This window comes from Acinetobacter sp. V2, from assembly GCF_001188385.1.
GTDB lineage: Bacteria > Pseudomonadota > Gammaproteobacteria > Pseudomonadales > Moraxellaceae > Acinetobacter > Acinetobacter oleivorans.
On record NZ_JZFB01000001.1, the window covers coordinates 995,924 to 1,046,357 of the forward strand.

Consider the following 50,434-nt stretch of genomic DNA (forward strand, 5'->3'; position numbering starts at 1 on the left):
GGGCGGAACGCCTGAAACAATAATGAGTTTAGGCTGAAAACGTGCTTGTATATGTTCAAATAATTGCTTTTGTTGTTTTATCCATGAATTTGCTGACGTTAATTTTGTCACATCATTAACGCCAATAGATGTAACAACAACATCATAATTTTGCGGGTCTAAATACTGTAAAGCTTGGAAAACCTGCTTAGTAGTATCACCTGTTTTTGCGTGAAGTTTCCAATTTATCAAATATTGATCTTGTAACTCAGAAATAATTGCGCCAGATAAAGCGTCTTGTTGTGTTTCAACGCCAACTCCCGCTGCGGCAGAGTCTCCTAAAATAAGCAAAGACAATGGTCTGCCCTTGCCAACCATGCCTTCTCTTTCACCACTGGCTTCTAGCAAGCGTGGTGTATTCTTACGAACCCTTGTTCCCTGCACAAAAAGTACAGGCAACAATGCTAAAGTTGAAAGCTTTAACCACATTCTATTAATCTCTATCTTACTTAGGCTATTTACTAAAATTATTGTGGTTGAAACTTGGCAATTCTTATACCCATTTGTTCAGCCAGCGCGGCTAAGCCACTCATTGGACGAATCATTACTTCAAAATCAACAATTTTGCCTTGTTCATTAAAACGAATCATATCAATACCTTTTAATGATTTACCACTGACATTAGCGCTGAACTCAAGCACTATATTCTCACCATCTTCTGTATAAAACTCACGATGATATGTAAAGTTTTCGAACACTTGGATGACATTGGTAAGAATGAAGAAAACGACCTGCTTTCCTTCGTAAGGTTTATAGGCAACCGGTGAACGAAAAACCACGTCATCTGCCAGTAAATCATTTAGATCAGACAAGTTACCTGCCTGAATCATGTGATGCCATTTTTCTAAAGACTGTTTTGTAGTTTCAAGTGTCATTGTTATTTTATCCTGTAATTTAACCAATGAAGTTAGGGGCATTTCCGTATAAAGAAATGCCCCACAAAATTTATAGAACCGCTGCTAGTTCAGCACCTTGACGTATTGCTCGTTTTGCATCTAGCTCTCCTGCCTCTTTAGCACCACCAATTAAATGGACATTTTTACCTTCTGTTTTTAATTGATCATACATTGCAGTGAAAGATTCTTGACCCGCACAGATCACAACATGATCGACTTCAAGCACACTCGGTTGCCCATCTATAGTGATATGTAAGCCCTGATCATCTACTTTGTCGTATTGAACCCCTGCAAGCATTTTAACTTGGCGATTTTTAAGGCCCGCACGATGAATCCATCCTGTAGTTTTACCTAAACCTGCACCAACAACAGCAGTCTTACGTTGCAGTAAATAGATTTCTCGTTCAGAAGTCTCAACTTTTGGCTGTTTTAAACCACCTACATGCTCATATTGAGTGTCAATTCCCCATTCTTCATAAAACTTTTCTGGGTTTAAACTGCCGCTTTCACCTTCATGAGTGAGATATTCTGCCGTATCAAAACCAATACCACCCGCCCCAATAATAGCTACACGCTGCCCCACTGGCACACGTTCTTTTAAAACTTGTAAGTAGCTAAGTACTTTAGGATGATCAATACCTTCAAACTGTAATTGACGAGGCGTTACACCAGTTGCGACCACAATTTCATCAAAATTTGCTTGGCTCAACTCTTCATAAGTTGCTTTATGATTCAAAATTAATTCAATGTTTGGTCGTAACTCAATTTGGCGAGCAAAGTAGCGTAAGGTTTCATAGAACTCTTCTTTTCCAGGAACAGTCTTTGCAATATTAAATTGGCCACCAATTTGATGACTAGCCTCAAAAATTTTAACTTGATGACCACGGTCAGCAGCATATACAGCAAAACTTAAACCCGCAGGTCCTGCCCCAATAACAGCAATATTCTTTTGAACTTGTGCATCTTTAAAAATTAGTTCAGTTTCATAACATGCACGCGGGTTCACTAAACAAGTTGCAATTTTCATTGAGAAAATGTGATCTAAACAAGCTTGGTTACAGCCAATACATGTATTAATTTCATCACTACGGCCTTCACTTGCTTTTAAAACAAACTCAGCATCAGCAAGCATTGGACGTGCCATAGACACCATATCAGCATGACCAGATGCCAACACATGCTCAGCCATTTCTGGAGTATTAATTCGGTTAGAAGTAACTAAAGGGATAGAGACTTCACCTTTAAGTTTTTCAGTAACCCATGTAAACGCAGCACGAGGAACTTTGGTCGCAATTGTTGGGATACGAGCTTCATGCCAGCCAATCCCTGTATTAATAATAGTTGCACCTGCTTTTTCAATTTCTTTTGCAAGCTGAATCACTTCTTCAATACTTGAACCACCTTCAACTAAATCAAGCATCGATAGACGATAAATAATGATAAAGTTTTCACCGACTAAAGCACGCGTACGTTTTACAATTTCGATAGGAAAACGAATACGGTTTTCGTAACTACCACCCCATTCATCATCACGATGATTCGTACGCGCGGCAATGAACTCATTAATTAAATAACCTTCAGAACCCATGATTTCCACGCCATCATAACCTGCATACTGAGCAAGTTTGGCGCAGTTTGCAAAGTCATCAATAGTCTGCTGCACTTCGGCAGAACTTAAAGCTTTTGGCTTAATTGGATTAATCGGTGCTTGAATTGCTGAAGGGGCAACGTTATTTGCCTGATAAGAATAACGCCCAGTATGTAAAATTTGCATTGCAATTTTACCGCCTGCCTCATGAACAGCTTGGGTAATCACTTTATGTTTTTCAGCTTCTTCAACTGTATCCAATTTCGTACCATGGCTAAATACAACACCATCATCATTCGGAGAAACACCGCCAGTTACAATTAAACCCACATCACCTTTTGCACGCTCAGCATAAAACGCAGCCATGCGTTCATATCCCTGTGGCGCTTCTTCTAAACCAATATGCATAGACCCCATAAGCACACGGTTTTTTAAAGTAGTAAAGCCTAAATCAAGTGGCTTCAATAAATGCGGATAAGCTGACATATTTTCTCCTTTGGCTAGCAATAAGCTTGCTAATGCAACTTGTTGCATTAATTTATAATCAAATTTTGACTTTTATGCAACATGTTGCATAATCTCATCAGTCACACTTTACTTTTGCTTACAAACCGGATTGCTATGTCACTTCCTCATGTTTTATTAACCAGTTTGCTTGAACGACCAAGTACAGGGTTCGAACTTGCCCGCCGGTTTGATCGTTCAATCGGTTTTTTCTGGAATGCTACCCATCAGCAAATTTATCGTGAACTCAATCACATGCTAAAAAAAGGTTGGGTTTCAACGTTAGAAAATGAAATGGAAAATAGTCGGAAAAAAACCTATCAAGTTGAACAACTGGGGCGTATTGAACTAGCTTCATGGATGACACAACAAAGTGAACCCGCGCAGCTTCGTGATGATTTAATGGTTAGATTGCGTGCTGAAGCACAATTGAGCAATAATCAGATATTACCTGAGTTGTTAAGACATCTTGGTTTACATCAAGAGAAACTAAAACTTTATCAAAGTATTTATGATAAGGATTTTAAAGATAACGATGATCTAGATAACCGTGTGTTATACATTCACAAAATGATCTTAGAACTTGGGATTACGATGGAAAGTGAATGGATCAAATGGTTGGAACAAGTCATCCCTCAATTAAAACGCTTTGCTCAAGATAGCGTAGCCGGAGAATAGTCATGCCATATTACACCATGCCCGATCGGGAAAATTTATTTGTTCGTCGTGTTGGTCGTGGTGAGCCAGTTTTGGTTTTATCTGGTCTTGGCATGCAAAGCTGGCAATGGCTTCCTTTTATTTATGCAAACCGTAAAGATTATGAATTTATCATTCCAGATTGGCGTGGTTTCGGTGGGTCAAAGAACTGTGCAATCCCTGAACAAGATGCAATTTCTAGCCACTGGCAAGATGTCGCCCATTTAATAGAACAATTAAAACTCGATAACTTTATCTTGATGGGTTATTCAATGGGTGCTACAACGGCCATGCATGGTATGAAGCATGCTCATCTGGCTCAGCAGTTAAAAGCCTATTTACATATCGATCAAACACCAAAAATATCTGTGGATTCAACATGGGAATATGGTCTATTCGGCCCTCTACATCCCCAGTTCAAACAATTATTAAATGATATCTATCAATTATTATCAAAGCATAAAAATGCTAAATATCTTTATGAATTATCGCTTCCAGATCGACAAGAACTGGTTCGCCTTTGGGTCGATTTTATTGAGTTACAAAGTAGCAATCCATTTAGCCCTTTAGTTTTTAAAACAGCACTAAAACAGCCTTTTCTACAAAAATACTTATTACCAATTCAGCGTTTAGATTATTTATTTTGGTATGTTGAAAATTATCTTTATCACAATGAAGATTATCGTGAAGCCATTCAACAATTACAATGCCCAACCACCTTCTTTATTGGTCGCAACTCGACGCTTTATCCAGAAACTGGGCAGACTCTTATTGCACATAGTGTTGAACACGCAAAAGCAATATATTTTGAGCGCTCAGGCCACACCCCCTTATTAACCGAGCCGAAAAAATTTGGGCATGAAATCACCACATTCTTATCAGAACTAAAACATGCTTCTTAAAAAATAAAGGGATCTATTCGTAGATCCCTTTTTAAGTCGACAAATGATTAAGCAGAATGAGCTAATTCTTTCACTTTTAATTGCTCAGAAACACTTAACAAAAGTTGCTCAGTTTTTTCCCAACCTAGACAACCATCAGTTACTGACTGCCCATAAGTCATATCACAAGAAATCTTTTGGCTACCATCAACCAAATGACTTTCAATCATGACACCCTTTACTTGGGTTTTTAAACGTTCAGCAACAATTTGCTGTAAAACTTCTGGCTGACGCAACGGATCTTTACTACTGTTACCATGACTACAGTCAATAACTAATGCCGGAAGATTTTGTTTGTGTTTTTCTCGTATTGCCTGAATTGAAGCTAAATCATAATTTGGCCCATGATTTGCTCCGCGCAGAATCAAATGTGGTAATGGATTACCAGCGCTCTGAATCACTGAAGGCAAACCTTGTTGATTCATTCCTAAAAATTGATGCTCATTTTGTGCTGACTGAATTGCATCTAATGCAATCTGAATTGAACCATCTGTACCATTCTTGAAACCAATGCTGTATGGCATGTGGCTTGAGATTTCACGGTGAATCTGAGATTCACTTGTACGAGCCCCAATTGCGCCCCAAGCCAATAAATCATCAAAATAACCAGTTGCCATTGGGCTTAAAATTTCACTCGCAATGGGCAAACCTTTTTCAATAATTTGCAGGTAAAGTTCGCGAGACTTTTCTAAACCAAGTTGTAAATTTGATGAACCATCTAAATTTGGATCGTACATAAAACCTTTCCAGCCCACAGTTGTACGAGGTTTTTCAATGTATGCACGCATTACGATAAAAATCTGATCTTTTACTTTTTCTTGTAATTTTTGCAATCTTTCAGCGTATTCAAGTACTGCAACCGGATCATGAATTGAACAAGGCCCTGTAATTACCATTAACCGAGGATCGTTGCCGTTAAGAATATTTTGAATAGTTTGGCGATGTTCGGCAATTTGACGCACGAAAGAGTGTGCAAGCGGATATTTTGCTTTTAACTGGACAGGTAAACTAACTGGTGTTTCTTTTGTATTGCTTTGTGTCAATAAAGTATTTAGGGCATTCATTGGTTTTTCCTTGGGACTGCAATCTATTCAGTCCGATCATTTATTTGAGCGTTTTGGATCTATTCGTTGGTAAAGGTAAGCAAAAGTAAAACCAATAAAAGTTGCTAAAATACGAATAAGTCATGTTGTTCATTTTAAGTTCCTCGATTCAAAAAGATAAAGCATAAAAAAACCTGATCGGGGTTGCCGATCAGGTATTAACTGTGATGGGCAACTTTCTCATGCCCGAATACGCTCAGGCAACTATCTAAATTGCCAAAAGTAATAATAAGCGTTAGTGTTCACAGATAGATTTAACATCTTTATCTCAAATATTAAAAAATGTTCCTTAAATCTAAAATACGCATTGTTGAGAGCTTTGACAAGTCTTTTTTTAGAAAAAACTTCTTATTTTCACGCCTAAGATTTGATTCACTCATTGTTTAACGAATCAGCCCTTGGGGTTGTAAAATAATTAAGCCAGCTCCACAAAGCACGATTAGACCACCCAATATATCCCATCTTGTTAATCCGACCTGATCCACAAAACGCAACCACATTAAAGCAGTAAAAATATAAATACCGCCATATGCAGCATAAATGCGCCCAGAAGCCGCTGGATGTAAAGTCAGCAGCCATACAAAGACAGCCAGACTTAAAGCTGTAGGTAGCCACAGCCAAGCAGACTTGCCTTCTCTTAAAATCAGATAAGGGAAATAACAACCAAGAATTTCAGCAATTGCTGTGATAATAAATAACCCGAATACACTCAGTATTCGGGTTATAGCAAGACTATCAATTAACATAAGTTACGCTGGTTCTGCCGTATGATGATCTTCAAAAACTTCAAGTTTTAAGCCGACAGCTTTGCCATCTTCATTTTTCACTGATACAGCCACATTACCACCATGATCTGCAAGTTCGCCAAACAAAATCATTTCAGCTAGTGGTTTCTTCAAGTGTTCTTGAATGAGGCGTTGCATTGGACGTGCGCCCATCAAGCGGTCATAACCATTTGTTGCCAACCAATCACGAGCACTTTGATCCACATCAAGTACAACTTGTTTGTCATCTAGTTGTGCTTGTAATTCTGTTAAGAATTTATCAACCACAGACTCAATCACAGTTGTTGGTAATGACTTGAATTGAATAACACTATCTAGACGGTTACGGAACTCTGGTGAGAAAGCACGTTTCATTGCTTCTTGGTTATCAGAACTATGATCTTGTTCAGTAAAACCAATACTCGCACGAGAAATACTTTCTGCTCCAATATTCGTAGTCAGGACAATAATAACGTTTCTAAAGTCTGACTTACGTCCGTTGTTATCCGTTAAAGCACCATGATCCATGATTTGTAGCAACAGATTAAACACATCTGGATGTGCTTTCTCAATTTCATCTAGCAATAAAACACAGTGTGGGTTCTTATGAATCGCATCAGTTAATAGCCCACCTTGGTCATACCCCACATAACCCGGAGGTGCACCAATTAAACGTGAAACTGCATGACGTTCCATATATTCAGACATATCGAAACGCACAAGCTCAACACCTAACAGCTTCGCAAGTTGCTTAGTCACTTCGGTTTTACCGACACCTGTTGGTCCAGCAAAAACAAAACTACCCACTGGCTTATCTGGTGATTTCAACCCAGCACGAGACAACTTGATCGCTGAGCCTAAAGCGGTAATCGCCTCGTCTTGACCAAACACAACGCGTTTTAAATCACGCTCAAGATTTTCAAGCACTGACTTATCGTCTTTAGAAACAGTTTTAGGCGGAATACGAGCAATCTTAGAAACGATATCTTCGATATTCTCTACCGTAATCAAACTATCATCGCTTTCAGCTTTCAAACGACGCTGAGCACCAGCTTCGTCAATCACATCAATTGCCTTATCTGGCAAGAAACGATCATTAATGAATTTAGCAGAAAGCTCAACAGCTGATACCAATGCCTTATCGTCATATTGTACGTGGTGGAAATCTTCAAATTTAGATTTTAAACCACGCAAAATATCAATTGTTTCAGCAATACTTGGCTCATTGACGTCAATTTTCTGGAAACGACGTGATAACGCATGATCTTTTTCAAAAACCTGACGATATTCTTGGAACGTCGTTGAACCGATACAACGTAAAGTACCATTAGCCAAAGCCGGTTTGATCAAATTCGAAGCATCCATTGTGCTGCCCATACTTGAGCCTGCGCCAATGATCATATGAATTTCATCAATGAATAAAATCGCATTTGGATTTTTCTTCAAAGCATTAAGCAATTGTTTTAAACGTTTTTCAAAGTCACCGCGATATTTGGTGCCAGCAACTAATGCACCAATATCTAAGCTATAGACTTCAGCCTGACTTAAAGGTTTAGGCGCCTTACCATTCACAATTAACCATGCTAAACCTTCAGCAATCGAGGTTTTACCAACGCCCGGATCACCGACAAGCAATGGGTTATTTTTGCGACGGCGGCACAGAATTTGAGCTGTACGTTCAATTTCTTTTTCACGGCCAATAAGTGGATCAGTTTTGCCTTTTTGCGCTTCAACATTTAAGTTCAGCGTATAAAGCTCTAATGGTCCTGCATTGCCCGCGCTAGTTTCACCCTCAATATCTTCAACTTCTTCTTCAACTTGCACTTCATCTTTACGTGTCCCATGAGACAAGTATTGAGTCAATGTCAATCGATTGATTTGATGACGTTTAAGCAAATACACAGCAAAAGAATCACGCTCTGAATACATTGCGACCAAAACATCTGCGCCTTCAACAGTACGATCGCCACCACTTGATTGCACGTGGAAAATAGCACGTTGCAAAATGCGGTCAAAACTTTCTGTTGGATGAGGCGCTTGCTCGCTATTTTCGCCAAGCTTAGGAGTATGTTGTTCTACATATTCTTCTAATTCTTTACGTAAAGAAACTATATCAGCCCCACATGCTTTTAAAGCATTCACGGCCGAATCGTTGTCGAGTAGTGCTAATAATAAATGTTCAACTGTAAGAAACTCATGTCTCTTTTGACGAGCCATGCTAACAGCCAAACGTAATGATACTTCTAATTGACGACTGAGCATGTAACCCCCTTATGCTTTAGGCTCAATCTGGCAAAGTAATGGATGACCTTGCGATCGAGCGTAATTATTAACAAGGTTTGCTTTGGTCTCCGCGATGTCTCTTGGATATACCCCAGCAATACCTTTACCTTCATAGTGTACTGTTAGCATTACTTGAGTTGCTTGGTCAAGATTCATTGCAAAGTATTGTTGTAAAATTTCAATTACAAAGTCCATTGGCGTGTAATCGTCATTCATTAATACGACTGCATACAATGGTGGACGCTTGAGTTCAGGAGGTGCTGTTTGTACAACAACCTCTCCATCATGATCTTCGTTTTGCGAATCACTTAAGCGTGGATGGAAGTGCCAATCGACATAACCAGACTGCTGAAAAGAAGCCTTAATATCTTTTAAGTTTGTTTGACGCTTATTTGTTCGCATAGGATGTTACTATTGTGAATTTGCTTCAGCTTGAGGAATTTCTGCCACGAAAGCAGAAGATGTTTCGACAGGTTTACCGCGCTGCCAACTAAAACGTTTAATAACTGGTGTATCAGAGCCGCCTGTTAAACGTACCTCAATAAATTGAGGTGTAAAACCTTTAGGCATCGTCCAACGACCTGTTAAGCGCTCGAAGTCACTAAAGTTAAAGCTTTTAGCTTCAAGTGGTACAACTAAAACTTCTGTATCTTTAATGAGTCTTATCTCAATTGATCCTGAAGCACGGCGCTTACTTGGGCTTACCTGTACTAGATCCAACTGATATTCATAAGCATTTTCAGGCAAAGGTTTGATTGCCAAATTTTGAATGGTCAAACTTAAACCACCGCGCTGTCTCAAGATATCTCGGTAGATATTACTCATACCTTCTTGCTGTGTTTTATCAGCGTTGGCCTGATTAAGAGCTTCAAACAGATCATTTGCATTTGTTACAGCAACATCACGCTCTTGTACCGCAGCGTTCAGGCTTTTATTAACCGCATCTAAAGCTGTTTTCTGCTTTTGCACCACTTCAACCAATTGCTCTGCATCTGCATCGTAACCTACAACAGTTAAACCTTGACGGTGTCCAATTGTATAGCCGAGCGCAAGACAACCACTCATTAAAATAGCCGCACCAATAAACAAAGGTTTATTAGTATTTAAAAAATTTTTCTTTTGCAACGAACTTTCTGCTGAAGTCGTCTGTCCAGAGTTTTGCATCGTCATCTCAGTGTTTAAGATCAGAGTCAAGACACACATTTAAATCGAAATTTAAATGTGTGTGAAGCAAAAAAGAGTTTTTTATGGTAATAAACCAATCCCTTGTAAGCCTTCATCTTCATCAAAGCCGAACATAAGGTTCATATTTTGTACAGCTTGACCAGATGCACCCTTCACAAGGTTATCTTGTACCGCAAGAATAATAAGTTTATTCGGCTGCGGCTTATATAAAGCAATACGAAGCTCATTCGCACCGCGCACACTACGTGTTTCAGGCGAACTGTTAGCAGGCATCACATCAACAAATTTTTCATTTGCGTAAAATTGCTCATACAATGCCTGAATATCAGTTTGTTTTCCAGTTTCTGTCAAATCGACATAAATTGTGCTGAGCATACCGCGAATCATTGGAACTAAATGAGGAACAAATAAGAGCCCTTCAAAGCCACCCTTTTGCCCAGAAATATTTTCTAATGCTTCAACAATTTCCGGATGGTGACGGTGACCCGCAACGCCATAAGCCTTGAAGTTATCAGCATTTTCACTATAGATCATGCCTAAGCTTGCTTTACGGCCAGCTCCTGAAACACCGGACTTCGCATCAATAATAATATTTTTTATTTCAATCAATGCTTGCGCTGATTTCAAAAGTGGCGCCAAACCTAATTGGACTGTAGTCGGGTAGCAACCAGGGTTACCAATAACTTGTGCCTGTTTAATTTTTTCGCGGTTTAATTCAGCCAAACCATATACTGAGTTTTCTAAAACGTCTGGGCAAGCATGCTCCATGCCATACCATTTTTCAAACTGTTCAAGATTTTGCAAACGAAAATCAGCTGCCAAATCAATCACTTTAGTGCCAGCCGCAATCAATTCTTTTGCATGCTGCATCGCAACACCATGCGGTGTAGCAAAAAATACAACATCACATTTTTTTAAATCATCAATATTTAAATCAGAAAATTGAAGATCAGTATGTCCACGTAAATTAGGGAACATATCTGCAACTGGTTTGCCCGCTTCTGTACGTGAAGTAAGAACTCGAACCTGCGCTTTAGGATGTCGTAATAAAATACGTAATAGTTCAACGCCTGTATAACCCGTTCCACCAACAATTCCGACAGAAATCACGTGCATTACCTCAATTTTTGAATCTATACTTGTGCAGTAGTATGACAGGATGTCCAAGCTTACAAAACCATTTCATGCTTGGTAATTTTAATTTTTTTAATTTTAGCGACAATTAGATAGCACTTATTCAACTGTCAGAACTAAACAAATATCAGCAAATAAATATCAGATTTAATTTTGGAGAGCTAGGATGCTTCATCAATCAAAAGAAACAAAATTACGCACTTACCTTGGTTTAAGCACATTAATTTTAAGTGCTGCTCTTGTTGGTTGCGGAGGTGGAGGCAGTAGTAGCGGTAGTTCACCAAGCACTCCAACACCTGTTGATCCTACTCCTGAGGCAACAACGGATGTTACTGTTAAATCCCCTGTAGAAATTCGTAATATCCAATTCAAAGTATATGACAACACCACCAATTCTGTTTTAGTAGATACTTCAATTGCGAGTTTAAACAGCTTTAATGTCAAAATTCCTACTGCTAAATTAAGCCGTTTATATCGCGTAGAAATTACGACTCAAAATTCATCTCAAGTATTTGATCCGATTACTTCAACATACCAAAATTTCTCTGGCGTTTATCATGCGTTTATTACACCAAACAGTGTAAGTGGCAGAACCCTATTCATCAGCCCAAGCAGTGAAGCAGTCTACCAACGGGCTGTGATACGCTCGGGACAACTCCCTCAAGAAACGATTGACCCAACCCGCATTGAGAAATTGCATGTAGATTTAGCTTCTCAAGATGTTTATAGATCGCTTCTTAACGCGTTTAAAGATGCTGACATTCCAAGTTTAAGTCCAGCCAATCCTCTTACAGTTTTAAATTTATTGCAGTATTCAACTAAAAAACCTAGTACATATGTGGATAGCTATCTTAGCTTTGGCTACTTACAATATTGGTCAACTGTTCATGGTGGAACAACCACATACCAAGAGCTTATTAAAAGTTTGGCAACCGATTTAAAAGATGGCTTTTTAGATGGGAAAAAACTTCAAGGTGATCAAACAACATTTACCCCTATTTTCGCATCTGCTCCAGATAATATTGATCCAGTTAAAAATACACTGTTAGATATCGCAGCTAATCAAAAAGCTACACGCGATAATTTTGCAACAAATTTAAAAGTCGCTACCTTTAAATTAGCAGATGCCCAAAGCCAATCCACTCTAGATCAAACAGGTTATGACCTGCTGCAAAAGAAACTATATTCAGGAGTCGTACCTGTCGGAAATACGACTGACTTTTTCCACATAGATGGTGCTGGTGATTATCGTCGTGCTGTAGGTTTTAGCGGCATTACAGCCACCTGCAACGGTTCTGCATATCCTTGCAAACAAGGTTTGACCAGCATTAATCTTTCCGACCCAAAACTACCTGCTACAGATTATTTAGTGGGTCATTACGAAGACACCGCAACAGGTTGCCAGCTTAATTTCCGTGCGAATGGTCAAATCGACCTTATTAAAGGATCACAGTCTTATCGCTCTGCGTTAAGTGCGGATAGTACAGATAATTTATTGCAAACAGATGCTGCAAGCTCAAGTTATTTACTCAACTCAAGTTCCGCCGAACCAAATAACTCAACGCAGCAATACAACTTCATACAATTATCAATTAAAGCAAATAAAATCGTGAGTGCTAAAGCAGGTTTAGACAGCCGGAAAGCACCAGATAACTTACAAACACCACAACTAGAATGTAGTTTTAGTTAGTTTGAGACATACCACCATGCAGGCAACGGATTTGATTTAAGTTGTCTGCGGTGTTTTTGAAAATATGGATCATATTTTTCAACTTCTGCCCAAAAAGCTGGGCTATGGTCAAAATGTTTAGTATGAGCTAATTCATGAATAGCCACATAACGAGCAATCTCGTGTGGCATCAATACTAATCCTGCATGTAGCATAATATTATGCTGACTACTACAACTTCCCCAACGAGTTTTCGGACGGCGAATTGTGCATTCCCTATAAGCAAAATGAGTGTGTTCACTTAGCTCTTTTAAAAGTTTTGGCAATTCTTGTTTTGCAAAGGCAATCACTGCACTTTGTAATGCCAAATATGGCTGCGTGTCTTTAAGAAATAAACTACTACTTTCCCAATCGAATTGAAAAACTCGATGCTGCTTTTGAACAATGACCTGAAATGGTTGCTCTTTATTAAAAAAATAAATCTCGGAAGGAATATCAATCGATGCCGATTGAACATTTTGTTGCTTATTCCATGTCTCGGTCAACCATTGTTCAGACTGAGCCAAAAAATGCTGAATTTGTTTTTTACTACAAAACAAAGGAACCGTGAGACGGATTGAAGCAGGCTCAACACGTAAGCGCAATTTTCTTGCTCTTACGTGTCGAACAATTTTAATTTCTGGCATTTCTACAGACATTACTGTGCAGTACGCTCTTCAATACCATTATTTGTTGCAACAATTGCAATCGTTGCTGGGTTTAAAGCAAAAATACCATTAGTCACAACGCCTGGAATATTGTTAATGGTTTTTTCTAAATCAAGTGCATTTAAAATATTAAGATTAAATACATCTAAAATCACATTCCCGTTATCTGTTACTACACCTTCACGATAAACTGGGTCACCACCTAAACTGACCAACTTACGAGCCACAGCAGAACGAGCCATTGGAATAACTTCTACTGGAAGTGGAAAATCACGTCCAAGTTGATCAACCCATTTTGAATCGTCAACAATACAAACAAATTTCTTAGCAATTGAAGCTACAATTTTTTCACGTGTTAATGCAGCACCGCCACCTTTAATCATATGCATATGACGGTCAATTTCATCTGCACCATCTACATAGGCATCTAAACCACCTACATGGTTCATATCTACAACTTCGATACCTAATTTTTTAAGACGATCAGCAGTTGCTTGAGAACTTGCCACAGCTGCTTCTAATTGTAATTCAGGCAATAAATCAATTAGAAAATTTACGGTACTTCCAGTCCCAACCCCCAAAATGCCGCCTTTGGGCAAGTGTTTTAAAGCAGCTTTCGCAGCAGCTTGTTTCTTTTCATCTTGGGTTGCATATAGACTCATGACATCACTCAACTATTTTTTGACATTTATGCACCAATAATCGGCGCAAATGCACAAGGGTTTGCTACAATAATTTCCTATTTTAAACTGTTATAGGGAAGATGAACATGCTGTCTCGTGTGGTACGACAAATTTTACAAGCAACGGTTTATGATGTTGCAATTGAAACGCCTCTCGAAGCAGCTCCACGAATTAGTCAAAAATTAAATAATACAATTCGTTTTAAGCGCGAAGATTTACAGCCTGTTTTTTCTTTTAAATTACGTGGTGCCTATAACCGTATTAGCCAGTTACCTAAAGAACAACTCGAACGTGGGGTAATTTGTGCCTCTGCTGGTAACCACGCTCAAGGTGTAGCATTGTCTGGTCAACGCTTAGGGATCCCAGCAATTATTGTTATGCCAAGTACAACTCCTGACATTAAAGTTCAAGCAGTTAAACGCTTGGGCGGTCAAGTTGTATTACATGGTGATAGTTTTGATGTAGCAAATAAATATGCACAACAACGTGCCGAAGTTGAAGGCCTTGTATTCATTCCACCCTACGACGATGAACTTGTTATTGCTGGTCAAGGCACAATTGCAAATGAAATCTTACGTCAATGGCGTGATGTAGAATATGTGTTTGTTGCTGTAGGTGGCGGTGGCCTAATTTCAGGTGTAGCAGCTTACCTTGGTGAAGTTGCACCCCATGTGAAAATTATTGGCGTTGAATATGAAGAGTCTGCATGTTTAAAAGCAGCATTAGAAGCCAATGAGCGAGTAATCTTGCCACATGTAGGCTTGTTTGCAGATGGTACAGCTGTTGCACAAATTGGCGCTTTACCATTTGATATTATTCGTCTGCGCAAATCTGATAACTCAGGCCCAATTGTTGATCCAGATATTGTGACGGTAAATACAGATGAAATCTGTGCTGCCATTAAAGATACATTTGACGAAAACCGCAGCATTGTTGAACCATCTGGTGCAATGGCCCTTGCTGGTATCAAGAAATATATTACCGAACATAAAATCAGCAATAAAAATATGGTATCGATTGTATGCGGTGCCAATATGAACTTTGACCGCCTACGTTATATTGCTGAACGTACTGAGTTAGGTGAGCAACGCGAAGCGATCTATGCGGTGACCTTATCTGAAGAAAAAGGCGCATTCCTAGGCTTCTGCCGTGCTTTACAAGGTCGTAATATTACCGAGTTTAACTACCGAGCAAACAATACAGATGAAGCACAAGTTTTCGTCGGTATTAGCTTAAAAGGTGGTGATGCAGAGCGTCATGAAATTTTAGAACAATTAAAGCAACAAAATTATGTAGTAGATGACTTGTCTGATGATGAGGTTGCCAAACTACATATTCGTTATTTAATTGGTGGTCATGCAAATATAGATGATGAAAGATTGTTCCGTGTTGAGTTCCCGGAACGTCCAGGTGCCCTTTTAACCTTCTTAACTCGTTTAGGCCCAACCCATAATATTACGTTGTTCCATTACCGTAATCATGGTGCAGCAGAAGGACGTGTTTTAGTCGGTTTACAAGCAACCGATGCGAAACAAAACCCTGATGGCCTAATTGAAACTCTTGAGCAGATTAGTTATCCATATGCAGAAATTACGAATAATGTTGGCTACAAACGTTTCTTGAAATAATCTTCAATTTTGATGAATAAGCCGACAAATTTGTCGGCTTATTCATATAATTCTTTTAATATTCCCCTCATATTTACATTGCCTCTCTTTATCTCAAAGAAAATATCCTTAAAAATAAACGTCTAATCAGGAAACAAGGATCAATATGGCACAGTTTGCAGTCATTGGCTTAGGAAGTTTCGGAGCAACTGTTGCTCAAGAGCTCACAAAATTAAATCATGATGTTATTGGCATTGATACAGTAAAAAAGAATGTTGAAAATCTTGCCGACGTTTTAACTCATGCCGTCATTGCCGATGCGACTGATGAACACGTACTTGATGAACTTAATATTCAAAACTGTGATGCAGTTGTGGTCGCAATTGGTGAAGATATTGAAGCAAGTATCTTATGTGTACTCAATTTAAAAAATTTAGGTATAGATAAGATTTGGGTAAAGGCAAAAACCAAAGCACATCACACCATTTTGTCGCACCTCAATATCAATAAAATTATTCATCCTGAAGAAGATATGGGGGTACGAGTTGCCCAAGCACTGAACTATCCAATGGTTAGTCGCTATATGTCTTTAGAAGACGATCACTACATTATAAAAATTGAAATTCCTGACAAGCTTAATGGCATTAACTTATATGGCATTATGCAGCAAGCACCACAGGTTAAAACATTGCTCGTAAAAAGACAGCAGCAAATTTTATTTGAGACCGAAGAAAATTTCACCTTGCAAACACATGACATTCTTATTTTAGAAGGTCATTTACCGCAGTTAAAGAAACTTTCTCATTGCTTCACATAAGAGGCGAAATCTAGAATATGTCTATATATCCCAAGCCCAATAAAACATTAAATTTAAGCCCTCCTTCACTCTTGGCACTGGGTTTTTTGGGCTTTATTATTTTTGGCACTTTATTATTAAAACTGCCATTTGCCAATACAGGTCATGTGAGCTGGATGGATGCACTCTTTACAGCCACCTCAGCAGTCACAATTACTGGTTTATCTGTTTTAAATATTCATGAGTCTTTCACCCTGTTCGGACAGACCATTATTCTATTGCTGATTCAATCGGGTGGTTTGGGTTTCATGACTTTTGCCATATTGGCTGCGTTAAGTTTGTCACCCAAAGTTGGCCTTAAACAGCAAATGATGGCACAAGATAGTTTAGGTCAAACGAGCCTATCAAAAGTTACGTTTGTTGCTAAAGGAGTTGTTACTTACACTCTTATTTTTGAGCTTATTGGTGCAATTATTCTCACTACTGCTTTTACACCGACTTATGGCTTTGCACGTGGATTGTACTATGCGGTTTTTTACAGCATTTCGTCATTCAACAATGCTGGTTTTTCATTATTTTCTAACAGCTTAATCAGTTTTCAAAGCAATTATATGATTTGTATAACTGTTAGCATACTTTACACCTTAGGTGGCCTTGGCTTTTTAGTTCTCATGGACATTAAGCAAAATAAAAAATGGAAAAAACTCACCCCGAATAGCAAGCTGATTCTTACAACGATTACAGTGATTAACCTGATTGCCTTTATTTTAATTTGGGCTTTAGAAGCTCAAAACCCACATACTCTAGGAATGCTCAGCGTAGGTGATCAAGCATTAAATGCTTGGTTTCAAGCCACTGTTCCACGCTCATCAGGGTTTAATACTATTGATACAGGTGCAATGACTAATAGCAGCTCTCTACTCATGATGTTGCTTATGTTTATTGGTGGTGGCTCACTGAGTACAGCTGGTGGAATTAAAGTTGGCACCTTTGTCATTTTAGTGCTCAGTGTTATTTCTTTTTTACGTCGTACAGATGAAATCCGAATATTTAATCATTCAGTCGCACACGAAACGACATATAAAGCATTAGCAGTGACTGCAATTACAAGCATACTCATTTTCATGGGATTCTTTATTATTTTGCTTTTAGAGCCTAAAGCGGACTTTATGAACTTGCTTTTTGAGGTTGTTTCCGCAGCTTGTACAGTGGGGCTTTCTCGTGGAATCACGCCAGAGCTGCATAATGGTAGTTTATTCATTTTAAGCCTGCTCATGTTTGCTGGGCGACTCGGTCCATTAACGCTGGCTTATCTAATTGCCACACCGAAAAAAAGTCGGCTCAAACATCCCCAAGCCAACATTCAAATTGGATAATAAAAAAGCCGCTTTTAAAGCGGCTTTTTTACAAGTAAAAACTTAGTACCAGTTCATGAGTGAAACACCCAAGCCCGCGTAGGTTGCTCGGTGGTTATAGTCAATTAAGCTTTCACCGTAACCATTAAACAACTGGAAGTGTCCACGCAGTTTGCCACTGATTGGAAAAGCCCAATCAAATTGAACAGCACCATGAGAATCATCACCGCCTTTCAACGAATGACGCAGCATTAAAGAGAAATCATTCTGCTTCCACTTATAAAATGCTGTTAAATCACCACGACCAACATAATCTTCAATATCCGGGTTATTATCATCTTTGCTGTCTTCTTCCAGACGAATCCATGGACGAAGCATTACAGCAAAGTTACCGCGCTCTAATCCAACGTTAAAAATCACACGGTTCCAGCTACGAGATAATGGATCTGAACGACCATTTGATTGGTGGTTTAAAGTAACCCCAAGCAGACGCCCATCTAAACCAAGCAATTCATAGTTTGTTCTAAACATTAAACTTGCTTCAGGCTCATAATTCGTTTCACGGAAAGGACGAGACTCTTCTGCATTAAATGTCTGCCAACGTGAAGATTGGGTATAACCTACCCACAAATCACCATTATTACCAAAAATATTTTCCCAAGCTTTGGTCTTTAAAGAAATCTGAAATTTACTTTCTGTTGATTTCAGATTTTGATCTTCTGTTACCGTATTATTTGGGTTCGGACTATGTGGCAACTCATTTTTGTCACTGGTCCAGAATACAGGTAGTAAATAGACGGGCTGATAAGCACGAATATTCCACACCCCTAGTTTACTTTTTTCAGACAACTCCCAACGTTGATCTAGCAAAGAAGTAGTAGGTTCAATTTTCGGTGCTTTACCAATTATTTTGATATTACTCACTGTATCTACCACCTTCTCTTTAAAGGTTTCAGGTGGAACAGCAGGTGCATCAATTTTTTTAACAGGCTCTGGTACAGCCGCAGCTTGAATAACTGGTAAAGCTGAGGGTTTAAATACAGAGTCATAACAAGCCAGACGATCGGCATTCGAAGCAAGAGCAACACATGCATCTACTGTCGCGGGGGTTACAGGTGCCAAGGTGTCAGCATATGTCACAGACGCACACAAACAGCTAAGCATGATTCCCATGCTTAGCTGTAAAGATGTGCGTTCAAATTGTCTGAACGCCATGTTCATCTCCAATTTTTATTTTAATTAACTTGTTGAATGGTAAAACCTAATTGCTGCAATTCATCACGTTTGGCAAATGGTGCAACTACAGCTTTTACAGGAGTTTGCTCAACCAAATATTGACGAGCAACACGTTGTAAATCATCTAAAGTTACATGCAACAATCTCTCACGCAAGAGACGGCGGAAAGCTGGTGTTCTTGCATGCAATAATGCATAACATGCAGTAATCGCCTCACCCGCTGGTGAACCTGGTTTATCCATACTTGCAACTAACCCAAGAATCGCTTCTTCAAGCTGATGAGGCTGTTGTTCCGTATTTAATAACCATTGCACACTTGCTTCAAAGTCTTTAAAAGTTTCTGCTAAACGTGGGTCACGGTAACTATAGAAACGGAATGAACATGCATTCCCATCATAACTTGCTCCACCACCGTACGCACCGCCTTTCTCACGAATGGCGCTGTGTAAGAAGCCATTACGTAAATAAGCTGCCAATACCATTAACAGAGCTGCATCTGGATGGGACACGTCCACCGCCTGATAGGCTGAAGCACAGAACTGAACATTTGCCTGAATTAACCATGCTTCATGATTATTGTCATTTGCTTGTTCTACGTGAGTTAATTCTGTTGCGGTTGCATCAACATTTAGTTTATCCCAAACATTTTGGATTTCTTCAACCAAACGTTCAGACTGATGTTCTTCACATACAAGCAAGAACTGTTTAGGTGCTTGCAATAATTTACGATGAATACGTTTTAATTCTGCAATCAAATCGTCATATGCAGCAGAGTCTTGAGTAATCTTAGTAACAAGCTCACCCAACCAGTTTAATGCACCTAAACCAGTGTTTTGATAGTCGCGTTGAGCCAATGCACTCATATTACGTGATGCGATTTGCATTGCGTAACTATGGCCCGCTCCAGATAAGCGAGATTGCCAACGTGTTTTACGTTGTTGCAATAACTCAATAATTCGCTCTTTCTCATCAAATCGAAGCTGTTCAAATGCTAATTTTAATAAATGAATGGCATCAAACTTCTGAGTTAACGATTTAGTCGTTAACGTTAACCAAGCACTAATTTTATCTTTGTCGTCAACTTTACTACGTAATGAAGCGCCCATTCCTAAACCACCACTTACAGCTGTTTGTAAGTTTTGTAGTTCAAGATAGTCATATTCACCTGCACCCACTTCACCCATTAAGATAGAAAGCAAATTGAAATAAGGTGACTTCACAATATCATCAGGAATCTGAATGAGTACTTGTTGATAGTAAATACCGTTCGTACCAGCATGGTACAAATTCAACGGCGTATCCATACGATTACAAAGAATTTCACGTAACTGTCCCTGCACAATATGCAAGTCAGCAGGTACATCTTCCAAACCTACTTTTGGTAATAGTTCAAGGTTGTCTGGAGTATCCTGACGTTCCTCTAGTGCCTTGGTATTGGCTACAATTTCAGCCTTATCAGCATCTGTTAACTTTTCACCAATAGCAGCTAAACGTGCTTTTTCTGCTTCTTGCTCTTTTACAGACTTAGTTGGGTCTGGAACTAAAGTCATTTGCACACGATGTGGGTTGTCAAGCAAATGTGTTTGAATCAGATTTGATAACCACATTGGGTCTTTCAACTCTTCTTTAACTTGTGCAATTGCGCTGTCAACATCCCAAATTTGAATTGGGTCATTATGGTGAATCGCACCGCTTAAGCCATTTAAAATTAAACTTAAGCCATAAGGTGTACCATCACCATTAATTTCACGCTGATGCAACTCAATCTGATGCAAGATTGCATCGACTAAATTACTATCAATTGGTTTTGCAGCAACATCACGCAGAATATTTAAAACACCTTCTCTAAAGCTTTGTGCATGTTCAGGATTTGAACCTTGAACACCACAGTAGAAAGTCATTTCAAAATTACTGTCGTCTACGCCCATCAATGGACCTGTTGATTGAGCATAACCACAAGTTTCTAGGTAGTGACGCAGTGGTGAAGCTGAATTTTCTAATAAAATTCCTTCAACCAAACGCATTCCCAAACGCAATTTCACATCATTTGCTTCTGGTAATAACCAAGATAGAACATGATAAGTTTTATCTTTTAAATCATCACTATCAACACCATAGTTTTCTGTTACTTCAATTGGCGCTGCTAAACGTTTTTCGGGCTTAGAATATAGAGTTGTTCCAGCAGAAAACTTATGTAGAGCTAGTTTTTCAAATTGCTCTTGTAGTTCATATGCTGTTTGATTACCAAAGGTCATGAATACAGCGTTACTTGGATGGTAATGTACCTTATAAAAATCGACTAACTGCTCATACGTTAAATCAGGAATATCTTTCGGGTCACCGCCTGAGTTGTAATGGTAGGTCGTTTCAGGAAATAAATGATGAGCCAACTGATGATAAAGTTGGTCAGACGGTGCACTCATCGCACCTTTCATTTCATTAAAAACAACACCTTTATAAACAGGTTGCCCATTTTCTAGTTCAATACGAATACCTTCTTGAGCAAAATCAAGCGGATTCAAATTAGCAGCAAATGCTGCATCAAGATAAACAGAAAGTAAGTTTTGGAAATCTTTTTTGTTTTGAGTAGCAAATGGATAAGCAGTCCAATCTGCTGCTGTAAATGCGTTCATGAACGTATTTAAAGAACGGCGAATCATTAAAAAGAACGGATCACGTACCGGAAACTTTTCAGATCCACACAAAGCGGTATGTTCTAAAATATGTGCCGTGCCTTTAGAGTCCATAGGCTGTGTTCTAAAAGCAACAAGAAATACATTTTCATCATAGTCAGTTGCCAAGTGATAATGCACCGCACCTGTGACTTTATGCTTATATTCAGACACTAAAATATCTAATGCTTCTACATGGTGCTGACGTAGCAACTGAAACGCAGGGTGAACAGTTTGAGAAATGGTTTCAGTGACATCTACAGTCATGTGATCTCCTAACATATCGGATAAGTGAATAAGTCTCATTATAGCCTGAGTCAGCTTGAGATTGGCGAACAAAAGCCAAGTAAAATACTATGTTTTTGTTGAGTATTAGTTTTCATTGGCACGGCTTTGATATCAAGCACATAGCCATGAATGTTTTATCCTACCAGAACATCAGCTTTTAATTCTATTTATATATTAACCAATAAATAAAAAAGCCCATCAAGTCGATGAGCTTTTAGAAAAACTTTTACTTAAAAACGATAACGAAGTGCAATTTGAGCATTCAGTGGATCGCCCATCATATTTGAATCATTGGCTCCGCTATGTCCGGAAACAAAGTAATCACGATCAAACAAGTTATTTAAGTTGAAGTTCACATCGTAACGTTCACTTTGATAACCTAAGGCTGCATTTACAACAGCATACCCTGGTAAAACGTTTTTGTTATCTGGCGCACTAAAACGTGATGATTCACCACGACCACCTACAGCCGCATACCAATGATCATTCATTTGATATTTTAACCATAAATTAACGGTGTTATTTGGCGTAAGCGCAGAACGATTGCCTGTCAGTCCAATAGCAGATTTTTCAATCTTACCATCCATATACGAATAACCAGCTAATACAGATAATTGATCAGTTAATTGGCCTGTTAATGAAAGCTCAACCCCCTTGGTTTTTTGCTCACCTGCTAATACTGCTAGTGTTGAATCAGTAGGGTCTTGATTTTGAATATTTGTTTGGCTCATTTCAAACAAAGCCAATGTCACATTCAATTGATCACTTACATCCCACTTTGCACCGACCTCAATATTTTCGGTTTTTGTTGGGCTCAAATCATCACTATTTTTATATAAAACAAATGAATCAGCTAGAGGCTGGAAAGATCGATTATAAGAAGTGTAGAGTGAAATATTGCTTATTGGCTGATAAACCACCCCGATTCTTGGAGAATAGGTGTTATCAGTTCTATTTAATATTTGAGACTTCACTTTATCATTGCGATCTTGTGACAAATTATCATAGCGTAGACCAACTAAAACTTTCAGCTGATCTGTAACTGTCATTAAGTCTTGTAAATAGATACCGTAGTTTTCAAAGGTATTACTATTATTATTACGTGCAGTTGTTGAGCCTGTATTAATCGGAGCCCAATACTCTAATTCAGGATTATACAAATCAGTTGTGGTTTTAGCGCCTTGCCAAAGTATTTCATCTTTGTGCTGCTTACTATACTCAGCACCAATCAAAGTATTGTGCTTTAAGAAACCAGTATTAAATAAACTACTTAATTCTTGCTGAACATACACGCCATCTTCATTACGTAAACGCTTATTTTGAGTCAAAGTAATTTGTGACTTATCAGCGGGATGTGAATCAACACTATATTGACGGTCTAATGAATAGTTATAGTGACGAACTGCGCCATGATATTTTAGATTATCGTTAAACTCATGATCTAAGCTTATGGTTTGGCTTGAAATTTCAGTATCAACATCACCAACCTCTTTACCGTTTAACGCACCATAAAAAGTTTTAGGGTTTGTTTTAACTGGTTTACCTGTAATTGGATCTGTCGGAAAACCTTGATCTGCTAAACGGTCATCATGCAAATAATCAGCCTGAATTAAAAGCTTCGTCTTGTCTGAAATATCCCATTGTAAAGATGGAGCAACCGCTTGGCGTTTTAAAAAGGCCTGATCACGATAGCCATCTGAATCTTCAACTGCACCAGTTAAACGAACCTTAACATTCTCTGCTACTTTTTCATTCACATCGACTTCTGCACGGCGTTGCCCTGTTGTGCCGCCAATAAGACTGACTTCACGCAAAGATTCATCCATTGGTTTCTTATTAATTTTATTAACTAATCCACCCGCAGAACCACGTCCATATAATACAGAAGCAGGCCCTTTTAATACTTCAATACGTTCAACATTCGACATGTCGCGAAAATACAATGCATCGTCACGAATACCATCTACATAGTTATCTGTGATTGCAGAGAAACCACGAATCATGACCTGATCACGTTGCCCATCACCCACACTAAAGCTCAGACCAGCAACGTTTTGCAAGGCACCTTGCATTGAAGTTACAGTTTGTTCTCTTAAAACTTGTTTAGGCACCACATTTACGATTTGAGGAACATCTTTTAATTGCATAAGTCCTTTAGTTGCAGTTGATGCTTGTCCCACTTCTTGTTTTAAGCTTTTTTCCATTTCAGCTTTTACTGAAATTGTTGGAAGGTTGGTTACAGCCTGTTGCTCTGCCTCTACGGCATATACATGGCTTGTCATAACCCCAACTGATGAAATAAATAAAATTGAACGCTTCATGTAAGTTCGCTACGAAAAATTTCATGCGAAGTTTCAATGAAGTACACTGTATTTGTAAATATTAGCAAGAATCATTATTAATTGATAATATTTATTAAAAGTAGCATTTCAATAGCTTAGTTAAACAATAATTTTCCATTAATCTATGAATTAACTGAATTTTATTCAACAAACTACAGCAAATCCAAGCAATGGTGTAAACTTAGCAACCTGATTTTTTGATTTGTGACAACACATATGGCAACTGTAGATCTTTTTGCAATTGGTAATGCATTAATCGACCAAGAATTTAAAGTGTCTGATGATTTTCTGATTCAACAAGGCTTGCAAAAAGGCACAATGCAGTTGTCCGATGGTGACACTCAATCTGCTCTTTATGCAGAGTTAAGACAGCACCAAGACTACAAAGGTCAAGCGAGTGGCGGTTCAGCAGCAAATACGACCGTGGCTTTTAGTGCATTAGGTGGAACTGCTTTTTATGGTTGCCGTGTTGGTAACGATGATTTAGGTTCAATTTATCTGCAAGGTCTAAATGAAGCTGGCATTAAGACTACCCCAAAATCGATCAGTGAAGGTGTGACAGGTACTTGTATGGTACTTATTAGCCCTGACTCTGAACGCACAATGCACACCTATTTAGGTATCACTGCTGAACTCTCTCAAGATCAAATTGATTTTGAACCATTAAAAACAGCAAAATGGCTTTATATTGAAGGTTATCTTTCTACAAGTGAAACAGCGCGTAAAGCTGTAAAACAAGCGAGAGAAATTGCAAAAGCAAAGGGTGTTAAAATTGCCCTGTCTCTTTCAGATCCTGCGATGGTGCAATACGCTCGCGAAGGCTTGGAAGAACTTATGGATGATGGCGTAGATTTACTATTTTGTAATGAACAAGAAGCCTTAATGTATACCAATACAACATCTGTAGAAGATGCTCTTGCTCAATTACGTTTTAAAAATCATACAGTAGTCATTACACAAAGTGCTAAAGGTGCTTTAGTTTCTAACCCTACCCAACATTTCCATGTGGCAGGCCGTCATGTAGAAGCCGTTGATACAAATGGTGCAGGTGATGCATTTGCAGGCGCATTCCTTTATGCCCTCAACCATCATCAAGATTTAAATGCTGCTGCACAGTTAGCTGTCTTAATTTCGAGTGAAGTTGTTTCTCAATTTGGCCCACGTTTAGCAATTAATGATTATGCTAAACTTCTTGAAAATTTTCAGAAGGAATGTGCTTGAAATGGAAAGGATCTGTATGACGGAAGAAGTTCCTGAGCGTGAAGCTAGAGCTTTTGACACTTTACAAGGAACGACTATTTTCGTTACACAACGTGACGGCGCATTCTATGCTTATCAGAATTTATGCCCTCATTTGCAAACTGAGCTTGAATATTTAGAAAATCAATTTCTTGACCAAGATCAAGAATACATCCAATGCTCTACTCATGGTGCTTTATTTACCGTGGAAACAGGTGAATGTATTTCTGGACCATGTTTAGGTGATTTTTTAAATAAAGTTGAGCTTAAAGTACATTCAGATGGCGGTATCTATATCGTAGACTGAAGCTATAAACATTAGAGTTTCTGCCATGGCTGATTTCTTTTTCAATTATTATCTTATGCCATTTCACTTAAGTGTAGTGGCTTTGATATTGCTCAGCGTGGTAGAAACCATTGGCATGTATATTGGACTCCGTCCAAGTCAGTTACTCAAAAAAATTGCACCCGATTGGCTTTCTAACTCACCGCTACTTAATGTTAAATTTTCTAAAGCTCTAATTTTCGTTTTTTTACTCATCAATTTCAGTTATGCAGGCTACTTTTTACAACTCTCTTTCTTCGCAATTCAGCATTATTTTATTTCCCCATTTTATTTAATCGTCCCAGCTCTTGTGATCGCAATCTTTTTTACTGTGTTCATGATCCACTGCCTTGACCAAGTGATTAAACCAAAGCTCACTCATACTAACTATAACCTTTTAGGGCGATTAGCAACCATTTCTAGTGGTAATGCCAGACCTGGATTTTCTGCCCAAGCCCGCGTGCGTGATGAATTTGGTCAACTCCACTACGTTCAAGTAGAACCAGAGTACGGCGAACTCGAATTATACTCTCAAGTTATTCTTGTCAGAGTTCATAAAAGTCATTATGTAGCTAAGAAAATTTCTGTATCTAACGATCTTTTTGCACCCGATTAACTCTTAATTATTCTTGTAGTTTCCTATCACTTTTTGCAGCCTTCATTACGCCTGTATTTTATTATTTTCCTTTTTAATTAATTATTATTCCGAGAACCTTAGTTGGAAATAAAGTTAATAAATATTATATACAACCATTTTAGTTGGTATTAAATAAAAACAAACTATTTTAATAAACTTTATATTTTTATTTACAAGTGTTTTAGTAGGAATTAATAATCAATTCAAACTATTTTAGTATGATATTTATTTTAAAATAATAAGATATTGTTTTATATAAACTAATTATTTAAATATTAATTTTAAATATATTTAATGTTTATTTTTATTATGTTTTGATTAATAATAAAATTATTATCAAATGAGGTTTAATATATGAGCCTTTATTTTAAAAATCTTAATAGTCGTTTAATTAAAGAAATCACTATTATTCTAATAATAAAAATAGTGCTTCTTTTAACGATTAAACATATTTGGTTTGATGCTCCCACCATCCCCAAAAATTTCGACAATCAGGTCGCTGAGCATATTGCTGGCGACAACATTTCCAACATTAAGGAGACACGTTGATGATTTCTGAAAGCGTGGTTGATCTTTCGCGGTTTCAATTTGCAATGACCGCAATGTATCACTTTCTTTTCGTCCCTTTAACTTTAGGTTTGGCATTTATCCTTGCCATCATGGAAACCACTTATGTCATTTCTGGTAAAGAAATTTACAAAGATATGACCAAATTTTGGGGAAAATTATTTGGTATTAACTTTGCTTTAGGGGTTACGACTGGTTTAACAATGGAGTTCCAATTTGGAACAAACTGGGCTTATTACTCACACTATGTAGGTGATATTTTCGGTGCACCATTAGCAATTGAAGGCCTTATGGCATTCTTCCTCGAATCGACATTTATAGGTCTATTTTTCTTTGGATGGGACCGGTTAACGAAGGTTCAGCATCTAGGCGTAACATGGTTAGTCGCTCTAGGTTCCAACATGTCAGCGCTCTGGATTTTAGTGGCGAATGGTTGGATGCAAAACCCAGTTGGTGCTGCATTTAACTTTGAAACGATGCGTATGGAATTAGTTGATTTCGGCGCGCTTATCTTTAACCCGGTAGCTCAGGTTAAATTCGTCCACACTGTATCTGCGGGTTATGTAACTGGTGCAATTTTTGTACTTGCTATCTCAAGCTACTACTTGCTTAAAAAACGTGATCTACCTTTCGCACGTCGTTCATTTGCAATTGCTGCAATTTTCGGTCTTGCATCTACACTTTCAGTGATTTTGTTAGGCGATGAATCTGGCTATGAGCTAGGTGATGTTCAAAAAACCAAACTCGCTGCGATTGAAGCCGAATGGGATACTCATCCTGCTCCTGCTCCGTTTACCTTGTTTGGCGTACCAAATCATGAAGAAATGCGGACAGATTATGCAGTTAAAATTCCATATGCGTTAGGTTTAATTGCAACTCGCTCAACAACCAAAGAAGTTACTGGTCTTAAAGACCTCATGCAGCAGCACGAAGTCCGTATTCGTAACGGTATGCTTGCCTATGCTGAACTTGAAAAATTACGTGCAGGCGATCGCTCACCAGAGTTATTGGCTTCTTTTGAGAAAAATCAAAAAGATCTAGGTTATGGCTTACTTCTTAAGAAATATGCACCAAATGTAGTTGATGCAAGCGAGCAAAATATTAAAGCTGCTGTAAAAGATACTGTTCCAAATGTTACAGCGCTATTTTTCTCTTTCCGCGCCATGGTTGCCTCTGGCTTCTTAATGCTATTACTTTTCATTTTAGCGACTTGGGCGGTAGCAAAAAGAAATGCTGAAAACAAACCTTGGCTACTTAAATACGCATTGTTTGCACTGCCGCTTCCTTGGATTGCTGCACAAACTGGTTGGTATGTAGCTGAAGGTGGCCGTCAACCATGGTCAATTGGTGAAATCTTACCAACCCACCTCTCTACTTCTAGCTTAAGTACTGGTGATGTATGGGGTTCGATTCTTGCTTTAGCAGCGTTCTATACAGCTCTTTTAATTATTGAAATGTATTTAATGATCAAGTTTGCTCGTTTAGGGCCAAGCTCTCTGCACACTGGCAAATATCATTTTGAAAAGCAAGAACCAAAAGCAGCTGTTAATGGGGAGGCCTTATCATGATTGAATATGAATTATTAAAAATCATTTGGTGGGTATTAGTTGGCGTACTTCTGATCGGCTTCGCTCTGACTGATGGCTTTGATATGGGTTCTATGGCTCTCATGCCTTTCGTTGGAAAAACCGATAGCGAACGCCGTGCTGCAATCAACACGATTGCACCACACTGGGATGGGAATCAGGTCTGGTTTATTACCGCGGGCGGTGCACTATTTGCTGCTTGGCCAATGGTCTATTCAGTTGCTTTCTCAGGCATGTACTGGGCACTGTTATTAGTTTTATTCGCCCTCTTCCTAAGACCAGTCGGCTTCGATTATCGCTCTAAATTAGATAATACCAAGTGGCGTAATTCTTGGGATTGGGGCCTCTGCATTGGTGGCGCCGTTCCAGCGCTTGTGTTTGGTGTAGCGTTCGGCAACTTATTTCTAGGACTACCATTCGGGTTAGACGACACTTTACGCTCTGAATATACTGGCAGTTTTTTTGCTCTTCTCAATCCATTTGCCCTAGTTTGTGGTGTTGTGAGTTTATCTATGCTTTGTGCACATGGTGGTGCATGGCTCATGTTGCGTACAGATGAAGCTTTAAAACAACGCTCTGCCAAAGCTACTCAAATTATGGCAATTATATTTTTAATTTGTTTTCTTGTGATTGGAGCATGGCTTTATTTCGGGCAAGTGCCTGGTTATAGCTATGCTGTTGCCATAGATCCAAATGCTGCACTCAACCCTTTAGCTAAAGAAGTGGTGACTAATAGCAATCCTGGTTGGATGAATAATTACAGCACCTATCCAGTGACTAAAGTTGCTCCAGTTCTTGCAATATTAGGTGCCATCATTGCAATTTTTGCATCTTCAAAAGCAAAAGCGGGCTTAAGTTTTACTGGCACAAGTTTAATGATTGTTGGAGCAATTTTAACTGCTGGCTTTGCCTTATTTCCGTTTCTGCTTCCATCTAGTATCAACCCTAATTCTAGTTTGACGATGTGGGATGCTGTATCAAGTCACCTTACTTTAGGCGTTATGACTGTCGCAGCCTGTATTTTTGTTCCTCTTATTTTGATCTATACCAGTTGGTCTTATTACAAAATGTGGGGAGTCATTACCAATAAACACATCGAGTCAAACTCGCATAGCATGTATTAAGGAGAACACAATGTGGTATTTCGCATGGATCCTAGGCATTTTGATGGCATGTTTTGCGGGTGTACTCAGTGCACTTTATATCGAACATCATCAAAATTTAGATGAGGAATAAATGATGGCAAAAGCAATGACAGCATCAAATCATCGAAAAGCTCAAGCATTTGCAATGGCCCTTTCTTTTCTGTTGGCATTGCCTCTTGCTGCAATTTTGTTGGTTTACCCTTCACTCATGCTAGATGCTAACGGACATTACAATCATAGCCAGCTTATGCTGGTGATGATTGGTATTTCTGGTGGTTTTATTTATGGAGTGGGTTTCGTACCCAACTTCTGGTTATTGAAATGGCTATTTAGCCCATGGGTGGCTTGGCCTCTCATGCTTTTAGGCTATTACATCTGGTTTCTAACCTAAATCAAAAAGACCTCAAATGAGGTCTTTTTTCATTTCAACCAATTTAATAGGCACCCTTGGCACGCCTACATTTGCCTCAACTGGATATGGCTGTTCATTACCCGTTTTCACATATCCACGTCTTTCATAATAAGCTACCAACTCAGAACGGACATCGAGTACATGCATTACGGCGTTAGTCAGATGTGGATCTTCTTTCAATGCATATTGCTCTGCATATTCTAAAACAGACCGACCCACCCTCATATTTTGAACTTGAGGATCCGTACAGAATGTTCCAATCTCAACCTGACTATTTTCAAATGTGAGCCCAATACACGCAACAATTTTAGAAAATTCAGTTTCTGCTACCAATAATGTTGAATTCCTAAGTTGTAGTTGTTCTTCCAATTGATGCTCTGTAATACGCAATCCTTTTACCCACTCTAGCTCTGTTGTCCAACTTCGACCCTGCTGTTCCCGATAAGACTTATTAATTAAATCTACAAGCTGTGGAATATCAGCAAATGAAGATAAACGGAAATTCAAATTATTCATAAAGTATACTTAGGCTATTTATAAAAATTCTAAAAATAAAGCCGATATTAAATCGGCTTTATTTTAAATAGCAATTAATTAATTTGATTGTTCAGCTAACCATGCCATGAATTTTTGACGCTCAGCTTTAGAAGCTTTCTGCCAAGTTTCAACTAAACGTTGATCATTCGTTTGTGCTCCACCTGTTACTGCCATAGACGTCGCAGTTGGCACAACAACTTGAGCAGAAGCAGGTTTAGCCGATGCATACACTGCTTCAGGCTGTGGCTTAGATGATCTAGTTGTAAAGTCAGTTACTTTACCCAACAAGCCAGTTGCAAACCATGGTTTTGCTTCATTGTTTGCGCCCGTTTGTTTCACAATTAATTCATTATTTGCACTGTATAAAGCAACTGTTGGTTGTTCAGCATATTTTTTCGCATTTTCATAATCTTTAGGTACATCTACCATCGAAAGCTTATAAGTTTTCCCATCTTGCAATGCCGGCGTTTGAATTGTGACTACACCAGATTTAACAATGTCATGCTCACCATTTAAATGTTCAAAATATTCTTGATAGCGCACGCTTAAGCTAGTTTCACCCGCATCAACTTTATAATTATTTTTAGATGAACGAAATAACCCAGAATTGACTTCTTGACCATTCACAGCAAGGATTACAATTTCCTCTGGCGCTGTAATTGTAACTGCTGAAAATACTGAACTACTGAGTAATAAACCAATTGCAGCAACACCTAATCTTAAAGTCATCTGTCTCTTTCTCTATATTTGATAAGCTATTAAATCATGAGCAATATGCAATATGATTGTGACTATTTTATGACAGTGCAGTGCCCCGCTAATTTTTCGAGTTATTATTATTAAATATACATTTGAATTTTATCAATTTCCGTTGATTTAACCTTTTTATTAATTCCAAAACACATAAAAAAAGAGTACCTAAATAGGTACTCTTTTTTAACTTTCAATTAGTTGAAAGTTTTGAAACGATCAGCATCATTAATAAATGCTTTTTCGCCTGCTGGTGCTTCAACCGAACCAAATACTAATTGAGCACGTAGTTTCCAAGTTGCAGGAACATCAAAAGCTTCAGCAGCTTCAGCATCAACAATCGGGTTATAGTGCTGTAAAGATGCACCTAAACCAAGCTCTGAAAGCGCAGTCCAAGTTGCAAATTGAGCAATCGCACTTGAATGTTCAGACCATACTGGGAAGTTATCTGCATATAATTCGAATTGCTCTTGTAAGCTTTTAACAACTGCTTGGTCTTCATAAAATAAAACCGTACCAACGCCAGCTACAAAGCTATCAATTTTTGTATTTGTACCAGCAAAAGCTTCAGCAGGAACAATTTTACGTAATGCTTCACGAACCAAATTCCAGAATTTAGCATGTGATTCACCGTATAGTGTCACCACACGTGAAGACTGCGAGTTAAAAGCTGAAGGACTATGTTTAACCGCTTCACGAATAGTTTCTTCGATTTTAGTGCGATCTAATGCAACATTTTTACCAATTGCATAAATAGTACGACGATTTTTAATTTTATCTAAGAAAGTAGACATTTTGTTATTTCCTACCTATTGATTGACCAAGGGCCGTTGTTTGGGAATGAATACAGTGTATTAAAGTCATTTTTCATAATCAGCATTAAAAATATGACAGTTCGTTTTATTTTCGCAACAATAAAAAAAGATATACATATAAAAAAAGCTTCACGTTTTAGTGAAGCTTTTGAATGCTAACAACCGTTTTACTTATCAGTTTCAAACAGTGCAGCAACAAATGATTTAGCCGAGAATGGTCTTAAATCATCAATTTTTTCACCAACACCAATAAAACGAATTGGCACATGGGTACGACTTGCAATATTAAAGAGCACGCCACCCTTCGCAGTCCCATCAAGTTTGGTAATTGTAATACCAGTTAAACCTACAGCTTGGTCAAACTCTTGCACTTGGTTAATCGCATTTTGCCCTGTACCCGCATCTACCACCAACATAATTTCATGAGGTGCAGTTGCATCAATTTTTTGCATCACACGTTTAACTTTTTTGAGTTCTTCCATCAAGTTACTCTTATTATGTAAACGACCTGCCGTATCTGCGATTAATACGTCAATTCCTTTAGCACGAGCACTTTCAAAAGCATCAAAAATAACAGAAGCACTATCAGCTCCGTGACCTTGAGCTACCACAGAGATATCATTACGTTCACCCCAGATCTGCAATTGTTCTGTCGCTGCGGCACGGAACGTATCCCCAGCAGCCAACATCACTTTTTTACCTTCACCTTGCAAACGTTTCGCTAATTTACCAATAGTTGTGGTTTTACCAACACCATTTACCCCAACCATTAAAATCACATAAGGCGATTTGTTAGGATCAATATGTAAAGGTTTAACACGTGGGGCCAACAAAGCAACCAACTCTTCCTGCAACGCTTTATATAAAGAGTGGGAATAGATCAAATCACCACGAGCTGTACGCTCTGTTAAATTGGTAATGATCGTTTTAGTTGCTTCAACGCCGATATCTGCAACTAATAATTGCTCTTCGACTTCTTCGAGTAACTCATCGTCAATTTCTTTTCCGCCAATCAAGATATTGACCATACCATCAGCGAAATTACGACGAGTTTTGGTTAACCCCTCTTTCATCCGGCCAAAAAAACCAGTTTTTGGTTGTTCAACCGCAGTTTCTGTAGAAGCTAATTCAACTTTGGCTGCTTCAATATTTTCTTGCGATTTAACAGGAGATTCAACGATGGGAACATCGATAGCAGGTAAATTAGGTAATGTGACATCGTCATCACCGATCTCAGCATCTATCAAGAATTTATTTTGCATATTCGATTGTTGCTCCATGCGGATTCCTTGAAAAACAGCGCGTTTAAAAAGATAAAGTTTAGCATAAATTCAAAATTTTGCCTGCCACAATAGTGCTCAAAAAGCTTTGGAAACCAAGATTTAGCCTGATTAACCCATTTACTGAGTATCTTCCTGAGCGAGTGCTGGATATTGCTTAATATGAGCACCCTCAAATTGGTAAGCATGCATTAACTTTAAATAATCTGCCCGATGAATTTCTGACTGAGCTATAAGCAACTCAGCCATGTCTTGAGTTCTTGGATAAGTAGCCTGATGAGAAAGTTGTATAATTCGTTGATATTGATCCGGACTAATAGGCCGAAGTAATGCTAAATATGACAGCACAAAAATACAGCCAATGACAATAACCACAAATAGGTTAAAACATTGATCAACTTTTAACTCAGACTTTAATTTAAGAAAATTTTGTTTGAATATGAGCATGACCTACCTCGAATTAGTGTAGTGTAGGGTTCAATACTCATAAGTACAAGATCAAACATCCAGTAAGGTTAATAATCATACCTTACTGGATAGTATGAATATGCTTAACTTATTAGCGAACGAATGACGGAAAAGTATAAAATTGCCGCAATAATCACCAAGACTAAAAACATAGCAAAAATACTTAACCCTTCTTCTGCATCTGCTGGATGCAATTCGTCTTCATCAGCAATTTTTCGAAGTTCCCCATCATAAACTTGATAAAACCAGTTTTTTTGGGCGGGTTCCAAATGACCAGCAAAATCAAACACCCTTTTACGCTGTGCTAGACAGTAATCCCCTAAATGGATTTCCTCATGAAAAATAGCTTCATCTAATAATTTACGGTGATAATGGGCCAGTTCTATGATTTGTTCCTCTTTAGGAGGCGTGTCAAAAACAAAGCCATCGATTGTATTTGTCATATTTTATTCTCCTTGTCTTTTATTCTCATATTGATTTTAATCAAAATTATTTGTGAATAATGTTTAATCATGTATCCTAATAGTGAACTAAACGAAATGACAAATAGTTGACAAATCCATCAATTTGTAATATTAGTTTAATAATTCTAAGTTAAATTAATTTAAAGGCACTAGCCTTTAGAAAAAAGTAATCATAATTACAATAAGGAGTTTTCTATGATTCAACGTATCTCTCATCATGATTTAGAACATGTATATGCAACTGCAGTAAACACAATTCACTCTCAAATGAATTTCCAAGATGCGGTTGCACAGTTAGAAGAAGTTGCTCGCGCTGGGCATGGTAAAGCCGCTCTATTCTTAGCAGAATTGTATTATCAAGGTTTCCGTGTTGAACGTGACTCACTTAAAGCACAATATTGGCAAAAGTTAGCCACAATGCAAGCATAAAGAGACGTCACTTAGGTGGCGTTTTTTGTACCCCGTAAAGACCCAAATTTATCAATTTATCCAAAGCCTTACTTCGCCACTTCAGTCATGGCTCAGGTGGCGTTTTTTTATGTCTGTAAAAATTTGATATAAACCAATTCACCCCTTATCTCTTCTTGAGCTTCACCAAAGCTTTAATCGCTTTGTTTTGCTCAGGTGGCGTTTTTTTTACGCCTGTACAAAAATTTCTATAAATATATTTCGCTATGCACTTCTTTTCTTTTGTCTAATGCTAATGTCACAGTCCTAATCATATTGACATTCTTAAGTGGCATTTTTTATAGCTGGGAATATTTGTTTACGATTTGATACCTGTTTAAACTGAAATGTCATCTGATTTTTCTATAATAAGCAAGATAAGTTAAGAACCATTAAATTGACAATGAATAGTTTAAGCAATCTGCAACCGGTTTCAAAAGACTTGATGATTAAAATTTATATTTTAAGAACTATGATGTATTGCGGAGTCCTCTGGGGATTATTTCATCAGGGTTGGGCAATTAAATCAGATCAAGAAGACTTTATTTTTCCCTTCTGGCTCAATGGATTGCAAGCTCACCGCTACGCTAAAGAGCATTGGCCACATTACAAACCGAGAAGAATTACTCCTAAAGATTTTCACGAGTCGTTATTACCAACCTTAACTCGCCTCAACGTTACACCAGCTTTGTTTAATTCTTCTCATCGCAAGTTGAAACTATCTACACAACAAATGCAACATTTCTTTTTTAAACATCCGCACTGGCAAGGAGCCTAAAGTTTTCTTTAGGTTCTTAATCTCTATTAGAATGCTTTTTGAACGCTTGAGTGTAAAACTTGTATTTGAATGACTATGAAGTATTTGCATTTTTATAAAATCAAGCTAATTTAAAACAAAATGATAAAACACAGGACAGAAGAAATGACAATCGTTGCACAAGTAATCAAAAACAAATCAGAGCAAGATATTTTTACAATTTCTCCTGAAGCCACTGTCCTTGAAGCGATTAAGATCATGGCTGATAAAGGAATTGGTGCGTTAGTGGTAGCCGAAGGTGAAAAAGTTGTCGGAATTTTATCTGAACGTGACTACACTCGAAAAGTGACACTGATGGAACGTTCTTCATACAGCACTACAGTTGCTGAAATTATGACATCTAAGGTGCTTACAGTAAGTCTAAACAACACAGTTGAAGAGTGTTTACAGCTTATGACAGATCGCCACTTACGTCACTTACCTGTATTAGACAAGGAAAAATTAGTTGGTTTTATCTCTATTGGTGACTTGGTAAAAGCAGCAATGGAAGACCAGAAAAATTTAATTGAACAGTTAAAGCAGTATATCTCTGGTTAATTATTCGAAATAAAAAATGGGCATATAAATGCCCATTTTTAATACTAAAACTTAAAGATAATTATTAATCAAAGCGACTAAACGCTCTAATAAGTCATCAGCCTGTGCTTGAGTCATATTAATAGGCGGTAACAAGCGAACCACAGAACCTGCTGTAACGTTGATAATAAGCTTGTGTTGATCACGAGCAATGGCAACGAGTTCAGCACATTCTTTAGGTAATTGAATACCTATCATCATCCCAAAACCACGCACCTGAACATTCTTGTCAGCTAACTGTGTACGAAGTTGATCAACAATATAGCGTCCCACTACTGCCGCATTTTCTACAGCATTTTCTTTTTGAATTGTATCGATTACCGTATAAACCACACGAGAACCTAATACAGTACCGCCATATGTAGAACCATGACTACCAGGTCCTAATAAACCAACGGCTTTACCTTGTGTCATTACTGCTCCAACTGGAAAGCCATTCCCAAGTCCTTTCGCAGTCGTCAAAACATCAGGCACAATGTTGGTATGCTGATATGCAAAATATTTACCTGTACGGCCATTCCCTGTTTGAATTTCATCTAACATCATTAGCCAGTTGTGCTGATTACAAATATTACGGACTTCTTCAAGATAGCTAAAGCCTTGAGGAGCAGTATTAATACCACCCTCACCTTGAATTGGTTCAATCAAAATTGCAACAATATCTGGATGCTGCAATGCAGCTTCTTGAATTGCTTCTACATCACCAAATGGCACACGAATAAAATCATTGGTTAAAGGAGCAAAACCATCTTGTACTTTCTTATTACCAGTTGCTGAAAGTGTTGCTAAAGTACGACCATGAAAAGATTGTTCTGCCACAATAATCTTTGGTAAACGTACGCCTTGTTGAGTACCAAATTTACGAGCAATCTTAATCGCACCTTCATTTGACTCAGCACCACTATTTGAAAAGAAGATTTCTTCCATACCAGAAACCTCTGCAAGCTTCTGGGCAGCAGCAGTTTGCCAAGGAATTTCAAATAGATTACTTGTATGCACAAGGGTTGCAGCTTGTTCAGCAATTGCTTCTGCAATAACTGGGTGCGCATGACCTAAACCACATACAGCAATACCCGTTAAAGCGTCTAGATATTCTGTACCATCTTCAGTATATAGATATGCCCCTCGGCCTCGTACAAAACTGATCGCTTGGCGACCATAAGTAGCCATTAAGTGTGATGGTTGATCAGGTTGTATTGGAGCTAGGGTAATATCAGTCATAACGAACTCTGTCTGTATGAGGTTTTTAGAAGGGTTTATATAAACAAAAACTGGCTCTGATGGAAAGTCTCATCAATCATTTATCTAAAATTTCGTCCGCTTTTCACTATCACTTCGGTTTATACAATAAAATATTGAATATTCAATGCAACTTTAAGCATTCAGGTGGTTTGCAAAGCAACATAAACACCCCCTATAATGCTGCTAGATTAGTTGAGGATCTATTTATGACTGAACAAGCACGTGATACTGAAGCGTTAATCCGCGATCAAATTGCGAAGCATCCTGTTTTACTTTACATGAAAGGCACTCCACAGTTTCCACAATGTGGTTTCTCTGCACGTGCTGTAGAGGCGCTCAGTCAAATTGGTCGTCCATTTGCATATGTAAATATTCTGGAAAATCCTGATATTCGTGCAATCTTACCAGCAATTGCGAATTGGCCTACATTCCCGCAACTTTGGGTAAATGGCGAACTTATTGGCGGTAGCGATATTATGCTAGAAATGTTCCAAAATGGTGAATTAAAACCATTAGTTGAACAATATAGCGCTGCACCAGAAGCGTAAATAATAAAAAAGCCAATCAATAGATTGGCTTTTTTATGCTCTTAATTTTAAAGATCGCTTACCCCAACATAGCGAAACAAACCTTCCACACCTAAATCAGATTTTAAAACAATCAAATTTTCATAAGCTGTTGTAGTCAAAGCTTCAAAAATATTCATATTTGGATCTTCGTGTAACTCATCCACGCTCTGGCTCATGCACTCTTCAAATCGATCTGCAACAAATTCGAACCCCAAATCCATCGCAATAAATAAAGTATGTTCACATGGTTGAACATATTGTTCTTGTGCCCAGTCAATTATCGCTTGTTTGCAAAATGGACACTCAATATTTGCAGAGGCATCGTTAAGTTCTATTAGTTGATAAGGCATTAGATTTGAAAAGTAGAGAAAAAATATAGTGTAGAAGAAAATGATCAACACTTCTATAGACAATGTCTAAAGCCACTTGGAATGCATACGTTAAAATTACAACGTAATTACAATATAATTTCAAAAAACCATTTCTAGCAATGAGTAATGAATTTATCCCCCACTTACAAAAAATTTAGTATAAGAATTATCGTTGCAAAAATAATAATGTAAAATCATGGTTGTTGCAGGAATAGGATATTTTAATGCTCACCGATCTTGATGATTTTTATTGTTTTGCTCTTGTTGTTGAGCATGGTGGCTTTAGTGCTGCTGAGCGTGTAACGGATATACCAAAATCAAAATTAAGTCGCCGCGTTTACAGCTTAGAAGAAAACTTGGGGGTTCGCTTAATTCAACGTAGTTCTCGTCATTTTGCTGTTACAGATATTGGGATGGATATTTACAGACATGCTCAAGTCATGATGAATGCGGCGCAAGCTGCCCATGATTTGGTTGATCACTTAAGTATTCAACCTAGAGGTGTCGTGAAGGTAAGCGTTCCTGTTGATATTGCTCAAAATCAACTTCCAAAAATCCTACCTGCTTTCTTAAAAAAATATCCAGAAATTCGTTTGCAACTGATGGTCAGTAACCGTCGAGTAGATGTGATTAATGAAGGGATTGATATCGCGTTACGAGTTCGCTCAAAACTGGATGACGATCCAAGTTTAGTTCTTAGACAGTTTGCGCTTATAGAACAAAGCCTATTCGCAAGTCAGGCCTATTTAAATGAGTTTGGGGATATAAAAAATCCTGAGCAACTCAGTGAACACCGTATTTTAAGTTTGTCTGAAGAGCATCTCGATCAACAATTCATCCTGCATGGACCTGACAATCAACAGAAAAAAGTGAAAGTTAGCCCAACAGTAATGGGAACAAATATCTATATGCTCGCCCAACTTGCGAGTCAAAATTGTGGTATTGCATTGTTACCTGACACAGCGGCTGAAGATTTTGTGAAATCCGGGCAGCTTGTACAAATCTTGCCAGATTGGAAAGCAGCTCACGGTATATTCCATGCTGTATATCCATCACGCCGAGGATTACTACCTGCTGTTCGAGTATTTATTGATTATTTAGTAGAAAATCTTTCTGAGCGTTAAAATAAAAAAGTTCGATAATTTATCGAACTTTTTTTTATATTTTTCAAATTGCAGGATAGCTTCCCACACCTTCAGGCCATGGGGTTAATAGTTCAAAACCAGTATCTGTTACTGCAACCATATGTTCCCATTGAGCAGATAATGAATGATCTTGAGTAATGACGGTCCACCCATCATTTAACTCTTTCACTTGCGGTCTACCTGCATTTACCATTGGCTCAATGGTAAAGACCATTCCTTTCTTTAAGACCAAACCTTGCCCGCGCTGCCCATAATGCAAAACATTAGGTTGTTCATGATAGACCTTACCAATCCCATGCCCACAATATTCTCGAACAATACTATAGCCTTCTCGATGAGCAACCGACTGAATAGCATAACCAATATCACCTAATGTAGCTCCTGGCTTAACAGTGTGAATACCTGCAACCATGGCCTCATAAGTTGTATCAACTAATTTTTTTGCTTGTGGATTTACATTACCCACAAAATACATGCGGCTCGTATCACCAAAATAACCATCTTTAATAATTGCGACATCAATATTAATAATATCGCCATCTTTTAAAATTTTATTCGGCGATGGTATGCCATGGCAAACAACTTCATTGACTGAAGTACATATCGTTTTTGTAAAACCGTGATATCCCACATTAGCAGGAATAACTTTTAAATTATTTACAATATAGTCATTACAGAGGTTATCTAAATACTCAGTAGATACGCCCGGTTTTATATAGGCCTCTATCATTTCTAAAACTTGTGCAGCCAAGCGTCCAGAAACTCTTAACTTTTCCAGATCTTGTTCAGTTTTAATGGTAACAGTAGAAGCTCTCATTCAATTCTATCCTCGCAGACAAGAAACATGCCCTTCCCTACAAAAACCTAAGGTAATTCAAAATATTTTAGGATGAATATAAGTCAGACCAAAAGTCTAAAATGCTTAAATATTCGGCATTCACAATAAAAATTTATGTTTTTATTCTTACATATTTTTTATAAAAAGTCAGAACTTAAAAAGAAGTTCTTTTCTCCTTTTTATGGCTTTTCAAGTACATACTTTAACCAAACAAACGCTTATAACACTATATATGGTTTTAACCACCTGAAAAAAAGCTTTTTCCCATAAATTAGCGCTTGATCATGATTACTTTTGCTCTAAAATTCCTTCTTTTTTTATTAACTTTAATTTATGCAACATCTTCGTACTGGAGATATTATTGCCTTAGGTTTTATGACCTTTGCCCTTTTTATTGGGGCTGGCAATATTATCTTTCCTCCCATCGTTGCTCAACAAGCTGGTGAGCATGTATGGTTAGCTGCACTAGGCTTTTTAATTACGGCTGTCGGCTTACCTGTAATTACCATCATGGCACTCTCTCGTATGCAGGGTTCCATTGAAATTATTAGCTCTCCCTTAGGTCGAGTAGCAAGTCTGATTTTAACTGTTGTTTGTTATTTATCAGTCGGCCCTCTATTTGCTACCCCACGTACAGCTACTGTTTCTTATGAAATTGGTTTTTCCTCTTATTTTGGAACCTCAAGTAGCAGTCTTTTAATCTATAGCGCAATTTATTTTTCATTTGTAACTGTAGTTTCACTTTATCCAAACAAATTATTGGATACTGTAGGACACGTACTTGCTCCACTAAAAATTATTGCTTTAGCAATTTTAGGTATTGCAGCAGTGATGATTCCAGCGGGTTACGTACCAGCTCCGATCAACCATTACGTCACATCTCCGGTTTCAGAGGGCTTCGTAAACGGTTATCTCACTATGGATACATTAGGTGCACTAGTATTTGGTATCGTTATTATTCAAGCGATTTACTCTCGCGGCGTTACTGATAAAAAGTTAGTCACCAAATATGCAATTATTGCCAGTCTCATTTCAGGTGTTGGTCTTACTTTAGTTTATTTAAGCTTATTCAAATTAGGTTTAGGTAGCCATGAAGTAGCACCAAATGCAGCAAATGGTGCAGTAATTTTACATGCATATGTACAACATGCTTTTGGAAATATGGGTTCATTATTCTTAACTGGACTAATCTTTTTAGCATGTATGGTTACAGCAATTGGTTTAACCTGTGCGTGTGGTGAGTACTTTGCTCAGTTAACGAAATTACCATATAAGCTTTTAGTGTTTATTTTAGTTGGTTTCTCTTTCATTATTTCGAATCTTGGCCTAACTAAACTGATCGCTATTTCAGTACCTGTCTTAAGTGCAATCTATCCACCAGCAATTGTGGTGATTATGCTGAGCTTCTTCTGGAAATTTTGGCACAAGCCTTCTTTCATTGTCGGCTCAGTAACAAGTATTGCTTTAATTTTCGGTATTATCGATGGTCTTAAAGTTGCAGGCTTCAGCAATTATTTACCTGAATTCCTTCAGCATTTACCATTAAATGAACAAAACTTAGCTTGGTTGATCCCATCTTTAGTTGTTCTTGCAGTTACCGTAATTATCGACAAAGTTAAATTCAAAAGCATTTAATCTAGTGACTTTTTTGAAATCGAGTTTTATCCAAACATGATTTTATATATTGAATAGAATGCTGTGTTTACCCAACCAGCATTTTATTTCCACACTAGTTTTTAATGACAAATCAACTATAGATATAATTAATTTTTACTGTAAAATTACACTAAAATAATTTTTAGCTACTCAGGAAAGAAGAGCAACAATGAAAACTAAATATTACCTAACATTAGCAGATGCAGAGTTTTTAATGGAAAAAGCTCAAAAATATGCAATTGAACACAACTTTAAAGTCAGCATTGCGATTGTTGATGAAACAAGCTCTCTATTATTCATGAAACGATTAGATGGTGCTTCTCCTCTAACTACACATCTATGCCTAGAAAAAGCAAAATGCGCTTCAATATCAGGTAGACCGTCAAAGTTTTATGAAGAACTTCTAAAAAGTGGGCGTCTTGGTTTCTTAAGTATGCCTAGTGCTCAAGGGATGTTAGAAGGTGGAATACCGATTATTTATGAAGGTGAAATTTTAGGTGCTATTGGTGTATCTGGTGTTCAATCTTTCGAAGATGCAGAAATTGCTCAACATGCGATCGATAGTTTTTTAAAAAAATATAATAGCTAAAGTAAAACTACAGGAAAGAGAAATTAATACACTTTTCATTTAAATAATTTCTCTTTTCTAAAAGAATAAGTATTTCATACAAAAATATTAAACATTTACTTTTTTAATACCTTAAACCTTTATAAATATAGAGGTTTTTATAAAACTGCTCAAAAAATTTTCTATTTGCTATTGAACTGAATCAAAAATAGCAGTACAACATTAAACTTAAAACTTATTCTTGACTAAAACATTAGGTTTTAGCGCAACCACAAGGAGGGATGGAGATGTTATCATTACATTTCAACAAACAAGTCTTCATTAACACTCTGAACAGCAAAGATTCAGTTGTTTATGGAGTAACACCGCTTGCTCTTATGCTGACTTTACTGTTTCAAGGTATGATTAAAGGAAATCTGAAGCCCGAATACTTTATGTATGCGATGGTCGTTTCTTTCATATTTTGTGTGTGGGCCTTTGTCGATCATAAGATGCGAAAACTAGCTAAAAGACGTCTTAGTCAACAAAATTTGAATTCTTAAAAAATGGATGAGTAATCATCCATTTTTATACACCTAGAAATAAAAAAATTGTTCCAATAACTAAAATAGCTGTAGCCAATAATTCAGTCACAATTAATCCCACCATCATTAAAGACATCATCCACGCTGGTAAATTAAATCTGCCCAATCGATGTGGCGTTTTGAATTGATTTGTCGTGTCCTGTAAATATCCATGTATGATATAAACCAATATTGAAAAGCTAAAAAAGAAAATATTAGCTAACACACACCACAAAGCAACATTTTCATTTAAAACAGTAAAATAGCTCAATACAGCAAGAATGAGGCTGGCAGCTGCATATAGCAAGCTACTTCGATGAGCAATGTCAACATAATAGTGGGCACGATGTAACTCTGAACGGCGTATTTGCCAATATTTCCACACCCCTGTGAACATTCCTACCCATAAAAATATGCCACTAAACACAATTGCTAACTGTACAGCTTTCGGTAAATCCATCTTTTTTCCAATTATTCGTTTTATTAAAATTTAATGAGCTGTATAGCACAAATCTTGACTTTATAGTCACATTTTAATCAAGTGTCGTTTTGGAACTCATGTAAATTAGAGTCACTAATAAGCTAATCATTACGTAATATTATGGATAACACTTTTGAATCATTTTGGATGACCTGCGAAGATGGTTATCAACTTGCTGCACAATTTTATCCAACTCAATCAAAGAAATCGGTACATCCTGTTTTGATTTGTCCAGCGACAGGTATTACCAAAAACTTTTATCATTCTTTTGCTACATGGTTAAGCCAGCAAGGCTATGATGTATTAAGCTTTGATTTCCGTGGAATTGGAGATTCATTGCATGGGCCGTTAAAGCAAAGTACAGCGAGTATTAATGATTGGGGAACGCTTGATATCCCTTGTGCAATTGAAACTTTATTAGAAAAAACCCAAGCAGAAAAAGTTACTCTTCTTGGCCATAGTGCGGGTGGACAACTGCTAGGGATTGTGCCAAATTTTCATAAAGTAGCAAAAGTTGTTGCAGTAGCAGGTTCTACAGGCCATGTAAAAGGACTTAAAGGTAAAACCAAGTTTCTGGCTCCTGTCATGTTTAACGTTATCTTTCCAATTTCGAGTACTTTAAAAGGCTATGGTGCTACTCAATTTATTGGAATGGGTGAAAACTTGCCTAAGAAAGTCGCACAACAGTGGAGAGAGTTTTGTAGTCACCCAGGCTATGTGAAAAATGCTATTGGTAAAACTATTTTTCATGACTTTCACACTGAAATTATTTGCCCTATTACTTCAATTTGGGCAAGTGATGATGAAATTGCCACTCAACACAACGTTGCAGATTTATTAAGTTTATATCCGAATGCATCTACTAAAATGCTAGAACTGAACCCGACAAAACTCGGCTATAAATCAATTGGGCACATGTTAATGTTTAAAAAATCACATCACAAGCTGTGGTCAGTCTTAGAGCAAGAAATTCAATAGTAATTTAAATTCTATCATTTAGTTTTTGCCTCTATGCCCGTAATCCGGTGTAGAGGTTTTTTTTATTATTAGCAGTCCCCTTTTTATAAAATAACTTTATTAAATTTATAGTTACCATAAGAAACTAAAATATATTAAGTCGTAATTCCTTTGTATTTTTAATAAGCATTATTTACGTAAATACGTCGATATAAACTTAAAGTTCTGCTATGGTAATTTGTCTGAAGCTGTTGTTTAAAAGCAGGTAAACCAACCTATTTTAATACAAACAGCTTCTTTTTTTCTGTTTAAGTTAAAACCTAAGAAATTGTTCAAGGATAAGTATGCTAGCACTCGAGCCTCGACATATTCATATGAATCAACATGCTGTTGATAAAAAGCATGCATTACAGTGTCTAGTAGATATATTAGTAAAAGATGGGTTAGTTACGCCTGAATATATAACAGGACTCATCAATCGTGAACAACAAAGCGCTACCTATTTAGGCCAAGGTATTGCTATTCCGCATGGTACGCCACAATCTCGTGAATTTATTTTAGAGACAGGTATTCGGTTAGCTCACTTTCCTGAAGGAATAATCTGGGATGGGGAAAACACGATTTATTTAGCTGTTGTTATTGCAGCAAAATCTGATGAGCATTTACAAGTACTACAAATATTAACTAGAGCGTTAATGCAGGATGTAAGTGAACAAGTAAAAAATGCGACGCAACCTGAGCAAATTATTGAACTATTACAAGCTCAACCCCTATCCTTAACACTGCATGAAAATTTAATTCAAACTGAAATTGAATCTCAAGATATCGAAGACTTATTGTGGTCAGCCTCTCAAATTCTCAAAAAACATAATTTCGTAAAATGTGGTTTTTTAAGCTCACTTGAGCCAGATCAAGTTATCCAGTTACAAGACCAGATCTGGTCTATTTCTAGTAGTAAGTTTGTTCAACAGCCAGCAATCAGTATTGTAAAGCCACGCCATGCTTTAGATGTAAATGGACAAAAACTGAATACACTCGTCTGTATTGCTGCCAATGAGCAGTTAGATAGCCAAAGATTTAACCGACTGATTGATATTTTATTTAACCCAGAACAAGTTGCAAAGCTAGATCAAACACAAGCACCAAATGAGATTGCTAAAATTATTGGTGCAGATGTTATTCCAGATTGGCCTCATCGTTCGGTTGTATTAGCCAATGCCCATGGATTACATGCTCGACCAGCGACTCATTTGGTGAACTTAACTAAAAGTTTTCAAGGTGATATTCAGATCGCGGTGGACGATGGTAATTTTGTTTCGGCCAAAAGTTTGACGCGCCTCTTGGCTTTAGGATGTAAACGTGGTCAAACTTTACGTTTTATTGCCGAGCCAGAAACAGATGCTGTTGAAGCTTTAGATAAAGTTATTCAGGCCGTGCAAGAAGGCTTAGGAGAAGAAGTTGAACCTATTCAATCCTCAGATACCCAAGAAGCTCAATCGCCTCAAACAGTCAAATCATTGCCGAAAACATTGAGTACAAATACAGGTATTCCAGCTTCTAGTGGTCTAGCTTTTGGCCCCGTACATGTCATCAAACCTAAGGTTTACCAATATGAACGTATGGGTTTAAGCGTTAAAGCAGAAAAAGAGAAACTTGATATTGCTCTTCACGCAGTTAAAAACAATATTCACCAAGTTATTGCAAAATCTGAAGTAGCTGAAATTAAGCAAATTTTCCAAGCACATTTGGAAATGTTAGACGACCCTGATCTTATTAATGGTGTTTATCAAAAGATCAACTTAAACCTTTCTGCTCCTGCCGCTTGGCATGAACATATTGAAGCAGCAGCTAAAGAGCAAGCAGCTTTACCAGACCGCTTATTGGCTGAGCGTGCTACAGACTTACGCGATATTGGCGATCGGGTTTTAGCACAGCTCTGTGGTGAAGTTACTATCGAAGAGCCTAAAGAGCCTTATATTTTGATCATGTATGATGTGGGCCCTAGTGATGTGGCTCACCTTAATAAAGATCGAGTAGCAGGCATTTTGACAGCTGTAGGCGGTGCAAGTGCACATAGCGCTATTGTTGCTCGTGCGTTAGGTATTCCTGCAATTGTTGGTGCTGGTGATCAAGTACTAGAGATTGAACAAAAGAGTTCTCTTTTAATTAATGGAGATACAGGAACTTTTGTATTAAACCCGAACACTCAGCAAATCGAACAAGCCAAACAAGAACGAGAGCTTCAACAAAAAATTCGTGAAGAGGCTGAACGTCACAGCCAAGAACCTGCGATTACCGTAGATCAACACCAAATTGAAATTGCTGCAAATTTAGGAAAAGTTCAAGCTACAGCACACGCAGTTGAATGTGGTGCCGAAGCAATTGGCTTACTTAGAACAGAGCTTGTTTTTATGGCTCATAGCAGTGCTCCAAGTGAAACTACCCAAGAAGCAGATTATCGTGTTGTGCTAGATGCCCTTGCTGGTCGCCCACTTGTAGTACGTACTCTTGATGTAGGTGGTGACAAACCACTTCCTTACCTTCCAATTGCTGAAGAAGAAAATCCATTTTTAGGCTTAAGAGGTATTCGTTTGACACTAAGACAGCCAGAGCTGTTACGTCAACAACTTATCGCTTTGCTTAAAGCCGCAGATGATCGTCCTTTACGAATCATGTTTCCAATGATTGGCCGTGTGGAAGAATGGCGTGCTGCCAAAGCTATTCTTGATGAAGTTAAAGCTGTACATCCATGCGCCAACTTACAAGTGGGTATTATGATAGAAGTTCCTTCTGCTGCTTTACTTGCTCCTATTCTTGCTCAAGAAGTGGACTTTTTCAGTATAGGAACAAATGACTTAACCCAATATACTTTAGCTATTGACCGTGGTCACCCTATCCTATCTGCTGAAGCAGACGGCCTCCACCCAAGTATTTTGCAATTGATTGATCATACTGTAAAAGCTGCGCACAAACATGGCAAATGGGTGGGTATATGCGGAGAACTCGCAGCGGATCCAAAAGCTGTACCGATTCTTATGGGATTAGGCGTAGATGAGCTCAGCATGTCTCCAAATAGTATTCCTTTAGTAAAAGCCCAAATTCGTACACTTAACTACAGCCAAGCTCAAGCGCTTGCAAAAAGCGCACTAGAATGTGAGAGCGCTACTGCTGTACGTCAGTTATCCGAACAAGAAATCTAAAGATTAGGAACAGTAATGGCTAAAGTTCTAACAATTACTTTAAATCCTGCAATTGATGTAACGATACAACTTAATGAGTTACAGGTTGGTGAGGTAAATCGCCAAGAATCTGTAGAGATACATGCAGCAGGTAAAGGATTAAATATTGCACAAGTTTTAAAAGATTTGGGGCATGAAATTATCGTTTCTGGCTTTCTAGGAACAACGAATAAACAAATTTTTGATGATCATTTTAAAGAGGCTCAATTCCAACCTGAGTTTATTTATATTGAGGGCGAGACTCGTCAAAATATAAAAATTGCTGAACATTCTGGGCGTATGACCGATTTAAATGGAAAAGGTTTCTTAGTTTCTGAACTAGATAAAAAGAACCTCTTTCAAAAAATCGAAATGATTTTGCCACAAGTAGATGTAGTTGCCATTGCCGGGAGCCTTCCACAAGGTTTTAGTATTGATGAATTACAGCAACTTATTAAGCTCATTCAACAGCAAGGGAAAAAAGTTGCACTTGATACAAGTGGTAAAGCATTGGTCGCTGCAATTGAATGCCAACCATGGATGATCAAACCAAACACAGATGAGTTAGTGGAAAGTTATCAACTTCCTGCAGAGACTTATGCTGAACAAAAAAAGCTTTTTGAAAACTTAGCTAAAATTGAGCATGTCGTTATTTCGATGGGTGAAGACGGTGTAAACTGGCTACACGACACTCACCCGCTTCATGCAAAAGCCCCCAAAGTGATCGTTAAAAGTACCGTTGGTGCGGGTGACTCTCTTTTAGCAGGTATGATTCATGGCCTAATAAATGGCTTCTCTGATGAAGAAACATTAAAAACTGCTACCGCAATCGCAAGCCATGCTGTCACACAAATTGGCTTTCGTATTCCCAATGCCGAAACGCTAAACCAATTAAAAGCCCAAACCACAATCAATTCATTGAGTGAATCTGATGCTAACTGCTAAACATTTATTATTTGTCATTAATAGTCCGCAACAGCAAGTCAATGCTTTGATTTTAGCTCGAAAACTTGCACAAGTCGCATCCCAACAGGGTTATCCAAATAACATTATTTCGCTTGATGAATTCGAAATAAGTGAAAACTTTGATCAAGTCATTGTTGTTGGACAACGCCCGAAAGATCTTAATAGTTTTGGCACACATCCATTATCTTTCATTAGCATTGAAGAGATAAAAAATGATGCTCACACAGCTTTCCAAACTGCCTTAGATCACTTTAAGCCAGCTCAAGATTGGCTAAGTGATAATAGCTTGGCAGTAACTACTACTAAAAAGTTTGTAGCAATCACTGCGTGTCCTACGGGTGTTGCCCATACTTTTATGGCTGCCGAAGCTTTACAACAAGGTGCAGAAAAGCTTGGGTATGAGATTGAAGTAGAAACACAAGGTTCTGTTGGTGCAAAAAATATTTTATCAGCTCAAGCTATTGCTGAAGCAGACATTGTGATTCTTGCCACTGACATTGAAGTTAACACAGACCGTTTTGTAGGTAAGCGTGTTTATCGGTGTGGTACTGGCTTTGCTCTAAAGCAAACAGATAAAGCCTTTGCTGAAGCAATCAGCAATGCGCAAGTTTTAGAACAAGGTAAGCAACAAGCATCGACAGAAAATAAAGATAAAACCGAAAAAGTTGGCGTATATAAACATCTCTTAACTGGTGTTTCTTTTATGCTGCCCATGGTGGTGGCTGGAGGTCTGTTAATTGCTCTCTCCTTATGCTTTGGTCTAAATGCTGCTGAACAAGCAGGTAGCTTACCCGCCATATTAAAACAAATTGGTGCTGCTGCATTTATGCTCATGGTCCCGATGTTATCGGGCTATATTGCCTACTCAATTGCTGATCGCCCTGGTCTTGCACCTGGTTTAATTGGAGGGTTACTCGCCTCTCAGCTACAAGCAGGTTTTTTAGGTGGTATTGTTTCAGGTTTTCTTGCGGGTTATATCGCACTATTTATTGCTAAAAAACTTAAACTCCCTACAAGTTTAGATGCACTTAAACCGATTTTAATTATTCCATTATTAGGTACATTATTTGTTGGTCTCATTATGTTCTACGTAGTTGGACAACCTGTAGCACATATTTTCGAGCTAATGAAAGACTTCTTAAATAACATGGGTACAACAAATGCTGTGTTAATGGGAATTATATTAGCCAGCATGATGTGTATCGATTTAGGCGGTCCAATCAATAAGGCAGCCTACGCTTTTACTGTCGGATTGTTGACAACAAATACATATATGCCAATGGCAGCAACAATGGCGGGCGGTATGG

Annotated in this window: 50 protein-coding genes; 26 read left to right on the plus strand and 24 right to left on the minus strand. The window is 37.9% G+C overall.

Annotation, left to right across the window (positions count from 1 at the left end; genetic code table 11):
- The 3 genes from UC75_RS04510 to UC75_RS04520 form a co-directional block, all read right to left on the minus strand.
- A partial coding sequence (locus tag UC75_RS04510) for an SGNH/GDSL hydrolase family protein (protein WP_228137089.1) occupies window positions 1-468 on the minus strand: 468 nt, incomplete at its 3' end.
- A gap of 38 nt (window positions 469-506) precedes the next feature.
- A complete protein-coding gene (locus tag UC75_RS04515) occupies window positions 507-914 on the minus strand; it encodes a nuclear transport factor 2 family protein (protein ID WP_049836848.1) in 408 nt (135 codons plus the stop codon).
- A 70-nt stretch (window positions 915-984) separates the two neighbouring features.
- Window positions 985-3,009 carry an NADPH-dependent 2,4-dienoyl-CoA reductase gene (locus tag UC75_RS04520; RefSeq protein ID WP_049837337.1) on the minus strand — a complete coding sequence of 675 codons (2,025 nt, stop codon included), beginning with the start codon at window positions 3,007-3,009 and terminating at the stop codon, window positions 985-987.
- A gap of 135 nt (window positions 3,010-3,144) precedes the next feature.
- Between UC75_RS04520 and UC75_RS04525 the strand changes: the two genes are divergently transcribed.
- On the plus strand, window positions 3,145-3,705 hold the full coding sequence (locus UC75_RS04525; RefSeq protein ID WP_005306103.1) for a PadR family transcriptional regulator: 561 nt from the start codon (window positions 3,145-3,147) through the stop codon (window positions 3,703-3,705).
- Window positions 3,706-3,707: 2 nt separating this feature from the next.
- Window positions 3,708-4,625, plus strand: a complete 918-nt coding sequence (locus UC75_RS04530) for an alpha/beta fold hydrolase (protein ID WP_005306106.1) — start codon at window positions 3,708-3,710, stop codon at window positions 4,623-4,625.
- A gap of 47 nt (window positions 4,626-4,672) precedes the next feature.
- On the opposite strand, the gene UC75_RS04535 is transcribed toward UC75_RS04530, so the two are convergent.
- From UC75_RS04535 to argC, 6 genes are all read right to left on the minus strand, one after another.
- Window positions 4,673-5,728, minus strand: a complete 1,056-nt coding sequence (locus UC75_RS04535; protein WP_005306109.1) for a 3-deoxy-7-phosphoheptulonate synthase — start codon at window positions 5,726-5,728, stop codon at window positions 4,673-4,675.
- 422 nt (window positions 5,729-6,150) lie between these two features.
- On the minus strand, window positions 6,151-6,513 hold the full coding sequence (locus tag UC75_RS04540) for a YnfA family protein (RefSeq protein WP_005306112.1): 363 nt from the start codon (window positions 6,511-6,513) through the stop codon (window positions 6,151-6,153).
- 3 nt (window positions 6,514-6,516) lie between these two features.
- A complete protein-coding gene (gene clpA / locus UC75_RS04545; protein WP_005306114.1) occupies window positions 6,517-8,793 on the minus strand; it encodes an ATP-dependent Clp protease ATP-binding subunit ClpA in 2,277 nt (758 codons plus the stop codon).
- Window positions 8,794-8,802: 9 nt separating this feature from the next.
- Window positions 8,803-9,216: an ATP-dependent Clp protease adapter ClpS gene (gene clpS, locus UC75_RS04550; RefSeq protein ID WP_002121129.1), complete on the minus strand. Its 414-nt coding sequence runs from the start codon at window positions 9,214-9,216 to the stop codon at window positions 8,803-8,805.
- Window positions 9,217-9,225: 9 nt separating this feature from the next.
- Window positions 9,226-9,984 carry a DUF6776 family protein gene (locus UC75_RS04555; RefSeq protein WP_128825192.1) on the minus strand — a complete coding sequence of 253 codons (759 nt, stop codon included), beginning with the start codon at window positions 9,982-9,984 and terminating at the stop codon, window positions 9,226-9,228.
- A 75-nt stretch (window positions 9,985-10,059) separates the two neighbouring features.
- A complete protein-coding gene (argC, locus tag UC75_RS04560; RefSeq protein ID WP_128825132.1) occupies window positions 10,060-11,115 on the minus strand; it encodes an N-acetyl-gamma-glutamyl-phosphate reductase in 1,056 nt (351 codons plus the stop codon).
- Between the two features lie 184 nt (window positions 11,116-11,299).
- Between argC and UC75_RS04565 the strand changes: the two genes are divergently transcribed.
- A complete protein-coding gene (locus UC75_RS04565) occupies window positions 11,300-12,823 on the plus strand; it encodes a hypothetical protein (RefSeq protein ID WP_049836850.1) in 1,524 nt (507 codons plus the stop codon).
- Here the strand turns inward: UC75_RS04565 and UC75_RS04570 are convergent.
- Both UC75_RS04570 and rpiA read right to left on the minus strand, forming a co-directional pair.
- Window positions 12,820-13,500 (minus strand): SprT family zinc-dependent metalloprotease, encoded by a 681-nt coding sequence (locus UC75_RS04570; RefSeq protein WP_049836851.1) that lies wholly within the window; start codon window positions 13,498-13,500, stop codon window positions 12,820-12,822. The two genes, UC75_RS04565 and UC75_RS04570, sit on opposite strands and share 4 nt — an antisense overlap.
- Complete coding sequence (gene rpiA, locus UC75_RS04575) at window positions 13,500-14,171, minus strand: ribose-5-phosphate isomerase RpiA (RefSeq protein ID WP_049836852.1); 672 nt, start codon at window positions 14,169-14,171, stop codon at window positions 13,500-13,502. Before rpiA ends, UC75_RS04570 begins: the two co-directional genes overlap by 1 nt.
- A gap of 101 nt (window positions 14,172-14,272) precedes the next feature.
- Here rpiA and ilvA point away from each other — a divergent pair, with 101 nt between their 5' ends.
- The 3 genes from ilvA to UC75_RS04590 all read left to right on the plus strand — a co-directional run bounded on the left by ilvA (window position 14,273) and on the right by UC75_RS04590 (window position 17,971).
- Window positions 14,273-15,820 (plus strand): threonine ammonia-lyase, biosynthetic, encoded by a 1,548-nt coding sequence (gene ilvA, locus UC75_RS04580; protein ID WP_171056849.1) that lies wholly within the window; start codon window positions 14,273-14,275, stop codon window positions 15,818-15,820.
- A gap of 145 nt (window positions 15,821-15,965) precedes the next feature.
- On the plus strand, window positions 15,966-16,616 hold the full coding sequence (locus tag UC75_RS04585; protein WP_005306134.1) for a potassium channel family protein: 651 nt from the start codon (window positions 15,966-15,968) through the stop codon (window positions 16,614-16,616).
- 17 nt (window positions 16,617-16,633) lie between these two features.
- On the plus strand, window positions 16,634-17,971 hold the full coding sequence (locus tag UC75_RS04590; protein WP_049836853.1) for a TrkH family potassium uptake protein: 1,338 nt from the start codon (window positions 16,634-16,636) through the stop codon (window positions 17,969-17,971).
- Between the two features lie 42 nt (window positions 17,972-18,013).
- Here the strand turns inward: UC75_RS04590 and UC75_RS04595 are convergent, their stop codons facing one another.
- The 3 genes from UC75_RS04595 to UC75_RS04605 all read right to left on the minus strand — a co-directional run bounded on the left by UC75_RS04595 (window position 18,014) and on the right by UC75_RS04605 (window position 24,467).
- Window positions 18,014-19,165, minus strand: a complete 1,152-nt coding sequence (locus tag UC75_RS04595; protein ID WP_049836854.1) for a phospholipase A — start codon at window positions 19,163-19,165, stop codon at window positions 18,014-18,016.
- Window positions 19,166-19,185: 20 nt separating this feature from the next.
- Entirely contained in the window at window positions 19,186-22,125 is a 2,940-nt protein-coding gene (locus tag UC75_RS04600) for an insulinase family protein (RefSeq protein WP_049836855.1), read from the minus strand.
- A gap of 251 nt (window positions 22,126-22,376) precedes the next feature.
- Window positions 22,377-24,467, minus strand: a complete 2,091-nt coding sequence (locus UC75_RS04605) for a TonB-dependent receptor (RefSeq protein ID WP_049836856.1) — start codon at window positions 24,465-24,467, stop codon at window positions 22,377-22,379.
- A 237-nt stretch (window positions 24,468-24,704) separates the two neighbouring features.
- Between UC75_RS04605 and UC75_RS04610 the strand changes: the two genes are divergently transcribed.
- From UC75_RS04610 to UC75_RS04640, 8 genes are all read left to right on the plus strand, one after another.
- Window positions 24,705-25,709, plus strand: coding sequence for an adenosine kinase (locus UC75_RS04610; protein WP_049836857.1), 1,005 nt, complete (start codon window positions 24,705-24,707; stop codon window positions 25,707-25,709).
- A 16-nt stretch (window positions 25,710-25,725) separates the two neighbouring features.
- A complete protein-coding gene (locus tag UC75_RS04615; protein WP_003652095.1) occupies window positions 25,726-26,034 on the plus strand; it encodes a Rieske (2Fe-2S) protein in 309 nt (102 codons plus the stop codon).
- A 25-nt stretch (window positions 26,035-26,059) separates the two neighbouring features.
- Entirely contained in the window at window positions 26,060-26,668 is a 609-nt protein-coding gene (locus tag UC75_RS04620) for an OB-fold-containig protein (RefSeq protein ID WP_005306154.1), read from the plus strand.
- 375 nt (window positions 26,669-27,043) lie between these two features.
- Window positions 27,044-27,238, plus strand: a complete 195-nt coding sequence (gene cydP, locus UC75_RS04625; RefSeq protein ID WP_005306157.1) for a cytochrome oxidase putative small subunit CydP — start codon at window positions 27,044-27,046, stop codon at window positions 27,236-27,238.
- Window positions 27,238-28,824 carry a cytochrome ubiquinol oxidase subunit I gene (locus tag UC75_RS04630; RefSeq protein ID WP_049836858.1) on the plus strand — a complete coding sequence of 529 codons (1,587 nt, stop codon included), beginning with the start codon at window positions 27,238-27,240 and terminating at the stop codon, window positions 28,822-28,824. Before cydP ends, UC75_RS04630 begins: the two co-directional genes overlap by 1 nt.
- Entirely contained in the window at window positions 28,821-29,966 is a 1,146-nt protein-coding gene (gene cydB / locus UC75_RS04635; RefSeq protein ID WP_049836859.1) for a cytochrome d ubiquinol oxidase subunit II, read from the plus strand. Before UC75_RS04630 ends, cydB begins: the two co-directional genes overlap by 4 nt.
- 10 nt (window positions 29,967-29,976) lie before the next feature.
- Window positions 29,977-30,078, plus strand: coding sequence for a cytochrome bd-I oxidase subunit CydX (cydX, locus tag UC75_RS18645; protein ID WP_000270276.1), 102 nt, complete (start codon window positions 29,977-29,979; stop codon window positions 30,076-30,078).
- Window positions 30,079-30,378, plus strand: coding sequence for a cyd operon YbgE family protein (locus tag UC75_RS04640; RefSeq protein ID WP_128825133.1), 300 nt, complete (start codon window positions 30,079-30,081; stop codon window positions 30,376-30,378).
- A 12-nt stretch (window positions 30,379-30,390) separates the two neighbouring features.
- On the opposite strand, the gene UC75_RS04645 is transcribed toward UC75_RS04640, so the two are convergent.
- From UC75_RS04645 to UC75_RS04670, 6 genes are all read right to left on the minus strand, one after another.
- Window positions 30,391-30,915 (minus strand): GNAT family N-acetyltransferase, encoded by a 525-nt coding sequence (locus UC75_RS04645; protein ID WP_049836860.1) that lies wholly within the window; start codon window positions 30,913-30,915, stop codon window positions 30,391-30,393.
- Window positions 30,916-30,993: 78 nt separating this feature from the next.
- A complete protein-coding gene (locus UC75_RS04650) occupies window positions 30,994-31,665 on the minus strand; it encodes a DUF2057 domain-containing protein (RefSeq protein WP_049836861.1) in 672 nt (223 codons plus the stop codon).
- A 218-nt stretch (window positions 31,666-31,883) separates the two neighbouring features.
- The gene (locus tag UC75_RS04655) at window positions 31,884-32,480 is read right to left on the minus strand and encodes a nitroreductase family protein (protein WP_009392698.1); all 597 of its coding nucleotides are present in this window, start codon (window positions 32,478-32,480) and stop codon (window positions 31,884-31,886) included.
- A gap of 188 nt (window positions 32,481-32,668) precedes the next feature.
- Window positions 32,669-33,781, minus strand: coding sequence for a signal recognition particle-docking protein FtsY (ftsY, locus tag UC75_RS04660; RefSeq protein ID WP_004791946.1), 1,113 nt, complete (start codon window positions 33,779-33,781; stop codon window positions 32,669-32,671).
- A 120-nt stretch (window positions 33,782-33,901) separates the two neighbouring features.
- Window positions 33,902-34,228, minus strand: coding sequence for a hypothetical protein (locus tag UC75_RS04665; RefSeq protein ID WP_005306180.1), 327 nt, complete (start codon window positions 34,226-34,228; stop codon window positions 33,902-33,904).
- 104 nt (window positions 34,229-34,332) lie between these two features.
- Window positions 34,333-34,692: a hypothetical protein gene (locus UC75_RS04670; protein ID WP_004791942.1), complete on the minus strand. Its 360-nt coding sequence runs from the start codon at window positions 34,690-34,692 to the stop codon at window positions 34,333-34,335.
- 216 nt (window positions 34,693-34,908) lie between these two features.
- Between UC75_RS04670 and UC75_RS04675 the strand changes: the two genes are divergently transcribed.
- The 3 genes from UC75_RS04675 to UC75_RS04685 all read left to right on the plus strand — a co-directional run bounded on the left by UC75_RS04675 (window position 34,909) and on the right by UC75_RS04685 (window position 36,514).
- Window positions 34,909-35,142, plus strand: a complete 234-nt coding sequence (locus UC75_RS04675; protein WP_002121063.1) for a hypothetical protein — start codon at window positions 34,909-34,911, stop codon at window positions 35,140-35,142.
- A gap of 421 nt (window positions 35,143-35,563) precedes the next feature.
- Window positions 35,564-35,938 carry a DUF2750 domain-containing protein gene (locus UC75_RS04680; protein WP_004791939.1) on the plus strand — a complete coding sequence of 125 codons (375 nt, stop codon included), beginning with the start codon at window positions 35,564-35,566 and terminating at the stop codon, window positions 35,936-35,938.
- Between the two features lie 144 nt (window positions 35,939-36,082).
- A complete protein-coding gene (locus UC75_RS04685) occupies window positions 36,083-36,514 on the plus strand; it encodes a CBS domain-containing protein (protein WP_049836862.1) in 432 nt (143 codons plus the stop codon).
- 51 nt (window positions 36,515-36,565) lie between these two features.
- Here UC75_RS04685 and UC75_RS04690 read toward each other — a convergent pair whose 3' ends face one another.
- Window positions 36,566-37,774, minus strand: a complete 1,209-nt coding sequence (locus UC75_RS04690) for an aspartate aminotransferase family protein (RefSeq protein ID WP_049836863.1) — start codon at window positions 37,772-37,774, stop codon at window positions 36,566-36,568.
- A 227-nt stretch (window positions 37,775-38,001) separates the two neighbouring features.
- On the opposite strand from UC75_RS04690, the gene grxD reads away from it, so the two are divergent.
- Window positions 38,002-38,343, plus strand: a complete 342-nt coding sequence (gene grxD, locus UC75_RS04695) for a Grx4 family monothiol glutaredoxin (protein ID WP_004643080.1) — start codon at window positions 38,002-38,004, stop codon at window positions 38,341-38,343.
- A 47-nt stretch (window positions 38,344-38,390) separates the two neighbouring features.
- Here the strand turns inward: grxD and UC75_RS04700 are convergent, their stop codons facing one another.
- Entirely contained in the window at window positions 38,391-38,714 is a 324-nt protein-coding gene (locus UC75_RS04700) for a hypothetical protein (RefSeq protein WP_013197636.1), read from the minus strand.
- A 245-nt stretch (window positions 38,715-38,959) separates the two neighbouring features.
- Here UC75_RS04700 and UC75_RS04705 point away from each other — a divergent pair, with 245 nt between their 5' ends.
- On the plus strand, window positions 38,960-39,859 hold the full coding sequence (locus UC75_RS04705; protein WP_005306196.1) for a LysR family transcriptional regulator: 900 nt from the start codon (window positions 38,960-38,962) through the stop codon (window positions 39,857-39,859).
- Window positions 39,860-39,902: 43 nt separating this feature from the next.
- On the opposite strand, the gene map is transcribed toward UC75_RS04705, so the two are convergent.
- The gene (gene map / locus UC75_RS04710) at window positions 39,903-40,697 is read right to left on the minus strand and encodes a type I methionyl aminopeptidase (RefSeq protein ID WP_005306198.1); all 795 of its coding nucleotides are present in this window, start codon (window positions 40,695-40,697) and stop codon (window positions 39,903-39,905) included.
- 354 nt (window positions 40,698-41,051) lie between these two features.
- On the opposite strand from map, the gene brnQ reads away from it, so the two are divergent.
- The 3 genes from brnQ to UC75_RS04725 all read left to right on the plus strand — a co-directional run bounded on the left by brnQ (window position 41,052) and on the right by UC75_RS04725 (window position 43,484).
- The gene (gene brnQ, locus UC75_RS04715; protein WP_049836864.1) at window positions 41,052-42,353 is read left to right on the plus strand and encodes a branched-chain amino acid transport system II carrier protein; all 1,302 of its coding nucleotides are present in this window, start codon (window positions 41,052-41,054) and stop codon (window positions 42,351-42,353) included.
- A 190-nt stretch (window positions 42,354-42,543) separates the two neighbouring features.
- The gene (locus UC75_RS04720; RefSeq protein WP_049836865.1) at window positions 42,544-42,963 is read left to right on the plus strand and encodes a GlcG/HbpS family heme-binding protein; all 420 of its coding nucleotides are present in this window, start codon (window positions 42,544-42,546) and stop codon (window positions 42,961-42,963) included.
- A 266-nt stretch (window positions 42,964-43,229) separates the two neighbouring features.
- Window positions 43,230-43,484 (plus strand): hypothetical protein, encoded by a 255-nt coding sequence (locus tag UC75_RS04725; RefSeq protein ID WP_004791919.1) that lies wholly within the window; start codon window positions 43,230-43,232, stop codon window positions 43,482-43,484.
- A gap of 25 nt (window positions 43,485-43,509) precedes the next feature.
- On the opposite strand, the gene UC75_RS04730 is transcribed toward UC75_RS04725, so the two are convergent.
- On the minus strand, window positions 43,510-43,965 hold the full coding sequence (locus UC75_RS04730) for a hypothetical protein (RefSeq protein WP_049836866.1): 456 nt from the start codon (window positions 43,963-43,965) through the stop codon (window positions 43,510-43,512).
- A gap of 141 nt (window positions 43,966-44,106) precedes the next feature.
- Here UC75_RS04730 and UC75_RS04735 point away from each other — a divergent pair, with 141 nt between their 5' ends.
- The 4 genes from UC75_RS04735 to UC75_RS04750 form a co-directional block, all read left to right on the plus strand.
- Entirely contained in the window at window positions 44,107-44,964 is an 858-nt protein-coding gene (locus tag UC75_RS04735) for an alpha/beta fold hydrolase (RefSeq protein WP_049836867.1), read from the plus strand.
- A 323-nt stretch (window positions 44,965-45,287) separates the two neighbouring features.
- The gene (gene ptsP, locus UC75_RS04740; RefSeq protein ID WP_049836868.1) at window positions 45,288-48,143 is read left to right on the plus strand and encodes a phosphoenolpyruvate--protein phosphotransferase; all 2,856 of its coding nucleotides are present in this window, start codon (window positions 45,288-45,290) and stop codon (window positions 48,141-48,143) included.
- A 15-nt stretch (window positions 48,144-48,158) separates the two neighbouring features.
- A complete protein-coding gene (gene pfkB, locus UC75_RS04745) occupies window positions 48,159-49,106 on the plus strand; it encodes a 1-phosphofructokinase (RefSeq protein WP_049836869.1) in 948 nt (315 codons plus the stop codon).
- Window positions 49,093-50,434, plus strand: a 1,342-nt coding sequence (locus UC75_RS04750; protein WP_228137090.1) for a fructose-specific PTS transporter subunit EIIC, incomplete at its 3' end; no start/stop codon positions are given. The genes pfkB and UC75_RS04750, both read left to right, overlap by 14 nt.

What these genes read in the sequence shown, in the direction of transcription:
- UC75_RS04515 (WP_049836848.1), bottom strand. Translation starts at nt 914, where the DNA reads ATGACACTTGAAACTACAAAACAGTCTTTAGAAAAATGGCATCACATG.
- UC75_RS04520 (WP_049837337.1), bottom strand. Translation starts at nt 3,009, where the DNA reads ATGTCAGCTTATCCGCATTTATTGAAGCCACTTGATTTAGGCTTTACT.
- UC75_RS04525 (WP_005306103.1), top strand. Translation starts at nt 3,145, where the DNA reads ATGTCACTTCCTCATGTTTTATTAACCAGTTTGCTTGAACGACCAAGT.
- UC75_RS04530 (WP_005306106.1), top strand. Translation starts at nt 3,708, where the DNA reads ATGCCATATTACACCATGCCCGATCGGGAAAATTTATTTGTTCGTCGT.
- UC75_RS04535 (WP_005306109.1), bottom strand. Translation starts at nt 5,728, where the DNA reads ATGAATGCCCTAAATACTTTATTGACACAAAGCAATACAAAAGAAACA.
- UC75_RS04540 (WP_005306112.1), bottom strand. Translation starts at nt 6,513, where the DNA reads ATGTTAATTGATAGTCTTGCTATAACCCGAATACTGAGTGTATTCGGG.
- clpA (WP_005306114.1), bottom strand. Translation starts at nt 8,793, where the DNA reads ATGCTCAGTCGTCAATTAGAAGTATCATTACGTTTGGCTGTTAGCATG.
- clpS (WP_002121129.1), bottom strand. Translation starts at nt 9,216, where the DNA reads ATGCGAACAAATAAGCGTCAAACAAACTTAAAAGATATTAAGGCTTCT.
- UC75_RS04555 (WP_128825192.1), bottom strand. Translation starts at nt 9,984, where the DNA reads ATGACGATGCAAAACTCTGGACAGACGACTTCAGCAGAAAGTTCGTTG.
- argC (WP_128825132.1), bottom strand. Translation starts at nt 11,115, where the DNA reads ATGCACGTGATTTCTGTCGGAATTGTTGGTGGAACGGGTTATACAGGC.
- UC75_RS04565 (WP_049836850.1), top strand. Translation starts at nt 11,300, where the DNA reads ATGCTTCATCAATCAAAAGAAACAAAATTACGCACTTACCTTGGTTTA.
- UC75_RS04570 (WP_049836851.1), bottom strand. Translation starts at nt 13,500, where the DNA reads ATGTCTGTAGAAATGCCAGAAATTAAAATTGTTCGACACGTAAGAGCA.
- rpiA (WP_049836852.1), bottom strand. Translation starts at nt 14,171, where the DNA reads ATGAGTCTATATGCAACCCAAGATGAAAAGAAACAAGCTGCTGCGAAA.
- ilvA (WP_171056849.1), top strand. Translation starts at nt 14,273, where the DNA reads ATGAACATGCTGTCTCGTGTGGTACGACAAATTTTACAAGCAACGGTT.
- UC75_RS04585 (WP_005306134.1), top strand. Translation starts at nt 15,966, where the DNA reads ATGGCACAGTTTGCAGTCATTGGCTTAGGAAGTTTCGGAGCAACTGTT.
- UC75_RS04590 (WP_049836853.1), top strand. Translation starts at nt 16,634, where the DNA reads ATGTCTATATATCCCAAGCCCAATAAAACATTAAATTTAAGCCCTCCT.
- UC75_RS04595 (WP_049836854.1), bottom strand. Translation starts at nt 19,165, where the DNA reads ATGGCGTTCAGACAATTTGAACGCACATCTTTACAGCTAAGCATGGGA.
- UC75_RS04600 (WP_049836855.1), bottom strand. Translation starts at nt 22,125, where the DNA reads ATGACTGTAGATGTCACTGAAACCATTTCTCAAACTGTTCACCCTGCG.
- UC75_RS04605 (WP_049836856.1), bottom strand. Translation starts at nt 24,467, where the DNA reads ATGAAGCGTTCAATTTTATTTATTTCATCAGTTGGGGTTATGACAAGC.
- UC75_RS04610 (WP_049836857.1), top strand. Translation starts at nt 24,705, where the DNA reads ATGGCAACTGTAGATCTTTTTGCAATTGGTAATGCATTAATCGACCAA.
- UC75_RS04615 (WP_003652095.1), top strand. Translation starts at nt 25,726, where the DNA reads ATGACGGAAGAAGTTCCTGAGCGTGAAGCTAGAGCTTTTGACACTTTA.
- UC75_RS04620 (WP_005306154.1), top strand. Translation starts at nt 26,060, where the DNA reads ATGGCTGATTTCTTTTTCAATTATTATCTTATGCCATTTCACTTAAGT.
- cydP (WP_005306157.1), top strand. Translation starts at nt 27,044, where the DNA reads ATGAGCCTTTATTTTAAAAATCTTAATAGTCGTTTAATTAAAGAAATC.
- UC75_RS04630 (WP_049836858.1), top strand. Translation starts at nt 27,238, where the DNA reads ATGATTTCTGAAAGCGTGGTTGATCTTTCGCGGTTTCAATTTGCAATG.
- cydB (WP_049836859.1), top strand. Translation starts at nt 28,821, where the DNA reads ATGATTGAATATGAATTATTAAAAATCATTTGGTGGGTATTAGTTGGC.
- cydX (WP_000270276.1), top strand. Translation starts at nt 29,977, where the DNA reads ATGTGGTATTTCGCATGGATCCTAGGCATTTTGATGGCATGTTTTGCG.
- UC75_RS04640 (WP_128825133.1), top strand. Translation starts at nt 30,079, where the DNA reads ATGATGGCAAAAGCAATGACAGCATCAAATCATCGAAAAGCTCAAGCA.
- UC75_RS04645 (WP_049836860.1), bottom strand. Translation starts at nt 30,915, where the DNA reads ATGAATAATTTGAATTTCCGTTTATCTTCATTTGCTGATATTCCACAG.
- UC75_RS04650 (WP_049836861.1), bottom strand. Translation starts at nt 31,665, where the DNA reads ATGACTTTAAGATTAGGTGTTGCTGCAATTGGTTTATTACTCAGTAGT.
- UC75_RS04655 (WP_009392698.1), bottom strand. Translation starts at nt 32,480, where the DNA reads ATGTCTACTTTCTTAGATAAAATTAAAAATCGTCGTACTATTTATGCA.
- ftsY (WP_004791946.1), bottom strand. Translation starts at nt 33,781, where the DNA reads ATGGAGCAACAATCGAATATGCAAAATAAATTCTTGATAGATGCTGAG.
- UC75_RS04665 (WP_005306180.1), bottom strand. Translation starts at nt 34,228, where the DNA reads ATGCTCATATTCAAACAAAATTTTCTTAAATTAAAGTCTGAGTTAAAA.
- UC75_RS04670 (WP_004791942.1), bottom strand. Translation starts at nt 34,692, where the DNA reads ATGACAAATACAATCGATGGCTTTGTTTTTGACACGCCTCCTAAAGAG.
- UC75_RS04675 (WP_002121063.1), top strand. Translation starts at nt 34,909, where the DNA reads ATGATTCAACGTATCTCTCATCATGATTTAGAACATGTATATGCAACT.
- UC75_RS04680 (WP_004791939.1), top strand. Translation starts at nt 35,564, where the DNA reads ATGAATAGTTTAAGCAATCTGCAACCGGTTTCAAAAGACTTGATGATT.
- UC75_RS04685 (WP_049836862.1), top strand. Translation starts at nt 36,083, where the DNA reads ATGACAATCGTTGCACAAGTAATCAAAAACAAATCAGAGCAAGATATT.
- UC75_RS04690 (WP_049836863.1), bottom strand. Translation starts at nt 37,774, where the DNA reads ATGACTGATATTACCCTAGCTCCAATACAACCTGATCAACCATCACAC.
- grxD (WP_004643080.1), top strand. Translation starts at nt 38,002, where the DNA reads ATGACTGAACAAGCACGTGATACTGAAGCGTTAATCCGCGATCAAATT.
- UC75_RS04700 (WP_013197636.1), bottom strand. Translation starts at nt 38,714, where the DNA reads ATGCCTTATCAACTAATAGAACTTAACGATGCCTCTGCAAATATTGAG.
- UC75_RS04705 (WP_005306196.1), top strand. Translation starts at nt 38,960, where the DNA reads ATGCTCACCGATCTTGATGATTTTTATTGTTTTGCTCTTGTTGTTGAG.
- map (WP_005306198.1), bottom strand. Translation starts at nt 40,697, where the DNA reads ATGAGAGCTTCTACTGTTACCATTAAAACTGAACAAGATCTGGAAAAG.
- brnQ (WP_049836864.1), top strand. Translation starts at nt 41,052, where the DNA reads ATGCAACATCTTCGTACTGGAGATATTATTGCCTTAGGTTTTATGACC.
- UC75_RS04720 (WP_049836865.1), top strand. Translation starts at nt 42,544, where the DNA reads ATGAAAACTAAATATTACCTAACATTAGCAGATGCAGAGTTTTTAATG.
- UC75_RS04725 (WP_004791919.1), top strand. Translation starts at nt 43,230, where the DNA reads ATGTTATCATTACATTTCAACAAACAAGTCTTCATTAACACTCTGAAC.
- UC75_RS04730 (WP_049836866.1), bottom strand. Translation starts at nt 43,965, where the DNA reads ATGGATTTACCGAAAGCTGTACAGTTAGCAATTGTGTTTAGTGGCATA.
- UC75_RS04735 (WP_049836867.1), top strand. Translation starts at nt 44,107, where the DNA reads ATGGATAACACTTTTGAATCATTTTGGATGACCTGCGAAGATGGTTAT.
- ptsP (WP_049836868.1), top strand. Translation starts at nt 45,288, where the DNA reads ATGCTAGCACTCGAGCCTCGACATATTCATATGAATCAACATGCTGTT.
- pfkB (WP_049836869.1), top strand. Translation starts at nt 48,159, where the DNA reads ATGGCTAAAGTTCTAACAATTACTTTAAATCCTGCAATTGATGTAACG.